The sequence below is a fragment of the Corynebacterium sp. KPL4035 genome, assembly GCF_037908325.1.
GTDB classification, from domain to species: domain Bacteria; phylum Actinomycetota; class Actinomycetes; order Mycobacteriales; family Mycobacteriaceae; genus Corynebacterium; species Corynebacterium kefirresidentii.
On record NZ_JBBMGF010000001.1, the window covers coordinates 1 to 57,671 of the forward strand.

The window sequence follows — 57,671 nt, forward strand, 5'->3', positions numbered from 1 at the left end:
GAGTTGTGGGGGCGGGGGTTGCCCCTGGGTGGGGGTATGAGTAAGCCCCCGAGGTGTGGTGGTCTCGGGGGCTGTTGTGCGCTTTTGTTTTAGAAGCCGGTGATGTTGCGGTTGAACTCGTTGAGTGCGTCTGGGATGAGGTATGGCAGGTTGCGTACGAAGAGGCTTGCCTGTTCGAGGATGTCCCAGCCGTTGGATACGGCGGTGTGTGCTGCTTCTTGTGCGTTGGATACGATGTCTGCGATCATTTTAGTTTCCTTTCTGGTTCGGGAGGTGGTTGCGCGCTTTTGGCGCGCGTTTTTCATCGTACATGAGTTGGTGGGGTGCGTGCCAAGTTGTGGTTTTAGTGGGTGTTTTGGGCTATTTTTTGGGCCATGTGTTTTTGGCCTAGTGGGGTGGGGTGTGCGATGAGATTGTGTTCAGGCATGCCGTAGTAGTTGGTGTTTCGTTGTTGTGGGGGTTTGCACCATCCTTCGGGGTCGTTTGGTGGGGTGATGTAGGTGGTGTGTGTTTCTTGTGCTGCTTGCTGGATGGTGTTGTTGACTTCGGTGAGGAAGCTGTTGATGTATTTGCGGTCGTTGAGGGAGAGGTAGCCGCTTTCGGGGCAGCGGTGTTCTGGGGTGGCTGCTGTGTAGTAGCCGGTGAAGAGGATTTGGGCTTGGGGGGCTCGTTTTTTGGTGTCGTTTGCGATGTCGATGAGGCGTTGTTTTAGGTTTCGGCCGGTGGTGTCGGGGTTGTGGATGCTGGCGTCTGTTATGGGTTTGGCGGTGGGGGAGCAGTCGGGGAGTCCGGGGATTTGGATGTGGGGTGCGCAGGCGGTGAACAGTGCTGCTAGTCCGGCGTCGTTTCCTCCGAGTGTGATGGTGACGAGTTTGGTGTCGGGTGTCAGGTGTTGTTTTTGTGGGGTTGGGGCGGTGAGGGGGAGTGCGTGGTGTTGGGGGTTGTCGTATTGGTAGGTGAATGCCCAGGCGCAGGAGGCGTCGTCGAGTTGTAGGTTGAGTTGTTTGGCTAGTTGGTGTGGGTAGTTGTCTTGGTCTTTGACGCAGGCTGGTGTGCTGCCAGGGACAGGTTGTGTGATTGTGCCGGTTGAGGCGTAGGAGTCTCCGAGTGCTATGTATTTGTCTCCTGGTTGGAGGGCTTGTGCTGTGGGGGTTAGGAGTGTGGTTGTGATTGTTGCGGTGGCGAGTGCGGCGCTTATTTTTGTTGGTTTCACGGGGGTTGTTCCTTTTTGCTGATGGGAAATTCCCGTGTGGTGGGTGTGGTGCACGGGAATTTGGGTGGGGTGGGGTCTATTTTGCGATATTTTTTCCGATGTATTGGCCGTAGGCGTGGGTGCCGTTGGCGTTGAGGTGGAGGGGTAGGTTTCCTGGTGCTGGTGGCAAGAGATCGATTAGGTTGACCCACCAGCGGTCTCGGGAGCAGTTGTCGTGTCCGGTGGACATCGGCTGTGCGTCTAGGAAGGTTGCGTCGTTTTGGTCTGAAACTTCGCGCAGGGTGTTTTGGACTCGTTTTTCATTTTCTGCAACGGCTGCGGCGGGTAGTGGAATGGTTGCTGATGTGAGGCAGGTGTTGGCGCCGTCGGATATGTGTGGGTAGCCGACGACGGTGATTTTGGCGTTGGGGGCGTTTTTGTGTGCTACTTGCAGTGCGCTGCGTAGGCCGTTTCGGATTGCGTGGTCTGATGCTTGGATGTCTTGTTTGTATGGGTAGGTGTCGTTGGCGCCGGCGACGATGACGACGTTTTTGGTTTGTGGGTTAAGGTCGCCGTGTTGTGCGGCTGTGCGAAGTGAATCGTCAATGTGGTGGCCGCCGGTTGCGAAGGAGGCGCCGGCGCATTGGTATTGGTCTACGTGGGCGCCGCCGGATGCATTTGCGATTTCGTCGGCGATGGAGCCGTCGGTGACGCAGCCTACTCCGGTGTTGGTTTTGGCGTTTGCCTTGTTTTTCCAGTAGTCGGAGAATGTTGGGTTGGCTACTACGCTGTCGCCGACTAGTACGGTGTTGCCTGGTGTGGCTGCGAGTGCGGTGGTGTTTCCTGCGGCCAGGGCGGTGGTGGTGGCTAGTATTGCTGCTGTGTATTTAGTGGGGGATTTCATCTTTAGTTTCCTTTTACTTTGCTGTTTGCTTGAGTTTCCTTTGTCTAGGATATCGGTTTTTCAGTGGAATGCCAGAATTTTGGTTTTGAGTGAAATGTTTTGAGTGTTGCTGGTGTGGTGATTGTGGTTAGTTGGCTAGTCCGGGGTGGGGTTGTTGTGGGAGGTGGAGGAGTTTTTTCTTTTTGTGTTTGCCGGTGCGGGTTTCTTGGGTGGTTTTGTTGGTGTGGCATTGGTGGCAGAGGACGCGGAGGTTTTCTAGGTTGTGGGTTCCGCCTTGGCTTATTGGGGTGATGTGGTCTACTTCGTGTCCTGGTTGTCCGCATTGTTGGCAGGTGTGGTTGTCGCGGTTTCGGATTTGTTGGCGTAGGTGGTGTGGTGTTCCTGGGTGGTGTGGGTTTTTGTTGCTCATGGTGGTTTAGAGGTCGGGTTTGATTGCTGTTGGTGCTGGGTGGTGGGGGATTTCTTCTGGGTGTGCCTGTCGCCATTCGGTGATGTGGCTGAGTGCGGAGTTGTACTTGTGGCTGAGTGTGTTGACGCGGCCGCGGAGTGTGTCCACTTGGTCCTGGAGATTGTTGACTCGGTCGGTGAGTTGATGGGTTTCTTGTTGGATGGTGTCGACGAATGCTTTCCATTCGGGGTAGCGGGTTTGTTCTTGGGTTTGTTTTTCTTTTGAGCGGGCGTTGATGGTGGCGGTGATCCAGGAGGCTATGCCGGTGATGGTGCTGGTGGTGCCTGTGGCGATGATGGTTGTTAGTGGTGTCATGGTGTGCCTCCTTTGCGTGTTGTTGGGTTATTGGGGCGGTTGTTGTGGGTTGGGTGCGGGGTGTCCGGGCGTTGCTCCTTGTGGAGTGGTGGGCGTAGCACGTGGTGGCGCAGGGGTGTGTGGGGTTGGTTGCGCCTCCTGTGGTGGCTGGGCTGGAGTGGGCCGATAGTCAGAGTGTTCGCCGGTGGTGATGGCGGCGAGGGCGCTGGCAATGGTGGCAGTGATACCACTGGTGTTTTGGAGCCAGGTATCAACTTGGTCGGGGCTGGCAATACCGAATGCGGTGACGGTGAGGGCGATGATACCGGTGATGGTGTAGATGGTTTGTCGGATGTACCAGGGGGAGTGGGTGATGCCGCGGTCGAGTTGGAATTGTTGTGGGTGGATGATGTTTTGTGCGTGCTTTGGCATAGTTGTTTCTCCTTTCTGGTGTGTACGGGGTTATTGGTTGAGTAGGTGTTTGAGGTCGTCGTGGGTGCCGCGGTAGGCGTTGATGTCTACGACTCCGGGGTATCCGGCGGCGTGGCCGTTGGAGCCGTATTGGAGGATGTCGGGGGTGTGGTCGCCGAGTGGGTAGTTCCAGCGTGGGCTGTCGTCGCCTGGGTAGAGTTGTGCGGCGGTGCCGTGACTGTTTTGAGCTCCGTAGTTGGAGACCCAGAGGGCGCCGAGGCCGTCCATGGAGGGTTCGCCGCCTATCATTTTCTCCCAGTACCAGGCGCCGGAGTAGATGCCGGGGACGGTGTAGCCGCGGCATTCGAGTTCGTGTTTTGCTGCCCAGACGTCGTTTCCGGAGAGGAGGGCGTTGCCTGAAGGGTCGATGGATTCGACGTCTATCCAGATGGGGAGGTCTTTGCGGCCTTGTAATTGTTGGTCGATGGTGTCGACTTGTTGTGCGATGGTGGTGCCTTCGGAGGGGGCGCGGAGGTACCAGTATCCGCTGGTGATGAGTCCTGCGTTTTCTGCGTCCTTCAGGTGGGAGTTGAAGATGGGGTCTTTGTAGGTTCCGTCGCAGATGCGGATGATGGCGAAGTCGTAGCCTTCTTGTTGTGCGGTGTGTAGGTTGAGTCCGTTGTTGTGTTCAGACACGTCGAGTGCGTACAGTGGCATGATTATTTTCCCCCTTGTTTTGTGGTTTTAGTTGTTGAGCCAGCTGTGTAGGGCTGGTGTGAGCGCTTCGATGGTGTTTCGGCCGGTGGTGTAGTCATCTGGGCCGAAGAAGAGCGCGTGTAGTTGGTTGGTGGCGTTGAGTATGGGTTGGTTGACGACCCATGCGCCTGGTGGTGTGTTGCGGTTTAGGCATACTCCCATGTTTTATCCCCCGTTGTGTGTGGAACTGGTGTTCCTGTGTGGTGATTTTACCCTATGAGGGTTTTGAGTCGTTTGGTTGTGGCGGAGATGTGTTTTTGGTTTTCGTTGAGTTGTTGTAGGGCGGATTGGCGGGGTTGTGCTTCGCCGACAGCTAGTTCGGTTCTGGGTGGTGTGCCGGGCGTGTGGCTGATGGTGGCTTCATCAATCCAGGTGGAGAGGTTCATGTTTCGCCATTGGATGCCGATTTGGTCGCCGACGTTTATTTCGTAGCCGAGTTGGTAGGGGCAAGTGTCGGTGAGTTTGAATGAGGCTGAGAGGTTGCCTTTGCCTTTGGCGAGTGCCTCAAAGGCTTGTTGTTGGCCTTCGATGGTGAAGCCTTCTCCGGAGGCGACAAGCTCGCGGCGTCGGTAGGGGCCGAGGTGTCGTGCTCTGCGGGTGGCTTGGTGGTGTGTGAAGGCGAGTAGTTTGTCTTCGGTGAGTTTGCCGGTGGCTTTTTCGAGTTTGTTTTGTAGGTCGTCGAGTTGTTTGTCGTTTCCGGGCCAGGCGTTTTTGGCTCCGGCGATGGCTCCGCCGACGAAAGTGGCGCTTGCTCGCTTCAACAGTTGGTTGATGGCGTTGGGGGATTTTCCACCGACGGTGACGTCTGCGTATTTGGAGCGGGTGATGGTGATGTCGCTGGTGGCGTAGTCGATGTGGGTGGGACGGAGCATGACCCAGGGTTTGTAGCCGTCTGGGTTGGTGCGGTCGCCGAGTCCGACGGTGGAGACGTTGTCTTCGGGGTCCCATTTGCGGGTGATGTTTTTGACGCCTTCGTGGACGTGTCCGGCGACTGAGGAGTCGTTGGTCAGTGGGATGATGTCGATGATGAAGGTAGGCTTCCACAGTCGGGTGTGGGTGGAAAATGGTTGCTTGTCCCAGGGCATCCAGAGTGTAATGGTCAGACGGAGTCCGGCCGCGTCGAGTGTTTCTTTTGTTAGGTCTGCTAGTGAGTCGAAGCGAGCGGCAAGCACGGTCCAGGCGGTGGTGGTGGATTTGTGGAGTGGATTGACCATAATCGGCCAGTCGGCGTAGTCGCGCCAGGCGATGGGGGACCAGGGGTCGGCGTCGGGGAGGAGGTCGAATTGGTAGAGGCGGCGTAGGTTCATCAGGATGAATGTTTTAATGACTCGGAGGGAGTCGCCGGCGCGGACGTCCATGTATTTGGGTTGGATGGCTTTGATGGCTAGTGGGTTGGATTCCATGACGAGGTAGTTGGTCAGGTCGTGGATGGAGGTGCCGGTGATTTCGACGGTGGGGTTGTGTTGTTGTGCGTGGTCGATGATGGTGTCGACGAAGTAGGTGTAGCGGGTGTGGCCGTATTCGATGACGAGGAATTGTTGGATGTCGGTGAGTTTGCGCAGGGTGGAGTTGGGGTCTCCGTCGAAGGCTAGTGGTGGTATGAGGAGGTCGACGATGGGGTGGTTGGTGGGTACTTCGAGGGTGACGGTGCCGGCGTCGTTGACTTTGTCGTTTGCTTTGAGTTGGGTGTAGCCGGTGATGATGGTTTGTGGGGTGAGGTATTTGTCAGTCAAATAGACGAATGGCGTGTGGTCGTCCCGATGCCGTTGCCCAAGTGCGACCATTTGCGCTATTTGATGTTCCTGCATTGCTTACTATTCCTCCTGTTTGTGACCATGGTTGTATGTATTCGTTGCGCCATTTGATGTGGCATTTGTGGCAGTCGATGGCGGTGGCGTCGCCGGGCATGATGGGGCGTGTCCAGGCGACTCCTCGTAGTGTGGCCCAGGCGTTGTGGTTGGGGTAGCCGTGTGTGTCGGTGATAAGGCCTCCGGTGTCGGGGTTGGTGTGGTAGATGAGTCCGGTGGCGCCGAGTGCTGGTGGGAGGATGATGAGTCCGTTTTTGTCTTCGGTGATGCGGGCTGTGAGGCCTTTCCAGTGGATGGTGGGCCAGAGGGGGAGTTGTCCGGTGTTTTCGATGGTGGTGATGCCGGTGGAGGTGTGTTCTGGGCCGAAGTATCGGCCGTCTTGAGCGGTGAGGTGTATTTCGAGGGTGGTGGTGTCTTTGGGGGCGGTTTCTTCGGGAAGTCCGATGGGGGACTCGAGGTGGACGAAGAGTTGGAGTTCGGGTTGTCGGGGTTGATGGAACGTGAGGAGGGCGGGTTTGTAGAAGTCGAGGCCGTCGAGGAAGCGGCGGATAGTGGTTTCAGTGGTCAGTTCGGTGGTGTGGGTGATGCTGACTGTCAGTGTTGGGGTGATGGGCTCTGGGGTGGCCGTATCGTAGGTGTGGGTGGGGAAGTGTTGGGTGGTTAGTACTGGGTGGTCGGATAGTTTTCCGGTGGTGCCGGAGATTTTATGTAGGGTGACGCCTTCGTCTCCTTCCCTGTGGCCGGCGAGGTGCCAGGTGTGGCCTTTATAGTCGGTTAGTTGGATGTCCACTGTGCTTTCCTCCTGCTAGACGACCATTGGGGTGGTGAAGGTGTTGATTTTGACTCCGCGTTCGAGTGCTTCGATGCGGCGTTGATAATCGTCGAGGGCTTGGTTGACGCCGCGGCGTACATCGTCGGAGGAGACTTCCATATTGTCGCCGTTCATGTTGAGGTGAACTTCGACAGGTGGGAGTGTAGTTTTCCCGGGGTCGTCGGAGGTGCCGGCGACAGCGACTTTGACACGGCCTTGATTGTCAAGAATGTCTGGGGCGTTGGCCCCGTCGATTCCCCAGGGGGAGCCGAGGTCGTCGGTGATGTCGGCGAGTACGTCGCCGAGGAATTGTGAGCCCCATTCGATGGGGGCGCCGACGCGTTCTTCTTGACCGTTAAGCCATGCTTCGACGCCTTCTGAGAAGGTCTGAGCGGTGGCGTCCAGGTGCTTGGCGGCATAAGTAATGCCTTCAGCGAAATTAGTCATCTGTTGGGAGTTAAGTACCCATTCTGATTGGCCGGACGTGTTGACTGCAACAGAGTTATTGGGGAGTACACCACCGGAGTCGCGTAAGAATGCAGGTAGTACACCGCCGTTTTTGTAGCCTCCGGCGCGGTCGTAGGCCGCGGAGAGAGAACCGTAGGTAGCCATGGCGTAGTTCATGGAGGAGCGGATGTTGGCTTCCGGGTCCCAAATGTCGTCGAATCCGGGGTCTTTGTAGGATTGGAATGTGGGGTCGATGGTTTGCATAAGTCCCTTGGATGGGGTGCCGTTGACGGCGTTGGAGTCCCAATCGTTGATGGCGTGCGGGTTGCCTCCGGATTCTTGTTGCATGCGGCGCAGCACGGTATCGACGAGGGAGGCGGGCTGGCCTTTTTCTTTCAACAGGCGGGTGACAAGTCCGCGATACTTGTTGACGTCGCCGCCGACGCTTAAGTGCTCCTTGACCTTTTTGGCTACAGCGGCGACTTTGTCTTTGAGCCAGTTCCATGCGTTGTCGGCGCCTTTAGTCAGATAGGCGGGTGCGACGGATTTGGCTAGGTCGGTGCCGCTGCTGATGCCGAGTTTGTCTTTAACAGCGTTGATTTTGCCATCGAAGAGTTTCTTTGCTGCGTTGGCGAAGTCACCACCGAGCTCGATGGCTTTGTTGATGACGTCGTCAGTGACGTTCCATGCTTTGCCTGCTGTGGATTTGATGGCGCCGATAACACCGCCGTCAGCGAAGGAGCCGGAAAGTCCGGTGCCTTTTCCTGCTTGTGCTGTAGCGTTCATTCGTGCGACTGCTGCTGGGCCGCCGACTGCTCTGGTCCATTCTGGGCGCATGATGGCCTCACCACCGGATAGGTTGAGCGTTCCGCCGGTAGGCGAGAAGAAGGTGTGTATGTCGCGGCCTGGGGTGTAGCCGGGCATGACGCCACCGCTGGCGAAGCTAACCTCAGGAAGCTCGTCTACACCAGTTACCTTGGATACAGCGTTCCATGCGGGGCGAATGCCGTTGTTGTAGGCGACGTTGGCAATTTTGCCGGCAATTGACTTAATAGTTTCCCAGACACTGTTCCATGCGGATTTGATTCCATCAGCGGCTTTTTCAAACCATTGCTTAACTTGGTCGACCCCTTGCTTCATGCGGTCGAAAGCAGGACGAACGTGTGCATCGACAATCCCTTTAATGAAGTCTGACATGTGTTGCCAGGCAGGAAGAAGGACGTTGTCAATAATGGCCTTGATACCGTCGACAACCATGTTCCACACGGCTTTAATCCCGTTAAATACTGGCTGAATAGCGTTATTCCAGATAGCGGACAGGAATTGGCTCATCGCGTCCCACGCTGGGATAAGTACCGTATCGATGAGGGCCTTGATGCTATTTACGACAGCTTCCCAGAGCTGCTTTATCAGGTTGAGGATTGGTTGGATAGCTGCTTCCCATAGGAAGTGCACTGCTTGTGCGACAGCGTCCCATGCGGGTTTGAGTACGTTTTCCCACAGGGCTTGAATGCCGGTTACGAGTAGCTCCCAGCCTGCTTTGATGGCCTCGAACCCCACCATCACTATGGACTTAACCAGCATGAACTGCATCATGATAGGTGTCAGAAGTGCCGTGATGATGTAGGGCGCTACCTGCTGGATAACTGCCCACGCTTTCGAAAACCACTCACCAATAGCCGAAAATACAGGCTGAATCCATTCCCAGAAGCTGCGGAGCGCGTCACCAATCTTCGACAAGATTTGATGCCCGACCTCGGTCTTTGTCAAAAAGAGTGTAATGCCTGCAACGACGGCGGCAATAGCTGTGACAATAAGGCCAATTGGGTTTGTGTCAAAAATAGCCGCCAACAGTGCAGGCAAGGTACGCAGCCCAGTGAAGATGATGCGCCCGACCTTAATGATTCCGCCCAAAGCCTTACGGAATCCCATAAACCCCTTTATCGCAGGGCCCAACTTCGGCCCGAATGATGCGATAATGTCGCCGCCTGCCTTAAACGCCTTAAACCCGCGAGTGATCGGCGTAATGACTTTAGCCCACGTCATAAACCCACCAGCAGCCGCAGCAGCCAATCCTGGGTGCTTGGCCATCTGGTCGGTGAGCATCTCAATGGCCGGGACAACCACGTTAGAAATCAGCGGCGCGAGAGCATTTAACAGGTCGACAATAGCAGGCAGACTACCGACAGCAATAGAGCCCATGGCAGTGACGATGGAAGGCAGAATAGGTGCGATGGCGCTGAGAAGCTGGGCTACTGAACTGCCTAGTTGTTCAACTGCAGGCCATGCTTGGACTGCTAAATTCCCCATCGACGTGAACGAATTCATCACCGAATTAAAATCAATGTTCGAAATCGCGTCGAACATTTTCGGAATGACTTCATCGGCCAGGTGGTCAAATATTGGGGCGATTTTGTCCGAAAGCTGTTCAGCGAAATCACTAATCTGCGGGGTGATGTTGTCAAAGCCATCCGCCAATGCGTTAAAGACGGGAATCATTCCATCGTAGAAAGGCTGGATGAACGCTGCGGTCACGTGGGATGCGAACGCGGCCATGGTGTCAAAGGAGCCTTTGAATGTTTCGCGTTGCTTTTGGGCGGCGCCATCGAACATGTCGTTCATGGCGTTAGAAAAGTCCTCGAATGAGACCTTGCCCGAGCTAATCATGTCGGTGACTTCTTCTTTAGTCACGCCCATCTGGTCGGCGAGTTTTTGCTGCAGGCCGATTCCTCGGTCCATCAACTGGGCCATAACTTCACCGTCAACGTGGCCGCGGGCAGCAACCTTGGACCAAATAGAGCCCATCTCGCCCATAGAAACACCAGAATGAGCAGCAGAGTCGGCAACACGGCTTAGCGTGTCCTGAAGGTCCTGCCCCGGCTTAATGCCCGAGCTGAGCATGACAGAGGCAACCTGGGCGGTATCACCCATGAGGAAGGAGGTGCCCTCAATGGACTTATTGACATTGCCCATAATCTGGTCGATGTCTTTGCCCTTATAGCCTAGGCCCTCGAGGGCTTTTTCTGCCTTGTCAGTCGAAGCAAGGCGGTTAAACCCATCACTAAAGGCTTTACCCGCGCTGACACCAGCAGCGGCGGTGGTGGCTACAGCACCAGCTTTCATCGTCTTCTTCAGACCACTGGTGATTTTGCCACCCATCTTCTCGCCCCACGAGCTAGAAGGGCTGACCACAGCCTTATCAATCTGCTTGCGTACCTGGGAAAAATCTCCCATTTTCGGCACGATACTGACCCAGCCGGTACCAACATCGAAGTTTGCACCCATGCTTAACCCCCGTCAACGCCAGGCCAGTCATCGCCTAGCCATTCGTCCATTTCTTGCTTGGTAAGTCCTTCTGCCTGAATTCCAGCAGTTTCGGTTTTCTTGTCGTCGACTCCGGGGCGGGGGATAGGCTTAGGCTTTTGCCCCTTACCTCCCCAAGCACTCATCGCCTGCTGGTCAGCAATATGCGCCAGGAGCTGATTGGTAAGGTTCCATTCCCAGTCCTTCTTTTGTGCATTGCGCACCAGCGCCGAGTCTGGGCCAGCGGTGGCAATCAAAGCGATGGCATCATTCCACGTGACACGGTCTGTGCCGTCGTTTATCCACCGCCAGCGTATACCGGCTTCGATGAGTTCCCTTTCGACTGCCATAGAAAATCGGGTGTCGGTGTCCACGGCGTCGATTAGGGAGACGATTTCGCCAAGGCTAGCTTTTGTCGCCGCCTTCGCTCCAGTCCTGCATGAACGTGTTGAACTCGTCCATGCGCATGTTATCGATGACATCGAGGGTGCCGTCATCAGACTTGTCGGCGGCGCGCTCAAGAATCATCCAGGAGAAGTCTTCATCATCAAGGCCGTCTCGCTTGGCGCGGCGGCGGTCGCCGACGGTGATGATGGAGTCAATCGGCGGCAGGCTGATTTTGTCACCGTTGTTTGTGGTGTAGTTGAACCAGTTGTCTGCGGTTGTGGTGTTTTTCTTGGCGTTCTTCTTTGCAGCCATAAGAAACAATGCCCCGAATCGAATACGTGTTTTACATGCGGACTTGCGCAGTCTCCTACCTTGCTGGAAGGAGACTACTGCAATCCTTGCACCCTCATGATAGCAGCACTTATGTACGGCTGTTTACGGCCCAAAGCTAGCTAGCAACCATCCCAAACCGGCTGCGATTGCGAAGTAAGCCAAAATGAGTACAGCGACAATTGGGATAAAGGAATACAGGTACACAAGCACGATTGCTACCGCAAGGCCAGTTGACGCCATGAAACCAGTAACAGCCCCAGCAACATTGAGGACAACCACTAAAGCCACGAGGCCAATAGATACTGCAGCCACAACCGCTAACTGACCGATAATCCACAGTCGCAATAGTCGCCCCACCGGCGAATGCCGGGTGAGAAGGTTGAAAATATCCAACGGAATACCCACCAGTGGGAACGCAATCGTATTGACAACACGCAGATAAATCGGCACCAGGCTTAAGATGAGGATAAGCCCAGATACGGCAATAAACGTGACAGTCACAATGCCGGCAATTGCCACTCCTGTCACACGGTTGAATAGTGTCAGCGCCAGCGAGCCCAAAACAACACCCAAAAGACCTACCACCGCCGCGAAAACCGCAATGGATGAAATAAGGTCAACGGCCCGAATCGTATGCGAGATACTTGCCACCGTGACAATCAACAGGGCAGCAGACAAAATCAACACAGCCCACACGATGATGGGAGTAGCCGCGACGACCGCGGCCAAACGGGCACGGCGGAAGAGGCGCCTGCCAACACGCATCGGTGTACCGGCAACAACGAATGCAACCGAAGCGGCAAGAACAAGACCAGCCACCACCGGAAGCAGTCCAGCTAAGGGGGATAAAAGAACCCTCGGGTGAGTGGCAAGCATGCCCACAAACGTAGCTGCAGACAAGAACAAAATAATCGCGCCCGCCACACCAGGAACAATCGTCAACGCCGCCGCTGCAAACGTGACCGCAATTGTCAACAAAGATACTTTAGCCAGAATCCTCCACGGCTGAGCCAACTTTCGCGCGGCCAGCAGCATTGGTACACCCACAAACATGGTCACGAAGGCAGAAATCATCAACCCTAGACCAAGCCGCTCCAACTTTTGGACCTTCATCCACGGGAAGGCACCAGCGATAACTCCAGCGTCCAAGAGTAAGTGGCGTGCCCCGCGGGCAGTAGCAAGTGCGACCACAATGGCAGAAACAACGGTAGCAATACTACTGAGGGCGAACTTTGGCCACTTCTTAAGACGTTGCCCAACCCACGTGAGAACAACAAGTGCAGCGATGACAAAACGATGATTCACGCCCAGCACAATTGCAACAGGGGTAAGCAAGCGAGCAGCAATGATAGGAAGCTTCCAGCCCATCCATCGCGCTGCCGCAATAACGCTCGAGGCGAGAATACCTACCATAAGCGGGAGGATAGGGCGGAGAATACGCCCAATAATCCCCCGCGTACGAGCGACGACATGCGCTAGCGCGACTCCCAACGTAGTGACAGTGTCGATGCCGAAAGCATCCAAGAAAGTCCACGGAAGGACAAAAGGAGTCAGTAGGCGGCGAAGCACACGTTGAGGCTTAGCCACTATATAGCCCACAAGCATGATTACCAACTGGGCGATGCCCAAATTTCCTGCACCGCCAGCGACGAGCCAAATGGTATTCGTTGCCGGATTAGCTGGTCCACCAGCCGCAGCCCACGCAGCCCACGCCGCTGCTGACACCCCACCGTAAGCGGCCAAAAGGAACCAGGCAACAGCTTGTACGCTGATGCTGTAAAGATTCCACTTCAGCAAGAAAACATTCACCGACAGTGGAATCACTATGCGATACAGCAGTCCCCTGTAAGGCAGAAACACCACAGGAAGCGTCAACAACGCCACCAGCAGTATTACTGCAGAAACTATGCCAATCACAGTGGTGCCTACAGCACGCAGTGGATATAAAAACCGGGTCGGTGCAGCGAAAAACGGAATAAAACCTACAGCAACAACAGAGCGCACTACCTGAACGCCCTGAAGCACCAGCCGGATAATCCACGGTCCAATTCCCGCGAAAACACCAGTAGCCATAAACCCGACGCCGGCAAGCATGACACCCGCAGTTACCACGCGCAGCAGCAATTGGCCGGCACCACGCAGTCCAGTCACTATTAAGGACAGCTGATGGCCGATAAACAGCGCTACAGTAACACCCACCGTGGCGAAAGCTGCCGCTACGGCGGCGCCAGCAGCAATCACCGGCGGCGCTAAAATCGGCAGAAGCAAGATTGTGGCAACCGCCGTGGCCACAAACGACAAAGCAACAATAGCCCCCAACGCCAACAACACCGGAGCGACTGCCTTCTTCAAAAGCGGAAACGCCGCCACATTCGACGCCACCCATGCCACAGAAGCCACATAGAAAATAATCGACGCCGGAATAGCAATAAGTGCTGTCACAAATGCAGTTGCCCCAGAGCCAGCTACCGGCAACAAAGCCCCTACGGTGGAAAACAGTAAAAACAGTACCGCCAAAACAAAGCGTACTAACGGACGAATAACCAGCATTGCCGTCTGAAGCTGCTTACCTGCAAGCCGTGCCGTTACCAGTGACCGGAATGCCAATACCTGCATAATCGGCAACGACACCGCAACCGCAGTGACCACCGGCGGAATAGAGTGCACACGGAACCGCAACAAACGCAAAACCGCCAACGCGGTGCCCGCCCCAATGAGAGGTAAGAACACCCCACCAACAACCACCGTGCGAACCAAATTCAACAACAGTGACCGGCCTGACATAGTAGAGCTGCGAAGCATCAAAAAGATAATGAGCCCCACAACAGTAGAGGCAAACAACGCCACAATGACGAACGTCGTCACAGCAATAGCAACCGCAACAACCGCTTTCTCCACACCGGTCAAACGCAAAGGCTGCGTAACCCGCAGTAAAATACGAGCCTTCGTCACCACCATCAGAACGATTGCAGCTAATGCTGCGAGATGAGCTAAAGCCCATCCTGCAGCCACAAACAGAACAATGGACTTCAATGTAACCGGCAACGCGCCAGCAATAACAACAAGTGGGAAATCTAAAATGATGAACTTCGCACCATTGACCACCGACCAAAAAATAAACAACGCCGCCAGCGGATGCCCAGTCAGAAGAGCAATCACAATCAAGTCCGCCGCCCACGGCAGCACCACTCCGCTGAGCCCAAAGCCGAAAAACTTCAAGGCCACAACCAGCATGCCCAACAACAGTCCCGCGGTCGATAAAGCAACCGGAACTGCAAGCAATGGTTTGCCAAACACCAACAGCACCAACGTCAACGCCACCCCGGCCGCCAAAGCCATCACCGGCAACGCCAACATCGCACCCACAAGAATCAAATCCTGTGTCGAAAGCTGTGCAATAGCCTTATTGACGCCATCAAGAAACGCATCCCACGCCCCAGTAAGCTGTGGAAGCACCTGCCCCAAATTCAAAGCATTCAACGCACCAATCCAGCCCTGGCCAATGTCACTAGCCACCGCAGTAACCAACAAACCCACGTCATTGGCAAGAGCAGGAGGATTCGACCAGTCCGTTAAAAACCTGTTCGCAATATCGCCATACTGAGCCGGGTCCAGCGCACCAATAAAGGCATTCCACGCCTTCACAAGATTCGACGGATTGAAAACACCCCAATTATCCCGAACAATGTCAACAACCGTGCCCCACAGCTGTTGCGCCGCGCGGTAGAGATTACTACCCGCACGAGCAATATCCGACAGAATCTCACCCGAGCTCATGCGCTTGATGAAATCCCCGGAAATATCATTCCAGCGGCGCATCGCATCACGAATGAACTCATTAACGTCGGTGATGTTCTGCCTGTTCAAAAAGCCACGCAGCGCGTTACCAACCATCTTTCCAACATCGCCAGACATCTGGCCCAAACGCCCAGCCCACGCACGAATAGGCCCAGCCCACTGTGAAAAACCAGCAGAGGACACCAGATCGGCCAAAGCATCACCCAAAGCAGGGAAATTCACCGACGCAATCGCATTATCAATCAGATAGTCAACATCACCACGCATAATGGCGTCAAGCCAATCCTGCCAATTCGCCCCCGCCGTCGACAGGAAATCACCAATAGCCTGCTGCACATCACCATTAGCCAAGCCAGCAATAAAGCCACCAACGCCAACACTCGACCACAGTGTGGCAATCTTCTTCAACGCATGCGCCACCGACTTACTCCGCCGGCGCAGCCACGACATTGCATGGTCAAAAGCCGCGCGAAAGTTATCCAAGTTAGCGCCGCTAATAAGGTCCCGCGGAGCCCAATCCGCAATGATGCGCAGCAACTCTGAATCAGTCATATCCGCAACCGTGTGCTCGACACGATTAATCAACTGATCCACCGCATCCAACAATGACCTCTCAGAAAGACGAGAAATAATATCCAGAGCAGTAGACACATTCACCCGGATAGCACCAAGATTCGTCAACCTGCCATCACCGGTAAAATAGTCCACCCACTCGCGTACCTTGCCAGCGAACGCAAAAGCCGGCCCTATATCGTCGCGCCCGGTAGGCTCCTGAGGATTCCTATCCACCAGACGGTACAAACACACACCATTCGCATCCGGCGTACACGACAGCGTCACCACACTGCCAGCCAACTCACTGCGATTAAACGCCTGCGAATCAATCGACGTCACCACCGCACGCGGGACAAACAAACGCACACGCTGCCCATCAGAAGCCAACAAATCAAAACTCAACGAACGATAAGGCAACGCCCCATCAAGTCGCTCCTCAACCCTCACACGCGAAGAATCAAACAACTCTTTGACGCCACCATCAGGGTGAGTCAGCCGCATCACCGCCGAATTCCCCAACTCCATAAAAGCCACAGACAGGCTCACCCCATCCGGTGAGGAGACAGTACTCATCGACAAACCAGACCACGATTTAGACTCCTCAGTATCTACCGACGCATCGACAGACACACCATCAGCAGATACATAACCCGCAGGGGCCATCCCGACGCCTGGAAGCCGACGCAATGGCTCACTCGCCGATAAAGGCACCGCAAAAGGACTCGACACCGACCGGCCAATCCACGCACCACCACCGGCCGAAACATTCGGCACACCATGGACAAGATTCCCCCGATTACGCATAAAACCCCCAAAATAGCGTCACAACACTTACACCAGTATAAAACACGGTTCTTACTACTCTGCCCGATAGGCGCCATCTCGCACACAGCTCCTATAATCTTCGCAAGGAGTCTCAGCCTCCCAAAATACGAAGGTCCCACTAACCAAACGATTACTTCGTGCAATCAGAAAGATTGTGCATTAGCAAAGTTTCAAGAAACAACAGGAGAAAGCATTGACTAATCCCGAAGACCTACGTGCATGGAGGCGTGCTCGACTGGCCCGAAACGATGACCTACTTACCCAAGAAACCGACATCGAAAAGGAGCTCAGGCACTACACCTCCGTGTTCGAAGAAAAAGTGGTGTACTGCAACGCTGAATCCTCAAAAGAATCAAGCTTTGTCCGCTACTTTCAAAACCATTTCCATCAACTTAGACTCAAGAAACTTATTGCAACAGGACCTTCCAATTATAGGCGCCAAGGAAGCCTATACATTTACGATGGAGACAACGGCTCAGAATGGAAGTTAACGAAAAACGGCGACTTCCGAAGCGACGAATGCTTGGAATTTCTTTATCAATCCGACATTGTGGTCACTCACCCATCATATTCCCTGGCCCACGATTACCTCAACTATATGGAGATATTTCGGAAAAATTTTCTATTCATATCGCATATTGATTCAATCAAACGCAAGGACGTATTTAAGCTATTCCAAAATGGCCAACTATGGTTGGGCTACAATTCCGACCACGATTTCTCAGGTTTCGTATTACCGGAAAAAATAAAAGTCCTGAAAACTTACCCAGGGTACAACCAAAAAGGCAACCGAATTATTACTCCAGAAAGCTTCATATGGCTGACCAACATTGACCACCTTAAACGCCACCAACCCATTCCACTGACCAAGACCTGGGCGCACAATAAATCTCTCTATCCGAGATACGACAACCTCAACGCTTTAGACATCCCCAACACTGACAACATACCCTCCGACTACACCGGGCTCATGGGCGTACCAGTCACGTTCCTAGCCGACTACAGCCCAGAACAATTCCACCTAGTCGACTACAACACAGGCCACGATGGAGAACCCTTATCCCTAAACGAAGAACTCGTCGAACCACGCATCATTATCGAACGAAACTAACCCTCTAGAATCAACATACTAAAATGCCAACAACGACCACCGCCTTCGACCGCGCCACTATTCGCCACAACCTCACCGAATTCAAACTCCGGTGGCTTGCCCACATTAAACAGTGGAAGGCGGAAAACCGTCTCGCGACCGAGTCGAGTCACGACCAACAATTCTGGGGCGACCTACTCGACTGTTTCGGTGTCAACGCCCGCGATTTGTACCTGTACCAACGCAGCGCAAAACGCGCCTCAACCGGGCGCACCGGCAAAATCGACATGTTCATGCCCGGCAAAGTCATAGGTGAGGCCAAGTCCCTCGGCGTCCCACTCGACGACGCCCACGCCCAAGCCCTCGATTACCTGCTGGGCGGTACTATCGCGAACTCGCACATGCCGGCCTACGTAATCTGCTCCAACTTCGAGACCCTACGAGTAACCCGCCTGAACCGCACCTATGTCGGCGATAGCGCAGACTGGGACATCACATTCCCTTTAGCGGAGATTGACGAGCACGTCGACCAACTTGCGTTCCTCGCCGACTATGAAACCACCGCCTACCGGGAAGAAGAAAAGGCGTCCCTGGAAGCCTCCCGGTTAATGGTTGAGCTGTTCCGCGCCATGAACGGCGACGACGTCGACGAGGAAGTAGGCGATGACGCTCCCACCAATCCAGACGAAGAAGACGAGCGCGTCATGCGCACCTCTATCTACCTCACCCGTATCCTCTTCCTTCTCTTCGGCGACGACGCAGGACTCTGGGATACCCCGCACCTATTTGCCGACTTTGTGCACAATGAAACCACCCCAGAAACGCTCGGCCCACAGCTCAACGAGCTATTTACCGTGCTCAATACTGCCCCAGAAAAGCGGCCTAAGCGTTTGCCGTCAACGTTGGCGAAATTCCCGTACGTCAACGGTGCCTTATTTGCTGAGCCGTTGGCCTCGGAGTACTTCGACTACCAGATGCGTAAAGCCCTGCTTGCTGCCTGCGACTTCGACTGGTCGACTATCGACGTCTCTGTCTTTGGTTCGTTGTTCCAGTTGGTGAAATCGAAGGAGGCCCGCCGCAGCGACGGTGAGCACTACACGTCTAAGACCAACATCATGAAGACCATCGGGCCGCTTTTCCTAGACGAGCTTCGGGCTGAGGCGGACAAACTAGTGTCTTCTCCGTCGACGTCGGTGGCCGCGTTGGAGCGCTTCCGTGACTCTTTGGCCGAGCTGGTCTTTTGCGACCCAGCCTGCGGCTCAGGAAACTTTCTCCTAGTGGCCTATCGGGAACTGCGCCGGATTGAAACAGACATCATTGTCGCTATCCGCCAACGCCGTGGTGAGACTGGTATGTCGCTAAATATTGAGTGGGAGCAGAAGCTATCAATTGGGCAGTTCTACGGCTTCGAGTTGAACTGGTGGCCTGCCAAAATTGCTGAGACTGCCATGTTCCTTGTAGACCATCAGGCCAACAAGGAGCTTGCCAACGCTGTGGGTAGGCCTCCTGAGCGGTTGCCGATTAAGATTACCGCACACATTCACCATGGCAACGCCCTGCAACTTGATTGGGCAGACATACTCCCAGCTTCTGCCACCAAGACCTATATCTTCGGCAACCCACCGTTTTTGGGGCATGCGACGAGAACTGCTGAACAAACTCAAGAACTCCGAGACTTGTGGGGCACTGAGGATATATCACGCTTGGACTACGTCACGGGCTGGCATGCGAAGTGCTTGGACTTCTTTGAGTCCCGAGAAGGTCGTTTTGCGTTTGTCACCACCAATTCAATTACTCAAGGCGATCAAGTGCCACGGCTGTTTGGCCCTATCTTCAAAGCAGGGTGGCGTATTCGTTTCGCTCACCGCACGTTTGCTTGGGACTCTGAGGCACCCGGTAAAGCTGCTGTTCACTGCGTTATTGTTGGTTTCGATAAGGAGAGTCAACCACGTCCACGTCTGTGGGATTATCCCGATGTAAAGGGCGAGCCAGTCTCAGCGGAAGTAGGCCAGTCCATTAATGGCTATCTGGTTGACGGCCCTAATGTTCTTGTCGATAAATCCCGGCATCCTATTTCGTCGGAAATATCGCCCGCAACCTTCGGAAATATGGCGCGAGATGGCGGCAACCTTCTAGTTGAGGTAGACGAATACAACGGGGTTATGAGTGACCCCGTAGCGGCAAAGTATGTTCGTCCTTTCCGGGGTAGTCGAGAGCTAATGAACGGCTTAGATCGGTGGTGTCTATGGCTTGTAGATGTAGCACCGTCAGACATTGCTCAGAGTCCGGTGCTGAAAAGGCGTCTAGAAGCAGTCAAAGCTTTCCGGGCCGACAGTAAAGCGGCAAGTACACGGAAAATGGCTGAAACTCCGCACTTATTCGGCCAGCGGTCGCAACCGGATACTGACTACCTTTGCTTGCCGAAGGTAGTAAGCGAACGCCGCTCGTATTTCACCGTACAAAGGTATCCATCAAACGTAATTGCTTCTGACCTGGTATTTCATGCTCAAGATCTAGACGGCTTGATGTTTGCGCTAGCGTCGTCGTCGATGTTCATCACATGGCAGAAAACCATCGGCGGCAGACTTGAATCGCGAATCCGCTTTGCTAATACCTTGACGTGGAACACTTTCCCTGTGCCAGAGTTGGACGAGAAGACGCGCCAGCGCATTATTAAAGCAGGCAAGAAGGTGCTCGAAGCTCGCGCGCTGCGCCCAGAACGCTCACTGGCCGAGCACTACAACCCCCTTGCAATGTCCCCGGAGTTGGTTAAGGCTCACAACGCGCTTGACCGAGAAGTAGACAAAGCCTTTGGCGCTCCACGCAAACTTACTACCGAGCGCCAGCGCCAAGAGCTACTGTTTGTTAGCTACGCCGAGTTAACCAAGAAGTAAGGGGCCGAAGGAGGATTCCTTCAGCCCCTTGGCTCCATGGACATTATTCCCTAAATAGTCAACGCACCAACGACCAGGTACGCGACCACGGTTAACGCTACCACATCGCCGATAAGAACGCCCGGCTTCAACGCCAGCGGAGTCAACACAGTCTTCAGCACCCGCCAGTTAGCGAACAAACCAGCCGCCAAAGTCTCCACGCCACGCAGGCCCAAGCCACGAACCGGCAAATGACCCAACTGAGGAACGCGAGACAGCAAGAACACGTTGAAGAGGATACGGCCAATATTCAGCCCATTGAGAATCTTCAACAGGTTATTGCCACGCACCGCAACGCGAATCGGAGTAGACAGAACAAGGAAGTCCACCGCAGCACGAACAGCCTTGACCACGGCCTTAGTGTTAAACGCTGTCAGCGCGTTAATAAGCACCTCGTTAAATACGTGCAGCAGCGCCTGACGTACCTCATGGTGATTAAACATCTGAAGTGCGACAACAATAAACGGAAGCTTCTTCGCCGCCTTAAACTGCGCGATAACCGGAGCAGCCAAAAGACCCTTACCCGCGGTAAACAAGCCCTTGACCACAGCAGCCTTTAAGGCCACACCCAAATCAACAATGCCCTTGACCGCCTCAGCGCCCTGGGCAACAACAGAGCCCGCTGCCAAAGCCACAGCCAGCAAAGGAGATAGCCCCTCAGCAGCCTTCACAGCCTTGTGCACAGCCTCATCAGCGCCCAAGGAAGCCAACTCGCCAATAAGCTTGCCGCCACGCTCAGTGACAGCGTCAAAGTGCTTCGCCAGCTCATCAAGCTCATCCTGCCGCAGCTCAGCCAAAGCCTCCAACACATGGCCAGGCAGTGCACCACCAGGCAGCTTCTTAACCACCTGTGCAATCGGTGCCGAAGCATTCAGCGTATCCAACGCCTCAGCAAAGTCACGGGCAACAGAACGAATCTCAGAAAGGTCAGAGACCTTCTCCAGACCAAGGTCCTTCAGCTGGCCCTCAAGCCCATCAACCAGCTCGTCAGCTGCAGCCTTGAAATCCGCAACCTTCTTCAACGGGTCCGGCTCATGAATCGCAGTATCAATATTGGCCTTGAGCGTATCCAGAACTTCCTGCCCACTTTCGGCCTCACCAACAAGAGTAGAAACAGCCTTTTCCACTTCACTGCGAGTATCGTCACCCAGGTTCAGCAGTGCGCTAGAAGCCTGGGTGAGTGCGTCTGCCATTTCGTGTGGAATAACGCCGGCCGACTCGAGGCGGTCCACCAGGGTAGTGGGGTTGAACTCACCATAGGTATCGCGGTCAGTGTACTTGTATTCCATTACTTTTCCTCCTTGGTGTCCTCGTTGAATGCGCGCAGAATGTCCACGAGGGCAGCACCGATTGGCTGGGCGGAAGAGCCGATTCCAGTGACCAAGTCCGTGAGCTTCTTGCGGTCAGCCTCTGGAAGAGCATCGAACTTGCTTACTAGTTCTGGGAAGCCATCGCCCGGGGTGATTCCGTCAAAGAGCTTCTTTGCGTAAGAAGAACCAACAAACTCATCCACTGCGGAACCGACCTTGCCGGCGTGGTCTGCTAGCTCCTTGACACGCTCGGCAGCCTTCTCCGGCAGAATGTCAGTATCACCGAACTGCTCGGAGACTAAGTCGTGCAGGCGAGTCTTGGCGTCTTCGATGCCCTTAATGGCAGAAGGGACGCCGGTGCCTGGGAATACCAAGGGGCCGCCGAGAATCTGCTTGAGGTCATCTACGAGCGTCTTTGCGTCTTTGACGGTGCGGCCCAGCATGGAGACCTGCTGCGGAATGGACTCGGAAATCTTGTCGATGATGGTATTGAAATTAGAGAACATGCCGGTAAGAGAATCGGCGGTGTCCTTTTCCACTCCGCCTTCCTGCTGCAGGTCGCGGATGGAGTTAGTGATTTGAGAAAGTAGGCTATTCTTATCAGCCATGAAATATTCCCCCAAAATGTAGTGTTTAAAATTACCCGAATAGGTGAGTGTTTAGATGATGCCGCCGGTCAGGTCATCAATTGTTTGACGTCCGCCGGAGCCAGTCAGCAGGTCTACAACTGCTTGGGCCCAACGATTGTGACGATTCAGCGGAGTAAACGGTAGTGCTTCCACGTCCTTAATCAGCGTGGCGGCGTCCTTGCCCTCCAACAGGTCGGAAATCAGCTGCAGCACATCGTCCACGCCGTTAAGCGGTGCCAGGTGCGTAGTGAGCTTTTCGATGAAATCAAGGTTCAATCCGCCCTTACCGTCAATGAGCGAGTAGAAAAGACCCGCAACCAAGTCCGGCGAGATTGGCAGACCATTGAGAGCATTACGGACAATGTCTTCAATTTCTGCCAGGGATACAACCGGTAGCCCATCATCTGGGAAGCGGTCATCAGTATCCTTCTTGACGTTGCGGCGGTCAATGTAGGTGTAGAGGTTGTTTCCCTTTTCATCCGGGAAGCACTCAATCGTGGCGTCGAAGCCTACGACTTCTCCTCGCGAGAACACCTGGTCGTCGAGCTCGGTGACGCGACCATTCGGGATGAACAAGCGTCCCTTCAGGTCTTCGCCGCCGTGAATGTCAAAGATGAATGAGCGATAGGGAGTCTCCGTCGCGTTATCAATCATCTGGACTGCTCGTCCATCATGACGGGAACGGAAGTTGCCTTCGCCCATAACAGCAGTAGCCACATGAGAATTGACAATCTCGTGGAACTTGCACTTGATTTGCACCGAGTGGTTGGATTGCAGCACTGCCATGGTGTCACCATCCCAGTCCATGACCTTTTCGGTGTCACGGTCGACAGTCTTGGTTAGTCCGTCCTCGCTGATGTAGCCAGCCGGGCTGAATTTGTTGACTGCCGGCAGTGAAGCCACCCTGACAGAGGCAGAGTGTGGCGTCTGTAGCGGGTTGATGCCCGCCATGCCAATCCATGCGGCGCCGCCGCTTTTGACCTCGGGCGCGCCGACAACAATGTTTTGTCGCATACGTGACATGCGAATTCCCCCAATTTTTTACCCCGAGTAACCACCCTAAGCAGGGCAGTTACCACGTATTATACATGAAAATTACTTAACTTAACGCTGTCCATAATGTGCCCGCGCCCTGCCACCGCACCGCAGATGGTCTATCTGGGTCAGGGAAAATATACGGGTCGGTATCAGTATCCCAATCCAAAATATCCCCCTCAGCACGGTAAGAAACCTCCATACCCTCCAGACAGGCCGACAGTAAGTCCACGCAGTACTCATCGTCGGTGCCGTAGACCTGCAGCATGATGCGAGTGCGGTCCGTCACCGGTGTCTCTCGGTCAGGAGCAGCAGCATCAACCCGAACCATAGGCCCATTAAGCTCATCCGGAACCTTGGTCGCTACATACACTCCGTCGAACTCGGAACCTTTAAGCCACCGCTTTAAGCATGAGACAACAATCGCAGACGGATGCCGCATCACTTAAGCCCCCTTCTTCGGTGACTTCGACGCGACTGGGTAGGCGCCTACGGCCTTTTGCAAAGCATTATGCTTTTTCTCGTGACCGTAGGCCTCCCAGTCATACGGAGTCGGCACGATAAGCGCACGCCACCTACGATGACCAGGTTCCGCTTCCTTGACGACGTAGTGTTCGCCGACCTTCGACCGGAACTCCTCGGCTTTGTTATCAACCAGATGCTTAGTCTCCGATGATTCCTTGAGCACGCGATTAAAAAACTGGTGATTCATCTTGAACTTAAAGCTGTCAGCCACGCTCAACCCCCTCAAAAATACGCAGCTTATACTCCGCCAAACCCGGGTCCCACCACGGTCCGTGCGTGAAATCATGCCCACCATCGGCAATCACGAAATCCACACCACCCAAGTGGATGACATCACCGGCAGATACATCACCAGGAATCGCAAACAACGCCCCAGCCCAATCCACACGACGAATATCCTTATCATCCGGACCATGCTCGGCAGACTGATCAATAGACCAACCAGCAACCCGCACAACCTGAGGACCACCCCATCTGGTTACCGGATTACCGAAAGAATCCTCCCTAGAATCCACACGCCGGCGAACCTGCACGCGGAAAGGAAGCGGATACCCCGACTTAGTAGAGTGAGACCGTGAACGCGCCACGACGACCACCCCCAACCGAACGCAACATGCGCTTATCCTCAGCGGTTAGAAAAACACCGCCGGCATTCGAATTCGACCCAAAATTCTGACTCGTCGAAAACGGACCCGCAGTAAACGACTGAGACTCAGCCCCCACAGGAGCAGACGACAAGCCACGAGACACGGCTCGGGCAGCCACACGGGCACACACCACACGAACCGCCGCCGGAACTGACCTATCAAAGTGCCTACCCAAGTAAGCATCAACAGCGACAGTCGCCTCTTCCACCATCGCCACAATAAGGCGTTTATCGTCCTTATCCGGCTCAATGGTTAAACGGTCAGTAACGTCGTCAATCGTGCAGTACGTGTCCACGTGAACCCCCAAACAGGACTACTTAGCGCTACGGCCAGCCTTCTTCGACGGCCCCGGCTTAACCACGTGGGCCACCATGGCCATATTCGGATTCGTCAAAATGGGCTGAACAGCACAATTAGCACGAACCCAATACGCCATCGGGTCGTTCTCACGCCACGCGCCCACCGCAATCTGGCCTGCACCAGATAGGTTGTACTCCGGAGAATGCATCTCCACCGTCTGGCCCCACACGGTATAGCCCAAAAGACCAGACTGAGTCTCCGGCGGAAGGAAGTACAACGTATTCTCATCGAGAATGCGGCGAGCAGCCTTACCATCACGCACCGAACGAGAATACGACGTAATCCCCGGAAGGCCTTGGTCCTGCAGCACGGCGTTGATAGCGCCAGACGATACGCGTGCCAATTCGCCCGTAGTGTTGGCCGCATCGCGGAACTGCTTATTCGTCTGCAGCTTCTGGATAACCTTCGGCGAGGCAATAATGGTGCCCGGCTTAGTACCGTTGGCATCCTCATAGTCCATGGCCCACGAGATGATATCTTCCAGGGCGCCGGAGTCTTGGTCATCCCAGTGTTTCTTCGGGGTGACCTCGAATTCTTCATCGCGGCCAATGCCGGCGTCGACGATGGCGCCATTTTCGATATAGCGCACACGGCCGGTGGTGAGAACGTCTCCGCGGGCTACTTCGACGCGGTTAGCAACTGCGCGCACTACGGTCTCGGTGGCCTTGGTCATGTCATCTTCCTGGAAGCGAGAATCACCCTGGTGGAAGCTACGCAGCTGGTCCATCTCGTTGATGCGGACCTTCTGGCCGATAAGTGGCATCTGCATCATGGCCTTGTGTCCGCCGCCCATGGAACCAATCGGCGTTTCAGCATCTGCAGAACGAACCTCTGCGAGTCGGCCGGTGTCCTGCTCGGTCATCCAGCTAAAGAACATGTCGTTGATGAGCTGGTCGGGGAAGTAAGTAGACAGGGAGCCGCCGGCGGTCTGCAGGTCGTTCAGGTAGTGGTTTGCGTAGATAGTCAGGTCCTCCGGCGAGAGGACCTCGTTCCAAATGTGCGTAGAACCCATGATTAATCCTCCCGTACGTCGCCGATGGCATCGAAGTTGGTGGAACCGTCTTCATTCCACAAAGAACCGTGCGGCTCATGAACAAATGTGAACTCTGGGTGGTCGCATTCTGCGATGGTGACTCGGTTGTTGGAGTCTGGAAGGCGGTCGACGCGGACGCGGCCGTGCCACGCGATGGGTACAACCTCTCCTGGGTTGTTGTCTTGGTCGGTAAGTAGGAAACCGTCCACGGACTGAGTCTTTGACGTCACTGGTACCCAGTAGTCTCCTTCGCGGTGCAAGGCGGTGCCAGAGGGTAGGACGGATGTGCGAATATGGGTAGTCTTTTCGCCCAGCGTGCCGGTCTCGGCGTTGTCTACTGCGTGGCGAGAGCCCAGCCACGACAGGTCGCTGGGAGAGTAATGGTCAAATTCTGGCCGAAAGTGCATAATATCCCCCGATGATGTGATGAATGTGGACTACGCCCCCTGGCGCCGTTGGCGCCGCTGCCACAACTCTTCGCCCCTGGAGATTCCTTGATTCGGAGATTCCCAGGTAAGCCGCGACGGTGAAGGGGCGGCGGGGGAGTGCTTGCCGATGAGGTCCTTGAGCGTGGATTCGTAATCGTCGTCGTCAGAGTTGATTTTATCGACGGCTGCGCAGAAGCTTTTCGAGTCGAATAATTGCTCTACGTCGCCGCCAAGTGCCGCAATGTGGATAATCAAATCACGATTATGCTGAGCATCTTCAACTTGGCTATGTGCTGTTGAAAGCTCGGATTGTAGGTCTTTAATCGTGGATTCGAGTTTCTCTTTATCTGCGGTAAGTTTCTCAACTTGCGCTAACGATTTTTCCGCCCGGTTTTCCCACGTGCGAGAGTGGGACCGCATGTCCTCGTACTTTTTACGGTAGTCATCTGGTGCGGTTTCGGATTCAGCCTTTGCGGCGTTGGTGGCAGCATCCACGTCGGTGGTGTCCTTTTCGGACTTGTCAGTGCGTGCGTCCTCGTGCGACACAGTCTCCCCCTAAATGTTCAGTTTGTGGACTACGGCCTCATTCATCCCTTCCGGATACAAACCGTAACCACCCAAAATAATAGCACACGTGTTCATTTACTCAGGCCACCCACCTGACGCATCGCCCGCAACAAAACATCGGGGTCCGTGCTGCCAACTTCTTCCTGAGCCTTCTTATAAATCTTCTGCGCCCGAATCGTCGACTCTGGAAGCTCAACGTGCCCCCGCTTACGACAAATCACCAAACATCGGCAATGGTCATGAAAATGCGCACCAGAGTAACCACCACCAGCAGTAGAACGGGAAGTGTAATCAAACCCGCGCGAGGCCAAAAGGGTGCAAAAAGCACATGCTCCAGGGTGCGCAACACGAGCCCACGAACCCCCACCCTTCCACGCGGTATGCTCTGCATTCTTTCGCTGACGGGAATACAACTCATCGGCGACGATAAACCCCATCGAATTCAACGCCCGGTTATAGCCCTGCTCCTCGAAGAACAAAGGCGCGAAATCATGCGCCATACGCGCCTCAACCTGGTGAGAATCCACCCGACGAGGCTTCCACTCCACCGGCCGCATTCCCATGTGGTCTTCCTGCTCCTCTAGCCACACCATTGTGGCATCAGAGACGGCCATGCCATACGAGTCGATAGTCTCTCTCACCATCTGGCGCAAAAGCTCCTTTTGCCGATAAGGGTCAGCAGTAAGGTCCGGAATAACTCGAGCTCGAGAGTTCAAGTCTTCAATAGCTTTACGTGCAATGGAATCGACTACAGGTGTAATCGACGTCCAGGGACGCTGCACATCCATCTAACGTGCCTCCTTGGCATCTTCGCTGGCCTTTTGTCGTGGAGACGGTGCAGAATCCTCCGGGCTCTTAGTCGGGGTATCCTCGGGTGATTGTTCCTCGGTTGAAGATGCCTCCAGCACTTTCGCTAATTGGGATAGGCGTTTACTTCGATTCTCCTGCTCGATTTGAAGCCGGTCAGCCGCCGAAAAATGCAGGTTCTTCAGGAGCACTTCGGAATCAGGTGCGAGTACTCCGGAAGTCAGTAGCTTTAGAGCCCAATCAGCATCAGCGGCCTTGGACGCGGTAGCCGGGTCACGCCAATCCACTTCGAGCCCGTCGACGAGGTCCTCAATGTCGACGTCCTGGTCGAGGTCGGACACCTGCACCAGTACGCGGGCCAGCTTCAGCAAATCCGGATTCATTAACTCCGTCTTAATTTCAGATGCGCGAATCAGTTGCTCTTTCCACACACGAATCGAGTCACCCGACGGCGGATTTTCCGTCATGAAACCAAAATACTGTGCAGGAATCTTTGACTCAGAAGCAATCAACTGAGAGTAGGCACGTACCTGCTCGATAAATGGAGTTGGGGGAGACGACGCGAATTGTCCGACGCTGGGCTGCTTGGGGTCGTCCTCATCGCCGTTGATGACAAGCATCTTGCCGATAGAGGTACGCCAGCCCATTTCAACGCGGTCGAACTCCGTCATGCCTTCCGGGTCGTAGCCGAAATCCTCAGGTGAGGCGCCGGTAGCCCATCGCTGTGGAGAAGCATAAAACTCGGAATTGTACTCCATGTTTTCCAAAGTACGGGCGGCAGCGTCGGTAAGATACCGCACGGCCGGGGTGATTTCTGACTGTCCAGACCAATGCGAAGTGCGCAGGCGATTTCGCAGTCTGAACATCGGGAACCCGCCTCCAGGAACGTCGAATCGCTCCACTGAGCGCACAGTGCCCATGTCGGTTGAGTCTTTGGAAATAACGATGACTTCGCCCTGCAGATACAACACTTCTCGGTATAGACCCTCGGAATTTACTCCAGAGCGCCTGTATCCAGCAACGGGCCCATTCGTGGCATCATCCCACAGCAAAGAACCAGATAACGGCGACACCGACCGCAGGCGGAATACGCCGTGTGGGTCGGGCTCTACAGCTAGTAGACCCAGACCGAAAATCAACATGTCCAAGATAGCTTCAGAGACTCGAAGCGGAACATTGAACCGACGTGTGACTAGCCGCATCTGCTCGCCATAGTCAGGCGAGATGAACCCATCCATGCGTAGCAAATCACCGTAGGTATCCACCACGGTTGCCGGCCATCCGGAAACAACCCCAATATCCGACAATGTACGAGGCACAGCCACGCCAATGCGCTGCACACGATGCGTCCCATCATAGTATGACGCCAGCTGCTTATTACCCTGCTGGTGTCCTGTGACCTCAGTCGTTAATACACCTAGAATGTCTTCTTCATTTTGCGTTAGCCCCCGAATCATAAAACGAATGACCCCCTCTTCTTCCTCGGCTTTGACACCCCTCGAGACACAGCATCCAAATAGCACTTATAAGCCATGACTGCCGCATACGCTGCGTCAATTTTATCAGCAGACTCCGGTGACGACTTATAAAGCAAATATCCAGTCCGCGTTTCCCTACGCTTTGCATTCAGCAAATGAGCGCGCAAATACGGGCCGCCATCGTAGGTAATATCCCGGTTGACCACCGCCTGCCGAAACTCACTTAATGATTGATACACCGCGGCGCTTTTACCCCTCGGCCACGCCATCATGGGGTGTCCCGACGTTGCCTTAACCTTCAGCTTCGGGGCGAATTCTGCCTCCCACGCTGAAACATGCTCAGTCCAGCCGGACGGGTCACAGTACATGCCCACGACACGATATCGGGAGAAACAATCGCGCACGACTGCATCTACCTGCCGCGTATCTGGCTCCCAGTCCGGGTCTCGTGGGTTCTTCGACTGCCATACTGCAACTTCGAACAGATGCCCGTCTGTTACGCGCATGCCAATTAACGCGGTCGCATCCGCATTACCATGCACACGGCCTCTTGAGCCGTCAAAGCCCAACACAATCTTGTCGCCTGGCTGGATAGCCTTATCCCTATCCTCAATCGCATCAACCTCGAGGTGGGAGAGGAAAGAATCGGACGAAGAGACAATCTGATTAAGGTAAAACTGTCGCGCATCAGAAGGGTCAGTCGACGGGTCCCAAATCTCGGTAATGATGCGCTCAATATCCACCCAGCCGCCATTGTCCCGGGCAGAATCCCCGTAGGCGTGCACCAGACCGCGGTAGAGCGAATCGTGGTCAGCTAAGTCCGTATCCTCAGGGGCTTCTCGGTGGTCTACCAGAATCGTTTCTCGCTTAAGCCGCCCCTGCTGCTGCAACTCGAGAGCTTTAAACGTTTCCTCAGCAACCGAACCACTGCCCGGCCTATAGGCGTTAGGGGTCTCGATAGAATGACCACCTAGCTTGCCTGTGTTGCGACGCAGCACTGCAGCTAGCTTCACACCACCGTTGCTCTGAGTCCACGCCTCGGTCTGGTCGGCAGAAAACCATACAGGCCTGCCGCCTTCTTTTGACAATGCTCCCGCGGTAATGAATTCGATGCGGCCTTTAGGAAGAGCGACAAACGTTTCCATTGGGTCAATGTCGTAGTTTTGCATGGCTGGGCCGTCTCGCAGCATCTCTAGCAGCGGCCCATAAGCGTTTTTGGACTGGTCCTCATTGACTGCGGCAAATTGTACTTTCGGCGTGGTGAATTCAGACCATGGAACCCCCACAGGCTGCCCTGATGCGTCCCACCCGCCGAAACATACTGGGCCTAGTGCTTCGAGGGCGCCAATAGCGCCCATGATTGGCGACTTACCCCAGCCTTTAGGGCGGGAGAGAATGCCGCGTGTATAGACACGTTGTCCAGTTTCAGGGTCGAGTCTGTAGTAGCGCAGAATAAAGCGAGCTTGTTCAGGTGTAAGTACCAGGGGTTGGTATTCGGCGCAGTCTGGCTGGGCGAGGTTTTCTTCTATCCATGCCAGGCATTCCCAGCCGAGCGAGGGGAATTCTCCAGGTTCTCGGGGCTTAAAAGGCATAGGGTTAGTCCACCGCCTTCAGGCTACGGTAGCGGCCGCGTACGTCTGCTGCGGCGCGGGAAGCGCGGCGCTTGTCTTCAGCTTCGTCTGCGGTTGCCATGGTGATGCGGTGGCGAGCGAGGCTGTCTGGTGTGATGCCGTATTGGGCGAGTTGTAGGCGACGTTCTGGGCCGAGTTTGGTGTCGCCGCGGTTATAGGCATCGTCGAGAATCATGGTGCGTGCTAAGTCGAGCCACTGAGTTTCTTGGAGGCCTTGAGTCTTCAATGGTGGGAATTCAGACAAGGTTTCCCAGAAGCGGAGAGTTTGGTTTGTCCAGGGCTCGTCTGTGGCCGGGTTGGTGGGGCCGTAGATGTCGGTGAGTTTGGGCTGCGGTACGAAGGTGACAACGATTTCTCGTTGTTCGATGTTTTGTTGGTTTCTTCTCGCACGGGATTTTGGATTCTTTGGTGCGGGACCGCGTCCTGCCATTACTTCCCCCAAATTGTTCGGCTATTTTTAGATGTCTAGTTCTATTATAGTGTGCTATACTTCTTGGTGGCAGCTGCCGTTCGGGGGAGATGACTCCGGGTCGATTTTCGGCTCGGAGTCATTTTTATGCGTAGGGGAACGTGCTGGTGTAAGTGGTTTTGACGGCGTATTTTGGGGCGAAAACGTGACGACATTTTGACGACATAAGCCACTGGAAACGGCTGGAAACGGCTGGAAACGACTGGAAGCCAAAAAATAAGATACCCCCTCTCACCAGCATTTATGCCGGTAAGAGGGGGTGGATACACCGCTCCTCCAACTGGGCTCGAACCAGTGACCCTTCGATTAACAGTCGAATGCTCTGCCAACTGAGCTATGGAGGATTATGCGTATGCTGTACATCGAACTTGCTGTTCTCTGTGCAACGAGAATTAACTATATATGGATTCGTGCGCTACAGACAAATCGCCTGGTTGAAGCATTAAAACTAGAATATTCCGGCAGGTTTCCGCGTTTGCTGAGGCAAAAGTTTTGCGCAATTAATTCAGTGGTTGCCTGGTAAGCTTGCGGTGAAATTACGTACGAAAGGGAGCCATGTCTTGAAGATTCTTGTGTTGTCGCACTACTGGTATCCGCAAAACGGGGTTCCGCAAAGGCGCTGGCAATGGTTAACATCTGTGTTGGTCAAGGCAGGAAACCAGGTGGATGTAGTTGCTCCGCCAAGAAACTTTCGTAGAAATATGGACATATCTGAGTGGTTCTGCTCTCTTCGTGAACTAAGAACTCCCTATGGCAGGGGTGAAGGCGGGGCGGCGGGGGAACGTATCTTTAGAGTCGCCGCCGTACCTTCATCCTCAAGTCTGACAGCTAGAGTTGTAAGTCAAATCTCAGTGGCGGCAGGGCAATTTTTCGTAACTTTGATTCGTGGCCTTGGCGGTTCTAAGTCGAGGCCAGACGTGATCGTTGGTACAGTTCCCGCGCTACCCACCGCCATGGTCACCTACGCAGCAGCAAAAATTTTACGAATCCCGTATGTGATTGATTTGCGAGATGCGTGGCCGGACCTTCTGCACGAGTCGCACAGGTGGAATGAGAGTGTTGGCTCGGTATCTTTGCGGCAAAAAATCCTTAGTAAAGGACCTCTGCAAATTATCAAAATGTTGACTGAAGTGGCTTTGGACAAATCATTGTTTGAAGCGGATGGAGTTATGGTGACTTCGTCATGGCTTCAAGACGAATTGGCAGAGAAAGTTGATGCACGGGTAGCTTCAAAGAAGCCAAGATTGGTTACTGTGAGAAACGTCTTTCCGCGGGAGACGAATTTTGAAAAGACTAGCATTCCTCGGTCTTCTCGATCTGAAATTAACGTCCTTTATGCGGGGACTATTGGGCGAGCGCAAAATTTGGAAAATGTGCTGAAGGCTGTAAAAATCGCGCAAGAGTCGGGCGTCGATGTGAATTTGCGAATTATTGGGGCGGGGGACGGAAAGACAAACTTGATCTATCGAGCCGAAGACCTTGGAGTGTCCGCTACTTTCGAAAAGCAGAGGTCAGCAACGGAAATGGATGAGCCTTATACTTGGGCGGATACGGCGTTGGTTCACTTAGCTGATTGGGAGCCGCTTCTGAGGACTGTCCCTTCAAAAACCTACGAACTGATGGCAGCGAAGATGCATATTTCAGGGGTAGTCCAAGGTGAAACCGCTGAGCTAATCCGAACAACAGGCGCTGGTGACATTGTGTCACCAAACGAGCCAAGGGATCTCGCCAATTTGTGGAAAAAGCTTGCTAATGACCCTGGCACTTTAATGCCGCGAGAAGAAGCTTCCACTTGGCCCTACAAAGAGCGTAACGAGGTTGCCGAGGTAAACGTTGTGAACTTATTGGAAAGTGTTCATCGAGATGCCGAGTTTTAAATTTGTTCTTAAGCAGTGGATCTTTTTGTTCGAGGCAGCTGTAAGAATGGCACAAGAAGATCCAGCAGCGCTATACAATAATGTGTTGGAAAAAATTCGTCAGCGTGCTGGTCTGGACAAACTCGATAAATTGCTTTCAAAGATGAAGATTAGCCGAAGTGTGCTTGAGGGCGATGATGAGCACCGTCGGGGAGAGCTTACGCAAGCTATTTTTCTTTATAGCTCAGCAAAGGGAATTAAAGAAAGAGCTGGAAAAAGATTTGCTAGACGCTTAGAGCAGCAAAAGTCACAGTTGAAACAGGAGATCGCCCCTTGCTTAGAGCAACGGGCTGCCAGTAGCGACCGTACCGGCAAACCCAACGATGGAACAGTGCTTTGGTTCCTAAACAACAGCCTTCCATTTACAAAGTCGGGATATACATATCGAACCCATAGTTCTTTAAAGGCTATTCAAACTACCGGGACGTCAGTTCAAGGTGTTACACGATTGGGGTACCCGGTCGTGATTGGATCGATTGCTTCTACTCCTGTTTCAACGGTTGATGGTGTTCGATATCGCCGATTGATTCCTATTAGGTATCCATCCACTTTGACAGAGAGGAGTGAGCTTACTGCGGAGATGTTGATTGAGTGTGCCCGAGAGCTGGATGCCCGGGTTCTCCACACAACAACTGACTTCAAGAATGCTCAAATCGTCTCGCGGGCAGCTGAAAAGCTGGGGGTTCCTTGGGTGTATGAAGTACGAGGCGAACTTGAAAATACTTGGCTGTCAAAGGTGCAGGAAGAGGAGCGAGGAATCGCTCTCCAATCCGAGTACTATAAACTGGCTCGGGCGAGAGAAACTGAGGCGATGAAGGCAGCGAGTGCCGTAGTGGTTCTTAGTGAAGTATCCAAGGCGAATTTGGTAACTCGTGGCGTTGAGGCTTCCAAAATCTTTGTAGTTCCTAATGCAATCGATGATCAGGATCTATATCGCGACATTGACGTTCCAAAGCTTAGAACAGAGCTGGAGTTAGACAGCGATTCTAAATGGTTCGGATCGGTGACTTCAGTGGTGGGCTATGAAGGTCTCGAGCTAGCGATCCGAGCGTTAACTCAACTCGACAAAACCTGGAATCTGCTAATCGTGGGGGATGGAACTGAATTACCAAACCTAAGGAAACTTGCTGAAGATTTAGAGGTACGGAATAGGGTCCTCTTTGCCGGCCTCCAAGAAAATGCAGATATCTGGAAATGGTATGCAGTCTTAGATGTCTTTGTTATTCCTCGGATCGATGCTCAGGTTTGTAGAAACGTAACGCCATTGAAACCGCTCTTGGCAAAGGCTCTCGGAGTACCGACTGTTTGCTCAGATCTTCCGGCGCTTAGAGAGGTAGCAGGTGCAGGAGGCCTGTTTTTCCCTCCTGATGATTTGAATCAATTTGTATATCAAATTGAACAGGCGATGGGCGATGAAGAACTGATCAGGCTAGGGAAACAATGGGTGAAAGGGCGGACATGGAAAGGAAATGCGAACCGATATAGAGAGATTTATGCTTACTTGGAAGGAAACGAATCCCAAAGTTAGGCGTGAGCCAAACTTTTCGATGGTCAAGAAGGAGAACGCCTAATGTCCGAAAAACTATTAGTTATTTGTAACGCCTATCCTAGCGAGCAGGCTCTATATCGTAATGGATTCATACACAGGCGAGTCAAAGCCTACAAAGAAGCTGGATTAGATGTCGAAGTTTTCTATAATCACGAACCGGTACGGCAGGCTTATGAATACGAATTTGATGGCGTACGAGTGACGGTTGGAAATGAAGGTGCTCTCGAATTACATGTGGCCAGTAATGACTTTGATGGGTACCTAATACATTTTGCGGAGCCCCAGCGCATTCGACCTTTGCAGAAATTAAACGTAAAAAAGCCGGTCATTGTTTGGGTTCATGGGTTTGAAGCGGAAGCTTGGTACCGTAGATGGTTTAACTTCATAAATACATCGGAAGATATAAAGGCAGCCTTAGAAAAGAAGGAGACTTATTATTTAAAGCAAAACGCTTTCTTCCATGACCTTATGACGCAGGAAGAGCTAAATGTTAGTTTCGTTAATGTTTCGAAATGGTTTCAGAAGTATGTCGTAGAACCCGACAATGGCGCTGAATTCCGAAATTCAACGGTCATCCCGAATTTGGTAGATGAGGAAGTATTTCCATACCGCGAAAAAGAAGATAAAAAGCGTTTCAATATCCTGAGTATCCGCCCATTCGCCTCGCTCAAATACGCAAATGACCAGACTGTTGGTGCCATACTTGAACTTTCAAAGCGGCCGTATTTTAAGGCTCTTAGCTTTACAATATGTGGAAGCGGTCCGATGTTCGATCAGACAGTCGAACCACTTCGTCAGTTCGATAACGTTAAGTTGGAAAATAGGTTCTTTACGCAGGAAGAAATTCGGGACTTGCATGCCGAGCATGGGATTTTCCTAAGCCCGACTCGCTTTGATTCGCAAGGTGTGTCAATGTGTGAGGCTTCGTCTTCAGGGTTGGTCACTATTAGCAGTGAAGTAGCTGCCGTTCCCGAGTTTATCGAGCACCGTGTATCAGGTCTGCTCGCCCAACCTGAGTCAATAAATGATTTGGCAGATTTAATCGAGGAACTCTACTTTGACGCGGAGCTCTTTCAGCGCTTGTCAAAGCAGGGCTCACTGGCGATGTTAGAAAAATGTGGGCGGAAGGCCACGATTGGTGCAGAAGTTGATTATATTCGTTTGCAACTGAATAAAAGTTAGGAAGCACTTATGAATTATGACGAGCAAGAGATCGTTTGGCGGGATCGGTACTACGAATTGGAAAGAACCCTAGAACAGGTGATTCGCCAAGTGGGAAAATCTATGAACTCTTCGAGGGAAGGGCACCAAGCCGAGTTTGGATTGAGAAAAGTTGTAACGCATGAATTCGTGGGGGCACCACACATTATCTGTGTTGCCAACGGCGAGAATTTAGAGTATGCCTTTGATTTTATGCGTGACGGTGAAGTGGTAGAAAGTATCAACTTTCAGCGGTCAAATACCGTACCAGTTGCACTTGGGCAACGCTTGGGAGCTAATGAGTGTTTTGTGAAAGTGAAAACCAACGCTCCAGGATTTCGAGGCCAAATTCAGACTAAAAGGGTAGCAATTTAAAATGAATCATTCATATGAGCGGAAAGATTTTCGAGTCTTAGTTTCTGGGTACATTAACGTTAACGTTGTCGACGGGTCTGCCTTTTTTCTAGCAGGAGTTTGCTCGATGCTGGCTGGGGTGTCTTCGGTAAGTGTTACTCTTTTAACTGCTAATCCAATTCGGAAGACAGAAGTATTAGACGAAGTTCTTTATTATGAAAACGTTTCTATTTTGGACCCGTTTGCTTCGAAAAACCGTGCACTATTCTCCAATGCCCCGTCGGGGGAAAGAATGCAAAGGCACGAGTATGCTCGAGCGATAGGTGAGATAGAAAAAGACTTCGATTCAATACTCTTGCGTGACACGGAAACGGCTTTCTACCTAGTTAAGGAATTTCCGGAAGTAGCATCCAAACTGTCCGTATACGTAACTGGTATTACTACGGTCAATGAAAGCGTTGATGATGATATAGTTCAAATGCTAAGAGTGTTAAGAGATTCTGGGGTCAAATTCCTCTGTCAGACTCAGGCGATACTTCAAAGACTGTCTCGGCTGTTGCCGTCTCATGATCCTGAAAAGCTTGCTCTTTTGCCTCCGCATGTCCCTGATGCGGAAGGATCTTTCGAAGAACTTTATCATTACAGTAAGCACCCTGACCGATTTGTTTACACAGGAAAGTTTTTTAAAGCATGGAATACCGACCTGATCTTGGCATCCTTCAAGTCGGTAGCTGCATCTGGAAGTTGTTTGACCCTGGATATTGCTGGTGATCAGTTCCGGAGGAGCGAGGACGATCCTTACTTCGTCGATAATAACCGTTGGCTAATGGATTCCACTCCGGGGGTGACATGGCACGGACGAGTACCTAGATTGACCTCACGTTCCCTCATTTCAGCTGCTCAAATTGGCGTTGGTTGGCGGGCTGAGGCGATGAATAACAGTTCGGAGCTATCGACGAAAATACTCGAGTATGGAGCATTAGCTAGGCCGTCCATCATAAACCGTACGCCCTTGCATGAGCAGCTGCTCGGAGATGACTACCCACTTTTCGCTAACTCTATTTCTGAATTTAAAGAATTGCTGTTGACTCTTCCTGATCGCCCAAACGATGTGGAAGAAGCAGCAAAGAGATGCTTTAACATCGCAAAAGACCATTCTTACTCATCAATTCGTGGTCAGCTTTTGTGCCATCTTGGAAATACGCCTCCTCAAGCTTTTAGCGAGTCTTCGTTTGCACTAACCTCAAGGCAACCTCATATGAGCCAGCTTCCCGAAGAAGGTCTCGTGAATGTTCACGGTGGAATCTGTTGGGTTGATCCAACTATCGAAGGACGGGACCCTGTCGCACAGCAACTCTCCGAACTTGCGCAGGATGAAAAATTGGCGCAGAAGTTGCCGACCTTACTACGCAAGCGCGCAGCTGAAATCGAAGTGCGGCAAAATCGGATTGTTCAAGAGAGTCCGCAAGCTTTAACGGCCGCAACTCGAATCTCTGAGGGCGGTCTCACAAAGCAGCCCATAGGGAAGAACCAGTCGGCTATTTCCAAGTTGGCGCACCTGCGAGAAGAAAAGAGGGTACTTGAAGAGCGCTTGGCTACATCTGAACGGCGATTGGATGCCCTGCGAAATTCAAAGCTCGGACGTGTTCAGGTTGAAATCTGGAAAAATCGGCGGGGTCTTCATACGTTGCCTAAAGAAAATATAAAGGAAGAGGCAAATGCTCTAACGAGGATCTCGAGACATTTGTGTGACTGGCGACAGAACGGGAGTTAAAAATGGCAAACGCCGACCGTTTTAAATCGATAAAAGCCCCTGCGAATTTATCTTGGCGTCGACTGTTTTTGTGGTGGGGTGAGCGTATCGAAGCTGACAGCGGGGCTCGGTATACGGTGGATCTTTCTTTGCTTGAGGATGACCAAGCGGAAGCACTGAACCAGGTTATTTTGGCTTGTGGACACGGGACCAATTTCTCTCCTTCGCGTGTGCTTCTTGATCCGGCCGCGAGGAGGTTTTTGTTGGTCGAGACCATCTTCGCCGACACTGAAACAAACCACGATGCGCTTTCAAAGCTATCGACAATGTATCGGGAAACGCTTGGATCGATTGCGAATCAACATTTTATTGTCAATAGTACGGCGCTCCATGTGACGTATTGCTCTGTTGACAAGCTTCAAGAGTTCCTTTCCTTGTCTCGATTGATTAATGCTCTTAACAGGCAATCATCTTTCTTTACATTCTTACTGGTTCCGTACATTCATCCGCAGGAAGGCTATCCTCAGGCGGATACTGGACATATTGATGCAGTCCGTCTCCCTAACAAATACTATTCAGATAACGCCAAGAAACTCACTGCAAAAGCATTGTGCCGGCTGCGGATGGAATCTAATTTGGATTTTGCAACGAGTATCAGAGCTGCGATTGATGACGATGACCGATGGCTTCCTTGGGCCGCATCGGAGATATTCCAAATAGCTGATGCGGCAGCCGGGCAAGGAGGACGTGCAACCAAGGCAATTGGTGTGGCAAATCAGTTAGTTTATTACCCTACCGGAGCAGGACAGGTCGATTTGGCCGAATGGGACCTAGTCATGACTGGGTCTAAGTTTTTCTCTGCCAATGATTTTAAGAAACTTGAGGAATTTACCCCGTGGATGCTTCCTGAAGCTTTCACTGATGTTCAAGCGCGCGCCTTCAGGAGTCTGGGGGTTGATCTCAGTGTGATTAGAGGAAGCAAAGCTTTTTTCCTCTATGTTCGGTCTTATGGGAATCTATCGGGCATGCTTAAAACAGACCATTATCTGGGTGGGGCGATGAGTAGACAGGGTATCGGAACGTTCGTTGATACTCAGAACGCGGCAATGACTTTAGTCCAAAATGCACAAGCGAACTGTGCAACGACTGCGTACACTTTCTCAGTCGACCCTCCTTCCCTCACCGTACGTGGAGAGTACGATAAGGCGACCGGAAAGCTCCGTATCGACGGAAACTTCACCGAATATTTGAACAAGCGTGGTATTTCAAAGCCGGAGGAAGTAATGGTCGTGGTCAATGTTGGAACGGATAAAGGAAGAACCGAACTTATAAAACCACTTGAGACACCGTTACTGTATGATGCGGAGAATTGGACGTCAAGGGCTTTGCTTAGGCTTGAAGACTCCACGGGCGATAATATTGGTTCAGCTTGGATAAGGGGAAAAGCCCCGTTCCTTTCCTAGGGTAAGTTCCTAATTGATGGATTGAGGATTTTGTGGACGAGTCTGTTAAACGCGAGCCGAGGCGGAAACTGATGATAATCGATGACGCAGGTCTTCGGCCTGTGTCTTTTAGACCTCCATTGAAGGACTACCTGGAGAACTTATGGAATAGACGACACTTTATTTGGGAAGAGGCGAAAGGAAAGTCGTCAACCAATAATCGAGATATGATTCTTGGGCGTGCATGGAACGTCCTCAGTCCCTTGCTTAACTCTGCGATGTACGGAGTCATTTTCGGGCTTTTACTCAAGACCTCCCGGGGCATTGATAATTTCATTGGATATTTGATTATTGGTCTTGTCTTTTTCGGTTTCATGAGCCAAGGCCTTAACGGAGGCGCGGGATTGATTCAGTCGTCGAAGGGTCTAGTTTCCTCTTTCAAATTCCCCAGAGCGGCTCTTGCATTTTCTCTGACGACTAAAAATTTTTTACAGAATATCGTTCCGGCGTTAGTAGCTATATTTTTTGGTCTTGTCTTCCAATATCCTGATGTCTTAAAGCCTAGTGCGTTTTTGGTCATCCCTATTTTTGTTTTGATACACGTTTTCTCTTGTGGACTTTCCTTAGTCGTGGCTCGTATAACTGCGTTTATTCCTGATCTGAAAGCTATTCTGACTTTCGTGTCGCGGGCCTGGTTCTATACTTCGGGTGTATTCTTTTCGATTGATCGTTTTACATCTAACGCCACAGCGCAAGCTATTTTGGAGCTCAATCCAGCCTTTTATTTCTTACAGTCTGCACGAGGTGTGGTGCTCTATTCCGAATTACCATCGCTAAAAGTTTGGGCATATATGTTCGCAAGTGCTTTTGGCATGTTAGCTATTGGGATTATTTTCTTTTGGCGGGCAGAAGCGAGGTATTCCAATGTCCGCTGAATATTCGGTAGTCGCAAGGAACTTGAATAAGATCTATCGGGTACCAGTAAATGAAGGTAGGCGACTCGAGGGGCTACTTCCTTCAAAAAAGCGCTCAGTTCATGCGGTCAAGGGAGTCAGCTTTGCCACGGAGAAGGGGCAAGCAATAGGAATTCTTGGAAAAAATGGATCAGGAAAGTCAACATTGCTTCGAATGTTGGCGGGAATTGAGACTCCGACTTCTGGTGAAGTGCTAGTGGGCGGCACACCGTCGCTTCTGGGCGTATCGGCTGCTTTGCAGCCGAAACTGACAGGAATGGAAAATATTAAGCTTGGTTTGCTAGCCATGGGGATTTCGAAGGATGCTTTGCCCGCGTATGTTTCGGAAGTAAAGAAGATATCGAGCCTTGAAGAGGAAGCTTTGATTCGACCGATGAATACATATTCTTCTGGTATGTCGGCCCGCTTGACGTTCGCTATCGCTACATCTAGGAACCCGGAAATTCTTATGGTTGACGAGGCTTTGGGAACCGGAGATGCTACCTTTGCCGACACAGCTAAGAAGCGCATGTCTGAACTGCTTGACAATGCCGGCACAGTCTTCATGGTGTCCCATAGTGCGAAAACCTTGCGGAGAACCTGTAAGCAGGCAATCTGGCTCCATGACGGAAGGATCGTTATGGAGGGGCTACTCAGCGAGATTTCCCCAGAATACGCCAAATGGGGTGAGTGTACTACCCAGAAAAAGTTTGAACGGGCGCAGCAGATCGTTGACTACAATAGAGCGCAGTACGTGGAGCCGGCTGTAGTCTTTGAAAGCGAAGCCGCGAAGTTTCTCAGCAGAAAATAGCGAATTTCTAAAGCAAGTTCAGTTAATATCGTTCCTTCCCCTTGAAATGGAAAATCAATTTCCGTGGTTTTGGAATCCTGATTTGGGGACGCTGTCTGGGACGGTGTATTTCTTGTCGGCTAAGATTTGGACTACCGCGTGAAGAAATTGTTTTGGGTAGGGAACACGCCCATTTCCAACGCCGTCAGTCCCTGTCTAGAGTTCCGGATGGGGGGCTTAGTACCTTGAAAAGGGAATAAATTGCCCATCGTGGCAGTCCTTATCGCCCGTATTTTGAAGAACGCCTATATGGTTCGTTTAAGCCTTGGGATTGAAATTGGCTGCGTTTTCGTCCACGCAAGTTGCTTTGGACCTAGAGATTTGGGTTCGACCTGAAGCTTTGTACGAGTGAATTAAGAATTCACCCACATACGACGTGGGGAGAATCGCTAGATTCAATCTGGGGTTGATGCATAGAATGGCTGCATCGGAGAAAAACGGCCAAAGTTCATAGCAGCATCGCCACCGCTCGAAGGACCAGTTAGAAAATCACGTTTCGTGTTAAGACTGTCGGCGGTTTGGTGTAGAAAAGGTTTCACATGGTTCGGAAATGAACCAAGAGGCTTAACACCTCAGTATCGACTCGATGGGAGTTTCTCGGTTTACTTCAGAGCTGGATCGGAATCTGAGATGAGGTTTGCGCCAGCTACTTCTGCCAGCACATTTTCCACAAGGACTGGAACTGTGCTGGATTTTGTGACAGAAGCGTGAAAGAAAATCAGAGTAGTGGCGGAGCCGCGATCTTTCACGAAAATATCTATTAGTAGATTTCCGTCTTGAATTGGGCGCAATTCACTCGACACAGGATTGTCCAAAACTCTCGTTTGGAAGGGTAAAGTTGTCCAACTCCCCCCCTCGACGAGTGCCTCTGACTCACACTTGGCTCCGATTCTTAGGTTGCGAGGTGCTGTTAACGAGGGATGTGATGATTCTATGAATAGTGCCCGGCAAGTGCAGGCATATTTTCTCCACCAGACTGGCCGCAAGTGGGCTAGCGGAGGAGGAGATCTCGTCAGATTTCAGGTCGTAAAAATTGCGACGGACAGGAGCGTTTAATCGACTTTTGGATATACCCGTGGTCTAATTAAACGTCCTGGCTACAGTCATGCGTGAACGTCTGTAGTGGAGTAAATTTTTCCTACCGTCGATAGACGTGATCACTTATATAGGCTTTATTCCCCATAAGGGCTAGAGCTAAATTTTCCTAGGTCCAAAGCCCTTTAGTATCAATGATGAACTTTCCATCTAGAAGTGACGGATCAATGGTTTTGAACTCATCATGGTCTACCAAAAGGGTGACAACTTCCGCTGCTTCGATCGCTTGTTTAGCGCTCGAAAGCTTCACATTTTTCTTTTTAGCTAAGTCGGCTGGGAGTTTTTGGATGTTAGGCTCTACAACTAGCACTTGCTTTTCAGGCATTTTTGCGGCAATTTCCGTGGCGATATCCAGCGACGGAGACTCTCGTAGATCGTCGATATTAGCTTTGAAAGCAAGCCCCAAAACTGCGATAACATTATTGGAGGATTTTTGGGCAGCCTCCATCACTTTCCCGAGAACCCATTTGGGCTTCCCATCATTGACGTTCCTGGCGGTGTGGATGAGCTGTGATTCTTCTGGTGCGGCGGAAACGATAAACCAAGGATCTACTGCAATGCAATGTCCGCCAACTCCGGGGCCCGGTTGAAGAATGTTAACTCGTGGGTGGTGGTTGGCGAGGTTAATTAACTCCCATACGTTAATACCGAGGCGGTCCGAAATTACAGATAGCTCATTGGCAAATGCGATATTGACGTCTCTAAATGAATTCTCGGTGAGCTTAGCCATCTCAGCAGTTACGTCATCCGTGGCTAGCAGCTGACCTTTGCAGAAACTTGCATAGATTTCGGTCGCACGGCGTGAAGCTTCTTTAGATTGCCCGCCAATAATCCGGTCATTCGATTTTAGCTCCTCTATAGCTTGACCGGGAAGAATTCGTTCGGGGCAGTGTGCAAAGTAGAGAGTTTTCTCGCTAGCGGCGACACCCTCTTTGTCAGCCCGTAAGTCCGGGCGAAGCTCGAGAATTCTAGACGCCATCTTTTGGGTGGTCAGAGGAGGAGAAGTCGATTCCAGTACGATCAATTCATTTCCCTCAAGTTGCGGAGCTATTGCTTCCGCGGCCGAGTAGATGAATTTCATATCAATGTCATGCCCCTCTGTGAAGGGGGTTGGTACTGCCACGATGTAGGCATCGGCATGTACTTGCTCCGTGGTGGCTTTGAAATTTCCAGTTGAGAGCGCATTCCGCAATTCTTCTTCCAAGCCCGGTTCGATTATGGTGACTTCGCCACGGTTAATTTTTTCTACATTAGGGGAGTTCACATCTACGCCTGTAACCTTTAGGCCCGCATTTGCCATGACGACTGCCGTTGGCAGGCCAATATATCCAAGGCCTACAAAGGCCACGTGTGGAGTTGAACTCATTTTGTCCTCTATTCGTCAATTCCTCGTACGATTCCGCTAGGAAAGATTATACGTAAGACCATCTGCGCTTTTAGTTTAGGCTCCCGTGATGTCAGTCTGATCGATGCAGCTATTTTGATTTTGTTCATTAACTGTTTCATACCTTCTCCTTATATGACTCGAGAAGTGTATTGGAAGTTGAATGTGAGAATAGAGTTTAAGTGTGCGCGCTTCGAACCAAGGGGATTTTGAGGGCTGCAAAAGTGGATTGTTGTCAGCGGTGAGCCGAACAACGCGCACGCACCTTGCTTAGAACCTACGGTCGCCCTGCAGGTGTGTTTTAGCCTATGACCTGGGAAGTGAAACTAATTGGGGGTATAAACCCAGCCGCCTTCATGGCTTCTGACTGAGGTACTGAAGGGGTTGCAAGCTTTCGGACGGTTTCAATAAGTTTGTCTCTAGGTATTGGCACATGCCCGTTACCATCGAAATCGAGACGCTCAGCTATATTAAGGTCGTCAGAACGAGATTTTACAAACGGCGCATGGTTTTTCTCGAGAAATTCAGTGTCTCCAGTATTGTGGTACATAGCTGCATAGAATTGGGCCGAGCTTGGTATTTTGTCGGCGAGATTTATACCATACTCGGAGCTGATTCTCTGGTATGGAGTTCTTCCGACAGCTCCATGGCATTTAGTCATATAAGTCGCCCAGTCTTGATCTTGGCCCCGGCTCAGATTGAGGCGGGGATTCACGGTTAGGGCGATAGAGTTTGGAAAATCAGCGGCATAATTCATGGCCGCGTATCCACCTCCGGAATTGCCAAAGAAAATTAAGCGCTTGGGATGAAAGGCTTCGATTGCCTCGCTCAAAATCGGGTGGAGGATTGGCTTAAGATGTCCAATAGCTCGGTTGCCTAGGTACCAACCAAGAGATACCTCATGATCCAAGCCGACACTTGGATCTGCTACTGCAATCAGGTTAACTCCCGCCTCGCCTGTAAACTTTTCGCCTACAAGCGTAGGGAAAGAGGTTCGAACCGATACGCGATGCTGGAATGTAACCACTGTGGTGCTCGAACCGCGATCTCTGATTAGGATATCGAGGAGTTGATTTCCAATCTGGATGGTATGCAGGCCATCAGTTGCCTCATTCCTCGACCAAAATTCAGGGGATGGGTATAGTTTTCCGACCCCCCACCTGGATGTGTCTCGTTTCCTCATGGAGAAAATGCTACAGCACTTTTCAAAGTCCATAGTTAATCGATTGTTCAGTTGTCTTTGTCTCACGGTGGTGGCTGTTGGAACAAAGTTCCAAATATCGGGTGCGCAGCGAATGTTGACTTACAGTCTCCCTGTTCAGCAGCGTCCGTTGCCTTCTTAAAATGACTTCAATAGAAGGATTAATGTTTCGAGGACTAGTCTTGGGGTGCTCCTATATATGTTGTCAACTCCGTGGGTGAGGTTGTTGAGGAGGTGAGGTGTTTCTGCTTCGCCTTGTGGATGTTGTTCTTGGGCACCTTGAAGAGCTGATTGGGCTTGCTGCGCAATCGGCTTGAGGTGAGGTTCTGTTGGTTCTACGCTGCTGCGGCCTCCTGGCTTATGGCGATGACGCGGTAGGGCTCGCCATTTCGCAGCATGGTGAAGAAAAAATTTAGGCGTCGGCGTGCGAGTGCGATGACTGCGGCGTTGTGCCTTTTTCCTTCTTTGTGTTTTCGTTCATCGAATTGCCGGGAACGCTCGTGGAATCTGATCGGTGTAATAGACGATTGCCATAGGGCGTTCTTTAATTTTTGTTGCCAGTCCGGTTGGGTGAACTCGACATAGTGGACGTTTCTGACTGATTCGTTCGTGGTGATAGGCCCGTATAGAACGTTAGGTTCGCTGCATCGGGGAAGTCAGACATATCGCCAACGGTCATGAGGGCCTGTGCGGTGCAATGCGGGCTGATACTGGGCCGTGGATATAAGAATTTTGGTCTGAGGAATGTTTTGAATGAGCTCGAGTACCTGCGACTAGATTTCCTTGCGATGCTTTAGTTTGGGCAGTGCTTCTTTAGCGGAGAATGCTACGCCAAGTTCGGTGTATTCTGCGCTGGCAATGGAAATGGTCTGCCCGTGGATGGCAGCAAGAAAGGCATCGTTGATAGATTCAGGATTGCGCACCCTGCGACTGCGCGCAAAGGCTGTCAGGTTTGTTTTGCCGATTTGTCGAATCTTGGTGGGGCCACCACATTTCGCAGGTAGATGGAGAATTTACTTTCGGTGCATCATTTGTCCATTCAGGACATTTTCGAAGGCGGGCTAGGTTCGCACGAGCGCGGATCGCATCTTTTGTAAGTTCATTCGAATTTTGTTGAGTATTGTCTCAGCTTTACGCTCCGGTGTATGTAAACTTTCTAGGGAATCTAAGACTGCTTTTGGTGTAAGAGTTTGGTGTTTTCGGACACTTGGTGAACCCAATTTTGATCAGCGGCAGATAAAGTTCTGATACTCACATTTTCATTGAAAGGATGCGCCATGGCCAAGAATAACTCCATTGAGTCTGCCGCAATTTCGTTCAACTCTAAGGACGATGGCTCGTTTTCCTGCGAGCTGCGTTCCAATCTCGGCCGGGTTGTGCGCGTTGTTCGGCGTGGAGATGCGCAGTCGCCGGAGGTAGAGGGTGACGCTGAACTTACTGGGTCGCCGGCTATTGCTGATGCGCTGTGGCTTGCCGCGGTGGGGCAGAAGGAGTCGGACGATGTGGAAGCGCAACTTCCTTCTGTAGTGGCTGCGGTTCAGGAAGACTTTAATTTCAATAACGAGTTTATTAGCCCAGATGATCAGAGAGACTTCACCGCTAAGGCGGTAAAACGCGCAGTCAAGACTCAAGAGGACGAAGTCCAGGAGCTTAGGGAGCAAGCCAGTGCCTCCGCAAAGTTGGCCACAACTTTGGCTGAACTCATGGATACACTTAGCGGCGCTATCGAAGAAGGATGGTGCTCCCGCTGCTTGACCAAATCGGCCCACAAGAAGTCCAAATCCAAATCGCTGTATGTGTGTGAAAACTGTGGCTCGGCGACGACGCACTGCACTGTGCCCCAGTGCGATAACTTTGCCGCTGCTGGGCTTGGCTTGGTGTCTATGCCAGCCGTGTGTGCAGAGCACTTGCACCAGGTGCCGGACTTTGAGCGCCTCGAGCATCGCATTGATGACCTCACCCAGTGGCGTGAGCTTCGTGAGTTCAAGGCAACCAACGTTGCTCGCGTGGCCAAACTTTCTGCCGCTGGTGTCGCAACTCTAGCCTTGGGGGCTACCGGTGGATGGTTGGCTGCACCGATGGTAGGCAGTGCTTATGGAACCACGATTCTTGGGTTATCTGGCGCTGCTGCTCACAATGCTGGAATGGCAGCTTTAGGCTTCGGATCTCTGGCTTCCGGTGGGTTGGGTATGGCCGGCGGAAGTATGGTCGTCGCTGCTGCTGGTGGATTGCTCGGCTCTGCGTATGGAGTAAAAGCGCTTAACGCTTATATCGGAGAAGACAGCTCCTTCGATATTCAATGCGTTCGCAAAGGCAAAGGTACACCCGTCCTCATCGCACGCGGCTTTACCACAGAGAAGAAGCTGGATTGGCGTACTGAAGTTAAATCGGTAGAAGCGGTTTACCCTGATTCTCCGATCTATCTCGTGACCTGGGGCAGCAAGGAAATGCGTGAGCTTGCAGGTTTCCTTTCCCCAGGTGCTGGTCTTGCTGGTGGCGCCGTATTGAAGGGGATGGTCAAGCATGCCGGTAAGAAGCTGGCGAAGAAGGCGAACCCGGCTGGCCTGGCTTTGGGGACTTTGGACCTAGTGAAGAACCCCTGGACAACCGCAGTCAATCGAGCGAACAAAACCGCTTTGGCACTAGCCGCCATCCTCCAGCGATCCGATCTAGAGTCAGTAGTACTCGTCGGCCATAGTTTGGGTGGTCGCGTCATGTTAAACCTCGCCACCGCACTTGCAGGCGCAGCAGAGTCTGAGAATAAGGTGCGGGTTGAAGCCGTGCATCTTCTAGGCGCCGCCATTGGTCAAGATGCGAAGTGGGATTCTCTTGGGGAGGCGCTTTCCGGTGTTGTCCACAATTACCATTCCCACAATGACCGGGTCCTAGGGTACCTATATCCTGCCGCGATGGGCGGTAGGAAGGCCATCGGTTTTGAGGGCTTGGACGCGCCTTTTGCCGTTAACCACGATGTCAGTGATGCGGTGAAGTCGCATTCTGCTTATTACGAGAATGTACAGCTAGCTCGCGAGGTTCAAAATTAGTCAGCGGGCCGGTGGCTAATGCCCAATAGTCACCGGCATCAAGAATGCCATTCCGATGCTCCACTTTAGGTGCAGTGTGGTGGTGCAGATGAGGCCGCCGGCATGGGGCCTCTAGTGCCGTGATGCCGACGATGGGGATGGAGGCAATGAGCAGGAGGGGAATGCTCATTGCCCCGGTGACGGCGGTGTAGAGAGCCAGTGGGGTGAGGATGGCGGGGTTGGGGCGTCGGCAAGCTGGCGGCGGGCAACGTCGCGGAAGAAAAGCTCCTTATCTCGCCGTTGATAATGAGCGTGGCTAGGGCAATAGGGATACTTCCGTGGTGCATATTGTCCAGTAGGTCGCTTGCCGGCTTTGCCAGCAAGGGGGGTAAAGCGGACGATGAGTCCGCCGAGGATGAGAAGGACAATGAGCGCTGTGCCAATGGCGGCGCCGCGAGCAAACTCGCGCGGTGCGTGGCCAGAAAAGCAATGGCGGTTGCCTTATTGTTAAAAACCCGCGTTTAACAATAAGGGTTCGGGGCGCTGGCTTGTATCGGGCGAATTGGCCTATAAGTGGGTTGGAAAATGGGGGTCTAGCTAGCTTTCTCTTTCCAGCCGCGTGGTCCACTGGTGCTCCCAGCGGGTGTGCGGGGGAGCCCCGGTACCAGTGCCATCAACTGGTCTGGATTTTCCCATCTACTCAAGCGGAACGCAGCAGGAGCTCTTTAAAAGCTGTTTTCCTAACCAGACGTCGCTCGATGTCGAGCGGGGTTAGGGCTGCTGTGTCGAAAAGTAAACTCATATATCTACTGAACGGTGTTCAACTCTTCGATACTATCTATACATGAATTTCTACTCTGTGCGTATGCGCGCAAACACAGCTGGTCAGCACATATCCGGTGCGGAGGATATCGTAAGCGCCAATGACGTGGCTGCGACGTGTGCGGCCCTGGCGCAACGCGCTCTTAACCACCCCAAAGGTAGCGCGGAAAACACAACCATCACGGTAGAAGCCTTAAAGGAAGAAGAGATTTGGCGAGTACCCCAGGTGAGCATTAAAAACCTGGACGTGAAATCTCCGGAGCACGCGCAAACAGTTATACGGGATTTGTTGCGTGGTCATACCCCACATGTGGAACGCATTATTGAAACAACCTTTGCGGTCCGCGATATGCGCGGTGCCATGCTTATCGATGCCGCCCAAACCGAGCGCCTTGAACCCGATCTGCAAAGGGGGATACGCGTGAGCCATATTGGTGCTAAGGTGGCCTTTTCCACGGAGCGCGTAGGCAAAAACGCGGCTCTCGAGGCAGTAATTCTCGCCAGTAAAGTTGCTGCGCACCCAGATGTTCTAGCGGAGCTATGTATCTCCGATGACCCCGACTACACCACGGGCTATGTTTGTGTGGCTGGCACATATCATCGGGTGCCGCACATCAAAGAACCTGGCTCGCGGGCTGGAGGGCGCGCTTTTATTATCCGGCCAGGAGCTGATGTCTTAGCGCTCATTGAGTATCTGGAAAGCCAACCCGTCCTAGTAGAAGTGAACTCGATAGCATGACCCCTAGTCTTGAACAGGCCGTACAGGCTCGACTCCAACAATGGGATGAGGACGGCCTTTGGCGGAGTCCTTCTGTCTTTGCAAGTGGGCAAACCCCTAACGCGATAGTGCAGCAGGCGGGAGACCACCGTGTTCGCGAGGCAGTTCTTTTTAGCTCTTCTAACTATTTGGGCTTAGCTGAGCACCCAGACATCGCTCATGCGGCAAAAGAAGCCATCGATGAATACGGCGTTGGATCCGGTGGCTCGCGGTTGACCACTGGCTCGGGGAAACTGCACATAGAAGCGGAAGCTGCTGTAGCAAGCTTCACCGGCTATCCCGATGCGGTGCTTTTTGCCAGTGGCTATCAGGCCAATATTTCTACATTGCAGGCGCTAGCGTCACCAGAGCTGACTATTGTCTCAGACGCTCGAAATCACGCCAGCATTATCGATGGCTGCAGGTTGGCCAAGGCGAACGGCGCGACCGTGGTCGTGACCCCGCACCGCGATGTAGAGGCCGTGGACAAGGCTTTATCCAGCAGAACAACCGAATACGTACTCGTGGTTACAGATGGCCTGTTTTCTATGGATGGCGTGCTCGCCCCTTTGCCCGACCTGTATAAAGTCACAGACAACCACGGGGCTTGGTTAATGGTGGATGATGCCCACGCCTTTGGCACTATAGGAACTACTGGCCGTGGGCTTCCAGAGCACTTTGGCATTCGGCCCGATATTCAGCTCATTACCGCCAGTAAAGCTCTCGGGGCCGAAGGCGCCTTGGTGGCAACAAGCGGGCCAGTAGCCCAACTATTGCGCCAGCAAGCGCGTTCCTTTGTGTTTTCCACTTCGCCCACGCCGGCTATTTGCGCCGCTATTACTGCGGGCGTAAACCTACTGGGAACCAATCCGAATCTAGTCGGCGGTCTGCAGGACAATTTTTCTTATTGGCATCAACGCAGGGGAACCTTGAAGCCGGAAGGTCCTATCATTCCTATTCACGTGGGTGATGAATCTGTAGCGATGGAAGCGAGCGCCGCGCTGCTTGAACGAGGATTCATAGTCCCCGCAATTCGGTGGCCTACCGTACCTCACGGAGCCGCAATCTTGCGGGTGACTTTAATGGCTACCCACACCAAGACACAGATTGATGCGCTTTGCAATGAACTGGAATCTCTCCATCTGTAGGCCGGTGGTGTGCCAGCAGGCATAAAAGAGGGCCCACGCGGCGCACATTGGCGCGGCGTGGGCTGGGGGAGAGGACTAGGAATTAGTCCTGTGCAACACCGACGTTGACCTCGATGTTGCCGCGGGTGGCCTTGGAGTAAGGGCACATCTGGTGTGCGGCGTCGGCAAGCTCCTGTGCCTTGTCATCCTCAACGCCTGGGATGGTGACCTCGAGGTCAACGCCGAGGAAGAAGCCCTCGTCGTTCTTGCCCAGCTTAACGCGGGCGCCGACGGAGGAATTCTCCACGTCAACACCCTTGTCCTTGGCCACTGCCTTGAGTGCGGAGTGGTAGCAGGCGGCGTAACCGGCAGCGAAAAGCTGCTCCGGGTTAGCGCCCTCACCGCTGCCGCCCATTTCCTTTGGGGCGGTCATGGTGAAGTCCAGATCGGAATCCTTGACTACAGAGCGGCCGTCGCGGCCTGCTCCGGTGGAGAGTGCTTCGGTGGTGTATACGGCGTCCATAATGACTCCTTTTCTATCGGGTCTTTGTACGTCCGTCAATTGTACGCAAGAATTCTAGTCCTCGACGACGTTGACGGTGACCTCAATATTGCCCCGGGTGGCATTGGAGTAGGGGCAGACCTGGTGGGCGGCGTCGGCAAGCTGCTGGGCTGTGGCCTGGTCTTGAGCTGGGATGGAAACCTCCAGGTCCACTGCAAGCTGGAAGCCTTCGCCCTGCTTTCCGATGCCCACTCGTGCACCCACCGCAGAGTCACCCAACTCGACCTTCTGGTTGCGGGCCACGGCCTGCAGAGCGGAGTGGAAGCAAGCGGCGTAGCCGGCGGCAAAAAGCTGCTCTGGGTTGGCGCCTTCGCCGTTGCCTCCCATTTCCTTCGGGATGGCCAGGGTGAAGTCGAGGTCAGAGTCCTTGACTGTGGCGTGGCCGTTGCGGCCTGCTCCGGTGGCTAGTGCCTCGGTGGTGTACATGGCGTCCATGATTGCTCCTTTCGATTTTACAATCCGGTTTTAATATCCACTTTTGATTGTACACAATTAAATTGCGGACAATATTTTCTTGGCGTCTATACTTTTGGCTATGAATGACGCGCCCACTGATTACCTTTCTCTCGATAGTCAGCTGTGCTTCTCGATTTACCGTGCGAGTAGGGCGGTAGTGCGTTCCTATCGGCCACTCCTCGATGAGCTGGGGCTGACCTACCCCCAATACCTGGTCATGTTGGTGCTGTGGGAGGCCGACGAACCGGTGCCACTTAAATTCATTCATTCCCGCCTCGGTCTGGATAGCGGCACGCTTACCCCGCTGCTTAAGCGCCTAGAAAAGCAGGGGTACGTGGAGCGACGCCGTGATCCCGCCGACGAGCGCCGCACCCTCGCTAGCCTCACCGCCGACGGCGACGCCCTGCGCTCCCGCGCCGAGTGCATCCCCGAAGCAATGGCCGAGGCTTATGAGAAGTTGGGCCTCGACCTAGTGGAATTTAAAGAGTCTCTCGATATCCTTGCCGCTACTCCCGTCGACGTGGAGCTACCGTGGCCGTCCGAAGAAGACTTTGTGAGGTAGGGGGGCTTAGTTCGTCGTGGCCACGCGCCTGGACCATATGCTTTTGTCGGCGGTTTCGAATGAGGCGCGAACTGTTTTGTCTCCGGGCTTTTCGCACGTGAGAACTCGCTGGTCGCTGCCCATGCGGCAGTCAAGGTCATAGGATTGCTTGGTCACCGGGCTGCTGGCGGAGACATCCGCGTGGTATACCGATGTCACCGTGGGATCTGGGGAGCGCAGAGTGTAGCTGGCCTGTATCGCGGCATCAAAGACCGCGGCGGCGAATTCGCAGGAGGTCGCATCGCCGGCGTCGATGGAATCGCCCGACGATGATGTGCCACAGTAGCCGCCAATCTGGCCTACATGGATGTTGTGTTTGCCGCCGGCCGGTGGTGTGGGCTGCTCTGGGGCTGCCTCTTTGGTGACCGTTTCGGTGCGATGTTGCTTCGTTTCCTTCTCCGGGCTGGTTTCTTCTGCATTTTCACCAGCCGGGGAGTTGCTATCTTGCGCAGTGGAGAAGGCTGGCTCTTCTGCTGGGGTGGAATCAGAGTTGGAGTCTGAACCGGAGCCGCAGGCGCTTAGCACAAGACCGGTAGCGAGGAGCACGGACGCGAGAGGGAGAATGGAAGGGCGTTGCATAGGGATACTGTAGCGCCCTTCGGGGTGTGGCGCGCGGCTAATGGTCTATACGAGCGGGTGGAACTGGCGCATCTTCGGGTGGCAGAACCTTCGGGTACTTTGTGGCTGTGCCAGAGGAAGTGGCCGCGCCGGTTGCACCGCTGGTTGCGGCGGCATCGGCGTTGCTGGTGGGGGAAGGACGGTGGGGAGTGGGGTCCCAGTGGACGTCGACAAGCTTGCGCTGGCACACCCACCCCAAGGCCAGAATGGCCAGCGCAATGAAGGCAATGAAGACGAGGCCCAGGGCGCCATCGGCGTGAATGGACCAGCCCAGCAGCAGGCCGAGCCAGCCAAAGTCAGCGTCGCCGAAAGTGGTATTCGCGGAGCCGAAGGAACCAAGGACACCGAGGAGGAATGCCGGCAGGAAAGTAATGATGAGGCCGTTGACAAAAGCACCGAGCGCGGCACCACGGCGGCCGCCGGTGGCATTGCCATAAACGCCTGCTGCACCGCCGGTGAAGAAGTGCGGCACCAAACCGGGCAGAATCAGCGCAATGCCAAAGGCTGGATTGAGCCAGGTAGACAGGACGGCGAGGCCGACAAGTCCGCCGAGGAAGGAAGAAATGAATCCGATGAGCACTGCGTTCTGGGCATAAGGAAAGACGATGGGGGCATCCAGTGCAGGGATCGCGCCGGGCACCACCTTGGCTGCGATGCCCTGGAAAGCAGGCACGAGCTCGCCCAGGATGGTGCGGACGCCAAACAGGATGACGGCCACGGCTACGCCAAACTGGAGTCCTTGGGTCACGGACTGCATCAAGAAATTGCTCACATTAGTGGCGCCATCTGGAAAGGCCGTGAAGGCTTCCTCGGAACCGGCGCGAGCAATGAAGAGCACGGCGAGGACCACGTACATCAGCGCCATGGATAGCGCGGTTGCCACCATGGAATCGCGCAAGAAGCGCAGGCCTTCCGGCAATTTCAGGTCCTCAGTGGAGGGCGACATTTTCTTACCCTTGCCGCCCACCAGCTTGCCGACGCCGCCCGCAGCCAAATACCCCGCAGTGCCAAAATGTCCGATGGCCACGGAGTCATCGCCGGTAATGCGGCGGGTAAATGGGTGCGCGATGGCGGGGAGCGAAACCATAAGAATGCCAAGGAGCGCTGCTCCGAAGGCGATGACAATCCACGAGGAATACCCGGCTGGTGCAAGCACCATGGTGAGAAGAGTCGCCATGAAGAGAACATGGTGACCGGTAAGAAATACGTAGCTCATTGGCGTAAAGCGGGCGAGCAGCAGCGAAACCACAAAGCCTAAGATCATGATCCAAGCGACTTGGCTGCCGAACTGATCTTGCGCAATACCTACGATGGCTTCATTGGTGGGAACCACTCCCTGAGCCCCGGTCGCGCCAGTAATCATGGCACCCAGCGGCTCCAAGGAATCGGTGACTAGGCCTGCACCGGCGCCGATAAGGAGGAAGCCGAGCGTGGCCTTGATGGCGCCGCCAATGGTTTTGCCGGTTCCGCGGCCCATCGCTGCCAGCCCCACCGCGGTGATGATGCCGATGAGAAACGCTGGCACGGAGAGAACTTCATTAACAAGGAAATTCGCTATAGCAAGAAGAAAGTCCATGAGGATGCTCCTTAGATGTCATAGAGCTCGCGCAGAGCCCCATCGATTTCAGACATGGAGGTGAAGTCTTGGATGACGTAGACAGGAACCCCGACATCACCTAGCGTTGCAGCAATTTCGCCGGAGGTGAGCAAGAAATCCGCCTCACCAGCTCGTCCTTTGGCTGAGATGGTATCCGTGGCTTCCACGGTGAGGTAAGGGCCCCAATCCCACTCATCGAGCACCTGCTCGAGGGTGTTTTTGAGGAACAATGACGTACCTAGCCCGTTGCCGCATACCGTGAGAATTTTTCCTTTGGAGGCAACAGAATCGGCGGCCGTTTGCTTCGCTGGTTGCGCCTTTGGCCCCGACGTTGCTGTGGAAGCTGCGCGTTTCTTACTCGACGTCGATGCCGTGAGGACTGCGCGGAGCCCCTCTTCAGATTCTGCGCTATCAAGCTCGTCGCGTTTGGTGGCTAGCAGCTTTGCGAGCTGTTTCATCGCCTGCAGATGCTCGGAGTCACTCCGTGCGGCAAACGCTACGACGAGGTCTACAGGGTCATTGGAATCATGCCCGAATTCCACCGGCTTATCCAGGCGCACCCACGACAGTGAGGTTTCTTTTACCGCCTCCGAAGGGCGCGCGTGCGCAAAAGCGAAACCGGGAGCCACGACAATATATGGGCCCGTTTCTTCCACGGAGTGCACCATTGCTTCCGTGTAGTCTGCGGTTATCGTGCCAGCTTCTTCAAGCAGCGATCCCGCAAGATGGATAGCTGCTCGCCAGTCCTTGGCGGTGCCGTGCAAGTCCACGGCACCGGGCACCAAGAGGGAATCTAGTGTCGCCATATGTATCTCCCATCACAAATGCTGTGACATCAAGGTCAATGTCACTCTTGATTTTATGCCGCGGAGAAACGGGAGGTAAATGCAGGGGTAACGTTTGCACTGGGGGAGTTGCAACCGCTCAAGGGGCGGTCGAATTGGCTCTATCGGTCTTTAGCGTGGTCGCAATGCAAAGGGGACCGTGTGTTCTCGGAAAGGCCGGACCTGGAAATGGACCTGTGCTAAGGGGAAGGGAAATGAGAAATCCCCGCCGGCGCGGGGAGAAACACAGCTAAAGTGCTGCTTTGCGCACTACAACAGGCCCATCCCATTGGATACAGGAGGGGCCTGGCTACGCCTGTCAAGTACTGCCTGCCTCAGTGAGAAATGGGCTCGATTTCCTTTGGGCGTTGTATCTCGGCGGGCTTCGCTTCCTGTATCGGCTAGAACGGGAGATTTAAGCGCGTTGTATACGGGCAGTTAATTGAGCTCGAAAGTTTGGCGTCCGATTTCATCTTGGCTGAAGGACTTAGTTGCAACAAGGTCCACAGGGGTAGTTAGATCATCGAGCTCGTAGGCTATGGTTCCAGCGACAGTGCCTCCCTTTTTAATCTGCTCAAGCTGAGTATCGTCAGTTTCAGGATCAATATAGGAACCGAGGTCGAGCTCGTTTACTTTATTCGGATCATTGTCTTGGATGGCGGTGAAGTACACGACAAAGTCGGTGGTGGTTAGAGTTTCATCCGTTTTATTGGTTACGTCATAGTTAAAAACGAGAAGTGGCTTTTCACCTATTTCATTACCAGGCTCACCGGGCTTGATAACACGGTGATCGGTTATTTCGAACTTGGCGGCTGGAACATCCAGGACTCCATTTTTAAAGGTTTGGCCAAAATCCGTGCTCTTTAGCTCTCTAATGGTTGTCGGATCATCCTTCACTTTCTTCATGTGTGTGGTGAATTCCTTATCTTCAATCGCGACCTTGAAAGTTAAGGCGTCGTCATCGATAGAGAAATCTTTCTTGTCGGACGAAGCAGCCATCCACTCAGAGGCGGTGGCAACGGTATCGCGGTTTGAAGTAACGGTCTCACCGGATGCAGCGGCTTGAGCGTCAAAGGTGCCAATCCAGTAGATCATACGATTTTCGCCGTTGTCCATGACCCATTCGATGGTGATGACGTCGTCGGTGATGCTGGCCTCCATCCAGCCATCTTCAGAAGCGCTGTCCTCTTGCTTCCACGTCCCAATTACGGACTTCGCATCGGCCTGTGCATCGGACGCGGAGTTACTGGAGTCGCTCGTCTTTGAGCTGTCACTACCGCTATCCGAGCAGGAGGTAAGCGTGAGAGCAGAGACGAGAATGAGAGAAGAGAGTAGTTTGCGCATAATTAACTTCTACCCGCAGGGGGTAGGAAGCGTACAAATACTCAATAGCGAAGGGGGCAAATTGGTCTTTGGCCGCTCTTTGACTAATCTTTTCAGGGCAGAGAGTCGCCCAAGTGGGCGTGCAATCTGCGTGGGGCTATAGCTCAGTCGGTTAGAGCTACGGACTCATAATCCGTTGGTCGCGGGTTCGAGCCCCGCTGGCCCCACGGTGATAGGGAGGCGTCGGCAAGCAGTGCTGGCGCCTCCTTGTGCTTATCTGCGCATATGGGTGTGCTGATTGCGCAAGGGCGGACGGTGAAGTCTAATAACTATATGGTTGAAGTAGATCCGCTCATTGAATCTCTCTACCGCTGGTCCGATATCAGTGGTGTGCTGCTGATGGGAATTATCGGTGGCACTATGGCGCGCAAGCGCGGCTACGATATCATCGGCTTTTTCTTCATTGCGATGTTCTCGTCGCTAGGCGGCGGCATGGTGCGCGACGTGCTCATTAACCGCGGCACCGTCGCGGCAATGAGCCAGCCGGAATACCTCTACTTGGCTTTTACCGGCGCGCTGATTGCTCGCTTTGTGTACTTCAAAGGCAAGACCTGGGATTATCTGCAAGCGCATGGCGACGCCGTCGTTTCCGGCCTGTGGGCCGCCACCGGCGCGGTGAAGGCTATTACCTACGGCCTGCCGCTTATTCCCTGCATCATGATGGGCGTGTTTACCGCCACGGGTGGTTCGATGATTCGTGACATCGTGATGGGGCGCGAGCCGAGCGTCTTTGGTGATAACCAGCCAACAGTTATTCCGGCCGTGGCTTGTGCGATTATTGTGCTGGTTGGCCACCATTTCGACATGATGGCCGTGGGCATGATCATTGGGCCTTTGGTCTCCATCTTCTTGGCGCTGCTGGGCATTTGGGCGGGGTGGCGCGTGCCGGCCTACCAAGACTGGGCACCTATTAATGACACCGCCGCACAGGTGAAGGTCCTAGCGAAAAAGGCCGAGAATAAAAGCCGTGCCGTCGGCCGCCGCCTCGAG

At 53.2% G+C, this 57,671-nt stretch carries 51 protein-coding genes, 2 tRNA genes and 1 pseudogene (1 of these 54 running past the window's edge); 16 read left to right on the forward strand and 38 right to left on the reverse strand.

The window, feature by feature from the left end:
• Positions 1 to 89: 89 nt before the first annotated feature.
• The 14 genes from WMP96_RS00005 to WMP96_RS00065 form a co-directional block, all read right to left on the reverse strand.
• Complete coding sequence (locus WMP96_RS00005) at positions 90 to 248, reverse strand: hypothetical protein (protein WP_239208943.1); 159 nt, start codon at positions 246 to 248, stop codon at positions 90 to 92.
• Positions 249 to 343: 95 nt separating this feature from the next.
• On the reverse strand, positions 344 to 1,213 hold the full coding sequence (locus tag WMP96_RS00010; RefSeq protein WP_340431732.1) for an SGNH/GDSL hydrolase family protein: 870 nt from the start codon (positions 1,211 to 1,213) through the stop codon (positions 344 to 346).
• Between the two features lie 76 nt (positions 1,214 to 1,289).
• Positions 1,290 to 2,096, reverse strand: a complete 807-nt coding sequence (locus WMP96_RS00015) for a GDSL-type esterase/lipase family protein (RefSeq protein WP_023021066.1) — start codon at positions 2,094 to 2,096, stop codon at positions 1,290 to 1,292.
• A 127-nt stretch (positions 2,097 to 2,223) separates the two neighbouring features.
• Positions 2,224 to 2,505, reverse strand: coding sequence for an HNH endonuclease (locus WMP96_RS11710; RefSeq protein WP_034655465.1), 282 nt, complete (start codon positions 2,503 to 2,505; stop codon positions 2,224 to 2,226).
• A gap of 6 nt (positions 2,506 to 2,511) precedes the next feature.
• On the reverse strand, positions 2,512 to 2,859 hold the full coding sequence (locus WMP96_RS00020) for an MbeD/MobD family mobilization/exclusion protein (protein ID WP_023021067.1): 348 nt from the start codon (positions 2,857 to 2,859) through the stop codon (positions 2,512 to 2,514).
• Between the two features lie 27 nt (positions 2,860 to 2,886).
• On the reverse strand, positions 2,887 to 3,270 hold the full coding sequence (locus WMP96_RS00025) for a hypothetical protein (RefSeq protein WP_301716485.1): 384 nt from the start codon (positions 3,268 to 3,270) through the stop codon (positions 2,887 to 2,889).
• Between the two features lie 30 nt (positions 3,271 to 3,300).
• A complete protein-coding gene (locus WMP96_RS00030) occupies positions 3,301 to 3,966 on the reverse strand; it encodes a glycoside hydrolase family 25 protein (RefSeq protein ID WP_340431736.1) in 666 nt (221 codons plus the stop codon).
• A 27-nt stretch (positions 3,967 to 3,993) separates the two neighbouring features.
• Positions 3,994 to 4,167: a hypothetical protein gene (locus WMP96_RS00035; protein ID WP_023021070.1), complete on the reverse strand. Its 174-nt coding sequence runs from the start codon at positions 4,165 to 4,167 to the stop codon at positions 3,994 to 3,996.
• A gap of 47 nt (positions 4,168 to 4,214) precedes the next feature.
• Complete coding sequence (locus tag WMP96_RS00040) at positions 4,215 to 5,738, reverse strand: Gp37-like protein (RefSeq protein WP_301716484.1); 1,524 nt, start codon at positions 5,736 to 5,738, stop codon at positions 4,215 to 4,217.
• Complete coding sequence (locus tag WMP96_RS00045) at positions 5,731 to 6,603, reverse strand: hypothetical protein (RefSeq protein ID WP_301716483.1); 873 nt, start codon at positions 6,601 to 6,603, stop codon at positions 5,731 to 5,733. Before WMP96_RS00045 ends, WMP96_RS00040 begins: the two co-directional genes overlap by 8 nt.
• A gap of 15 nt (positions 6,604 to 6,618) precedes the next feature.
• The gene (locus WMP96_RS00050; RefSeq protein WP_340431738.1) at positions 6,619 to 10,305 is read right to left on the reverse strand and encodes a tape measure protein; all 3,687 of its coding nucleotides are present in this window, start codon (positions 10,303 to 10,305) and stop codon (positions 6,619 to 6,621) included.
• 53 nt (positions 10,306 to 10,358) lie between these two features.
• A complete protein-coding gene (locus WMP96_RS00055; protein ID WP_284799396.1) occupies positions 10,359 to 10,724 on the reverse strand; it encodes a hypothetical protein in 366 nt (121 codons plus the stop codon).
• 55 nt (positions 10,725 to 10,779) lie between these two features.
• Entirely contained in the window at positions 10,780 to 11,073 is a 294-nt protein-coding gene (locus WMP96_RS00060) for a hypothetical protein (protein WP_284799398.1), read from the reverse strand.
• A gap of 123 nt (positions 11,074 to 11,196) precedes the next feature.
• Positions 11,197 to 16,221, reverse strand: a complete 5,025-nt coding sequence (locus tag WMP96_RS00065; RefSeq protein ID WP_340431743.1) for a hypothetical protein — start codon at positions 16,219 to 16,221, stop codon at positions 11,197 to 11,199.
• A 244-nt stretch (positions 16,222 to 16,465) separates the two neighbouring features.
• Between WMP96_RS00065 and WMP96_RS00070 the strand changes: the two genes are divergently transcribed.
• Positions 16,466 to 17,383: an adenine-specific methyltransferase EcoRI family protein gene (locus WMP96_RS00070; RefSeq protein WP_340431745.1), complete on the forward strand. Its 918-nt coding sequence runs from the start codon at positions 16,466 to 16,468 to the stop codon at positions 17,381 to 17,383.
• Between the two features lie 23 nt (positions 17,384 to 17,406).
• Entirely contained in the window at positions 17,407 to 20,256 is a 2,850-nt protein-coding gene (locus tag WMP96_RS00075; RefSeq protein WP_340431747.1) for a DNA methyltransferase, read from the forward strand.
• A gap of 50 nt (positions 20,257 to 20,306) precedes the next feature.
• Here the strand turns inward: WMP96_RS00075 and WMP96_RS00080 are convergent, their stop codons facing one another.
• From WMP96_RS00080 to WMP96_RS00150, 15 genes are all read right to left on the reverse strand, one after another.
• A complete protein-coding gene (locus WMP96_RS00080) occupies positions 20,307 to 21,584 on the reverse strand; it encodes a hypothetical protein (protein ID WP_239208844.1) in 1,278 nt (425 codons plus the stop codon).
• Entirely contained in the window at positions 21,584 to 22,213 is a 630-nt protein-coding gene (locus WMP96_RS00085; protein ID WP_301716478.1) for a hypothetical protein, read from the reverse strand. The genes WMP96_RS00080 and WMP96_RS00085 overlap by 1 nt, the downstream gene beginning before the upstream one ends.
• Positions 22,214 to 22,264: 51 nt before the next feature.
• Positions 22,265 to 23,257, reverse strand: coding sequence for a phage tail tube protein (locus WMP96_RS00090; RefSeq protein ID WP_301732208.1), 993 nt, complete (start codon positions 23,255 to 23,257; stop codon positions 22,265 to 22,267).
• Positions 23,258 to 23,333: 76 nt separating this feature from the next.
• Positions 23,334 to 23,714: a hypothetical protein gene (locus tag WMP96_RS00095; RefSeq protein WP_301716476.1), complete on the reverse strand. Its 381-nt coding sequence runs from the start codon at positions 23,712 to 23,714 to the stop codon at positions 23,334 to 23,336.
• On the reverse strand, positions 23,715 to 24,005 hold the full coding sequence (locus tag WMP96_RS00100) for a hypothetical protein (RefSeq protein ID WP_239206718.1): 291 nt from the start codon (positions 24,003 to 24,005) through the stop codon (positions 23,715 to 23,717). It abuts the gene before it with no gap.
• The gene (locus WMP96_RS00105; RefSeq protein ID WP_239208836.1) at positions 23,998 to 24,249 is read right to left on the reverse strand and encodes a hypothetical protein; all 252 of its coding nucleotides are present in this window, start codon (positions 24,247 to 24,249) and stop codon (positions 23,998 to 24,000) included. Before WMP96_RS00105 ends, WMP96_RS00100 begins: the two co-directional genes overlap by 8 nt.
• Before the next feature lie 103 nt (positions 24,250 to 24,352).
• On the reverse strand, positions 24,353 to 24,736 hold the full coding sequence (locus WMP96_RS00110; RefSeq protein ID WP_340431755.1) for a hypothetical protein: 384 nt from the start codon (positions 24,734 to 24,736) through the stop codon (positions 24,353 to 24,355).
• A gap of 18 nt (positions 24,737 to 24,754) precedes the next feature.
• On the reverse strand, positions 24,755 to 25,813 hold the full coding sequence (locus WMP96_RS00115; protein ID WP_239208834.1) for a major capsid protein: 1,059 nt from the start codon (positions 25,811 to 25,813) through the stop codon (positions 24,755 to 24,757).
• Positions 25,814 to 25,815: 2 nt separating this feature from the next.
• Entirely contained in the window at positions 25,816 to 26,241 is a 426-nt protein-coding gene (locus tag WMP96_RS00120) for a hypothetical protein (protein ID WP_301716474.1), read from the reverse strand.
• A gap of 30 nt (positions 26,242 to 26,271) precedes the next feature.
• Positions 26,272 to 26,808, reverse strand: coding sequence for a hypothetical protein (locus WMP96_RS00125; protein WP_239208830.1), 537 nt, complete (start codon positions 26,806 to 26,808; stop codon positions 26,272 to 26,274).
• 92 nt (positions 26,809 to 26,900) lie between these two features.
• A complete protein-coding gene (locus WMP96_RS00130; RefSeq protein WP_239208827.1) occupies positions 26,901 to 27,617 on the reverse strand; it encodes a VG15 protein in 717 nt (238 codons plus the stop codon).
• Entirely contained in the window at positions 27,618 to 29,093 is a 1,476-nt protein-coding gene (locus WMP96_RS00135; protein ID WP_445292935.1) for a phage portal protein, read from the reverse strand.
• A complete protein-coding gene (locus WMP96_RS00140; protein WP_239208822.1) occupies positions 29,090 to 30,706 on the reverse strand; it encodes a hypothetical protein in 1,617 nt (538 codons plus the stop codon). The genes WMP96_RS00135 and WMP96_RS00140 overlap by 4 nt, the downstream gene beginning before the upstream one ends.
• A 4-nt stretch (positions 30,707 to 30,710) precedes the next feature.
• A complete protein-coding gene (locus WMP96_RS00145; RefSeq protein ID WP_239208820.1) occupies positions 30,711 to 31,175 on the reverse strand; it encodes a phage terminase small subunit in 465 nt (154 codons plus the stop codon).
• A 310-nt stretch (positions 31,176 to 31,485) separates the two neighbouring features.
• A tRNA-Asn gene (locus WMP96_RS00150) sits at positions 31,486 to 31,558 on the reverse strand.
• Between the two features lie 216 nt (positions 31,559 to 31,774).
• On the opposite strand from WMP96_RS00150, the gene WMP96_RS00155 reads away from it, so the two are divergent.
• The 8 genes from WMP96_RS00155 to WMP96_RS00190 are packed head-to-tail and all read left to right on the forward strand — an operon-like array spanning position 31,775 to position 41,192.
• On the forward strand, positions 31,775 to 33,091 hold the full coding sequence (locus WMP96_RS00155; RefSeq protein ID WP_301716469.1) for a glycosyltransferase family 4 protein: 1,317 nt from the start codon (positions 31,775 to 31,777) through the stop codon (positions 33,089 to 33,091).
• A complete protein-coding gene (locus WMP96_RS00160; RefSeq protein WP_301716468.1) occupies positions 33,066 to 34,658 on the forward strand; it encodes a glycosyltransferase family 4 protein in 1,593 nt (530 codons plus the stop codon). Before WMP96_RS00155 ends, WMP96_RS00160 begins: the two co-directional genes overlap by 26 nt.
• Positions 34,659 to 34,700: 42 nt before the next feature.
• Positions 34,701 to 35,861 (forward strand): glycosyltransferase family 4 protein, encoded by a 1,161-nt coding sequence (locus tag WMP96_RS00165; RefSeq protein ID WP_239208814.1) that lies wholly within the window; start codon positions 34,701 to 34,703, stop codon positions 35,859 to 35,861.
• Positions 35,862 to 35,870: 9 nt separating this feature from the next.
• Positions 35,871 to 36,254, forward strand: coding sequence for a hypothetical protein (locus WMP96_RS00170; protein WP_239208812.1), 384 nt, complete (start codon positions 35,871 to 35,873; stop codon positions 36,252 to 36,254).
• Between the two features lies 1 nt (position 36,255).
• Positions 36,256 to 38,007 carry a hypothetical protein gene (locus WMP96_RS00175; RefSeq protein ID WP_340431763.1) on the forward strand — a complete coding sequence of 584 codons (1,752 nt, stop codon included), beginning with the start codon at positions 36,256 to 36,258 and terminating at the stop codon, positions 38,005 to 38,007.
• Positions 38,008 to 38,009: 2 nt separating this feature from the next.
• Complete coding sequence (locus tag WMP96_RS00180; RefSeq protein WP_301716466.1) at positions 38,010 to 39,449, forward strand: hypothetical protein; 1,440 nt, start codon at positions 38,010 to 38,012, stop codon at positions 39,447 to 39,449.
• A gap of 32 nt (positions 39,450 to 39,481) precedes the next feature.
• The gene (locus tag WMP96_RS00185; RefSeq protein WP_301716465.1) at positions 39,482 to 40,363 is read left to right on the forward strand and encodes an ABC transporter permease; all 882 of its coding nucleotides are present in this window, start codon (positions 39,482 to 39,484) and stop codon (positions 40,361 to 40,363) included.
• Positions 40,364 to 40,385: 22 nt separating this feature from the next.
• The gene (locus WMP96_RS00190; protein WP_301716464.1) at positions 40,386 to 41,192 is read left to right on the forward strand and encodes an ABC transporter ATP-binding protein; all 807 of its coding nucleotides are present in this window, start codon (positions 40,386 to 40,388) and stop codon (positions 41,190 to 41,192) included.
• Between the two features lie 1,243 nt (positions 41,193 to 42,435).
• On the opposite strand, the gene wecC is transcribed toward WMP96_RS00190, so the two are convergent.
• The 3 genes and pseudogenes from wecC to WMP96_RS00205 all read right to left on the reverse strand — a co-directional run.
• The gene (gene wecC, locus WMP96_RS00195; protein ID WP_301716463.1) at positions 42,436 to 43,692 is read right to left on the reverse strand and encodes a UDP-N-acetyl-D-mannosamine dehydrogenase; all 1,257 of its coding nucleotides are present in this window, start codon (positions 43,690 to 43,692) and stop codon (positions 42,436 to 42,438) included.
• 319 nt (positions 43,693 to 44,011) lie between these two features.
• Positions 44,012 to 44,926 carry a hypothetical protein gene (locus WMP96_RS00200; protein ID WP_301716462.1) on the reverse strand — a complete coding sequence of 305 codons (915 nt, stop codon included), beginning with the start codon at positions 44,924 to 44,926 and terminating at the stop codon, positions 44,012 to 44,014.
• Positions 44,927 to 45,246: 320 nt separating this feature from the next.
• A pseudogene (locus WMP96_RS00205) lies at positions 45,247 to 45,972 on the reverse strand (transposase); the annotation flags it as partial.
• Positions 45,973 to 46,188: 216 nt separating this feature from the next.
• Here WMP96_RS00205 and WMP96_RS00210 point away from each other — a divergent pair.
• The 3 genes from WMP96_RS00210 to WMP96_RS00220 all read left to right on the forward strand — a co-directional run bounded on the left by WMP96_RS00210 (position 46,189) and on the right by WMP96_RS00220 (position 50,661).
• Positions 46,189 to 47,955 carry a DUF726 domain-containing protein gene (locus tag WMP96_RS00210; RefSeq protein ID WP_340431766.1) on the forward strand — a complete coding sequence of 589 codons (1,767 nt, stop codon included), beginning with the start codon at positions 46,189 to 46,191 and terminating at the stop codon, positions 47,953 to 47,955.
• 823 nt (positions 47,956 to 48,778) lie between these two features.
• The gene (locus tag WMP96_RS00215) at positions 48,779 to 49,495 is read left to right on the forward strand and encodes a 6-carboxyhexanoate--CoA ligase (protein WP_301716643.1); all 717 of its coding nucleotides are present in this window, start codon (positions 48,779 to 48,781) and stop codon (positions 49,493 to 49,495) included.
• Complete coding sequence (locus WMP96_RS00220; RefSeq protein ID WP_340431769.1) at positions 49,492 to 50,661, forward strand: aminotransferase class I/II-fold pyridoxal phosphate-dependent enzyme; 1,170 nt, start codon at positions 49,492 to 49,494, stop codon at positions 50,659 to 50,661. The genes WMP96_RS00215 and WMP96_RS00220 overlap by 4 nt, the downstream gene beginning before the upstream one ends.
• A gap of 82 nt (positions 50,662 to 50,743) precedes the next feature.
• Here the strand turns inward: WMP96_RS00220 and WMP96_RS00225 are convergent, their stop codons facing one another.
• On the reverse strand, positions 50,744 to 51,163 hold the full coding sequence (locus tag WMP96_RS00225; RefSeq protein ID WP_301716645.1) for an organic hydroperoxide resistance protein: 420 nt from the start codon (positions 51,161 to 51,163) through the stop codon (positions 50,744 to 50,746).
• A 54-nt stretch (positions 51,164 to 51,217) separates the two neighbouring features.
• Entirely contained in the window at positions 51,218 to 51,637 is a 420-nt protein-coding gene (locus WMP96_RS00230; RefSeq protein WP_301716646.1) for an organic hydroperoxide resistance protein, read from the reverse strand.
• A 100-nt stretch (positions 51,638 to 51,737) separates the two neighbouring features.
• On the opposite strand from WMP96_RS00230, the gene WMP96_RS00235 reads away from it, so the two are divergent.
• On the forward strand, positions 51,738 to 52,220 hold the full coding sequence (locus tag WMP96_RS00235) for a MarR family winged helix-turn-helix transcriptional regulator (RefSeq protein WP_301716647.1): 483 nt from the start codon (positions 51,738 to 51,740) through the stop codon (positions 52,218 to 52,220).
• Positions 52,221 to 52,226: 6 nt separating this feature from the next.
• Here WMP96_RS00235 and WMP96_RS00240 read toward each other — a convergent pair whose 3' ends face one another.
• The 4 genes from WMP96_RS00240 to WMP96_RS00255 form a co-directional block, all read right to left on the reverse strand.
• Positions 52,227 to 52,838: a hypothetical protein gene (locus tag WMP96_RS00240; RefSeq protein ID WP_301716648.1), complete on the reverse strand. Its 612-nt coding sequence runs from the start codon at positions 52,836 to 52,838 to the stop codon at positions 52,227 to 52,229.
• A gap of 37 nt (positions 52,839 to 52,875) precedes the next feature.
• The gene (locus tag WMP96_RS00245) at positions 52,876 to 54,453 is read right to left on the reverse strand and encodes a PTS ascorbate transporter subunit IIC (protein WP_301716649.1); all 1,578 of its coding nucleotides are present in this window, start codon (positions 54,451 to 54,453) and stop codon (positions 52,876 to 52,878) included.
• Positions 54,454 to 54,464: 11 nt separating this feature from the next.
• Positions 54,465 to 55,280, reverse strand: a complete 816-nt coding sequence (locus WMP96_RS00250) for a PTS sugar transporter subunit IIA (protein WP_340431773.1) — start codon at positions 55,278 to 55,280, stop codon at positions 54,465 to 54,467.
• Positions 55,281 to 55,736: 456 nt separating this feature from the next.
• The gene (locus tag WMP96_RS00255) at positions 55,737 to 56,642 is read right to left on the reverse strand and encodes a DUF5067 domain-containing protein (RefSeq protein WP_301716651.1); all 906 of its coding nucleotides are present in this window, start codon (positions 56,640 to 56,642) and stop codon (positions 55,737 to 55,739) included.
• A 132-nt stretch (positions 56,643 to 56,774) separates the two neighbouring features.
• On the opposite strand from WMP96_RS00255, the gene WMP96_RS00260 reads away from it, so the two are divergent.
• Positions 56,775 to 56,848 (forward strand) — tRNA-Ile (locus WMP96_RS00260).
• 106 nt (positions 56,849 to 56,954) lie between these two features.
• Positions 56,955 to 57,671, forward strand: partial view of a trimeric intracellular cation channel family protein gene (locus WMP96_RS00265; protein WP_034655891.1) — the 5' portion only. It continues 339 nt past the right edge of the window; the window shows 717 of its 1,056 coding nt (coding positions 1–717); the start codon lies at positions 56,955 to 56,957; the stop codon falls past the right edge of the window.

Bases quoted from the DNA above. Each gene is read 5' to 3' on its own strand.
- WMP96_RS00115 (WP_239208834.1), bottom strand. From the start codon at position 25,813: ATGGGTTCTACGCACATTTGGAACGAGGTCCTCTCGCCGGAGGACCTG.
- WMP96_RS00140 (WP_239208822.1), bottom strand. From the start codon at position 30,706: ATGCCTTTTAAGCCCCGAGAACCTGGAGAATTCCCCTCGCTCGGCTGG.
- WMP96_RS00145 (WP_239208820.1), bottom strand. From the start codon at position 31,175: ATGGCAGGACGCGGTCCCGCACCAAAGAATCCAAAATCCCGTGCGAGA.
- WMP96_RS00225 (WP_301716645.1), bottom strand. From the start codon at position 51,163: ATGGACGCCGTATACACCACCGAAGCACTCTCCACCGGAGCAGGCCGC.
- WMP96_RS00030 (WP_340431736.1), bottom strand. From the start codon at position 3,966: ATGCCACTGTACGCACTCGACGTGTCTGAACACAACAACGGACTCAAC.
- WMP96_RS00025 (WP_301716485.1), bottom strand. From the start codon at position 3,270: ATGCCAAAGCACGCACAAAACATCATCCACCCACAACAATTCCAACTC.
- WMP96_RS00005 (WP_239208943.1), bottom strand. From the start codon at position 248: ATGATCGCAGACATCGTATCCAACGCACAAGAAGCAGCACACACCGCC.
- WMP96_RS00120 (WP_301716474.1), bottom strand. From the start codon at position 26,241: ATGCACTTTCGGCCAGAATTTGACCATTACTCTCCCAGCGACCTGTCG.
- WMP96_RS00175 (WP_340431763.1), top strand. From the start codon at position 36,256: ATGAATCATTCATATGAGCGGAAAGATTTTCGAGTCTTAGTTTCTGGG.
- WMP96_RS00055 (WP_284799396.1), bottom strand. From the start codon at position 10,724: ATGGCAGTCGAAAGGGAACTCATCGAAGCCGGTATACGCTGGCGGTGG.
- WMP96_RS00015 (WP_023021066.1), bottom strand. From the start codon at position 2,096: ATGAAATCCCCCACTAAATACACAGCAGCAATACTAGCCACCACCACC.
- WMP96_RS00245 (WP_301716649.1), bottom strand. From the start codon at position 54,453: ATGGACTTTCTTCTTGCTATAGCGAATTTCCTTGTTAATGAAGTTCTC.
- WMP96_RS00200 (WP_301716462.1), bottom strand. From the start codon at position 44,926: ATGGACTTTGAAAAGTGCTGTAGCATTTTCTCCATGAGGAAACGAGAC.
- WMP96_RS00050 (WP_340431738.1), bottom strand. From the start codon at position 10,305: ATGGGAGATTTTTCCCAGGTACGCAAGCAGATTGATAAGGCTGTGGTC.
- WMP96_RS00230 (WP_301716646.1), bottom strand. From the start codon at position 51,637: ATGGACGCCATGTACACCACCGAGGCACTAGCCACCGGAGCAGGCCGC.
- WMP96_RS00075 (WP_340431747.1), top strand. From the start codon at position 17,407: ATGCCAACAACGACCACCGCCTTCGACCGCGCCACTATTCGCCACAAC.
- WMP96_RS00240 (WP_301716648.1), bottom strand. From the start codon at position 52,838: ATGCAACGCCCTTCCATTCTCCCTCTCGCGTCCGTGCTCCTCGCTACC.
- WMP96_RS00215 (WP_301716643.1), top strand. From the start codon at position 48,779: ATGAATTTCTACTCTGTGCGTATGCGCGCAAACACAGCTGGTCAGCAC.
- WMP96_RS11710 (WP_034655465.1), bottom strand. From the start codon at position 2,505: ATGAGCAACAAAAACCCACACCACCCAGGAACACCACACCACCTACGC.
- WMP96_RS00130 (WP_239208827.1), bottom strand. From the start codon at position 27,617: ATGGATGTGCAGCGTCCCTGGACGTCGATTACACCTGTAGTCGATTCC.
- WMP96_RS00135 (WP_445292935.1), bottom strand. From the start codon at position 29,093: ATGATTCGGGGGCTAACGCAAAATGAAGAAGACATTCTAGGTGTATTA.
- WMP96_RS00250 (WP_340431773.1), bottom strand. From the start codon at position 55,280: ATGGCGACACTAGATTCCCTCTTGGTGCCCGGTGCCGTGGACTTGCAC.
- WMP96_RS00035 (WP_023021070.1), bottom strand. From the start codon at position 4,167: ATGGGAGTATGCCTAAACCGCAACACACCACCAGGCGCATGGGTCGTC.
- WMP96_RS00020 (WP_023021067.1), bottom strand. From the start codon at position 2,859: ATGACACCACTAACAACCATCATCGCCACAGGCACCACCAGCACCATC.
- WMP96_RS00180 (WP_301716466.1), top strand. From the start codon at position 38,010: ATGGCAAACGCCGACCGTTTTAAATCGATAAAAGCCCCTGCGAATTTA.
- WMP96_RS00080 (WP_239208844.1), bottom strand. From the start codon at position 21,584: ATGGAATACAAGTACACTGACCGCGATACCTATGGTGAGTTCAACCCC.
- WMP96_RS00210 (WP_340431766.1), top strand. From the start codon at position 46,189: ATGGCCAAGAATAACTCCATTGAGTCTGCCGCAATTTCGTTCAACTCT.
- WMP96_RS00060 (WP_284799398.1), bottom strand. From the start codon at position 11,073: ATGGCTGCAAAGAAGAACGCCAAGAAAAACACCACAACCGCAGACAAC.
- WMP96_RS00090 (WP_301732208.1), bottom strand. From the start codon at position 23,257: ATGTCACGTATGCGACAAAACATTGTTGTCGGCGCGCCCGAGGTCAAA.
- wecC (WP_301716463.1), bottom strand. From the start codon at position 43,692: ATGAGTTCAACTCCACACGTGGCCTTTGTAGGCCTTGGATATATTGGC.
- WMP96_RS00170 (WP_239208812.1), top strand. From the start codon at position 35,871: ATGAATTATGACGAGCAAGAGATCGTTTGGCGGGATCGGTACTACGAA.
- WMP96_RS00165 (WP_239208814.1), top strand. From the start codon at position 34,701: ATGTCCGAAAAACTATTAGTTATTTGTAACGCCTATCCTAGCGAGCAG.
- WMP96_RS00255 (WP_301716651.1), bottom strand. From the start codon at position 56,642: ATGCGCAAACTACTCTCTTCTCTCATTCTCGTCTCTGCTCTCACGCTT.
- WMP96_RS00235 (WP_301716647.1), top strand. From the start codon at position 51,738: ATGAATGACGCGCCCACTGATTACCTTTCTCTCGATAGTCAGCTGTGC.
- WMP96_RS00220 (WP_340431769.1), top strand. From the start codon at position 49,492: ATGACCCCTAGTCTTGAACAGGCCGTACAGGCTCGACTCCAACAATGG.
- WMP96_RS00085 (WP_301716478.1), bottom strand. From the start codon at position 22,213: ATGGCTGATAAGAATAGCCTACTTTCTCAAATCACTAACTCCATCCGC.